Source organism: Liberiplasma polymorphum, assembly GCF_043951795.1.
In the GTDB taxonomy this organism is placed as follows: Bacteria; Bacillota_I; Bacilli_A; order Izemoplasmatales; family Izemoplasmataceae; genus Liberiplasma; species Liberiplasma polymorphum.
The window spans coordinates 1-57,671 of record NZ_JBIOAG010000008.1; the positions used below are offsets into that span (position 1 = coordinate 1).

The 57,671-nt window shown below is 34.3% G+C and carries 53 protein-coding genes (1 of these 53 running past the window's edge); 18 read left to right on the top strand and 35 right to left on the bottom strand.

Annotated features, from left to right (window positions below):
• Positions 1–32: 32 nt before the first annotated feature.
• Entirely contained in the window at positions 33–224 is a 192-nt protein-coding gene (locus tag ACHAJD_RS02850) for a hypothetical protein (RefSeq protein WP_435584350.1), read from the bottom strand.
• A 266-nt stretch (positions 225–490) separates the two neighbouring features.
• Between ACHAJD_RS02850 and ACHAJD_RS02855 the strand changes: the two genes are divergently transcribed.
• Positions 491–1,060 (top strand): hypothetical protein, encoded by a 570-nt coding sequence (locus tag ACHAJD_RS02855; RefSeq protein ID WP_435584351.1) that lies wholly within the window; start codon positions 491–493, stop codon positions 1,058–1,060.
• 96 nt (positions 1,061–1,156) lie between these two features.
• On the opposite strand, the gene ACHAJD_RS02860 is transcribed toward ACHAJD_RS02855, so the two are convergent.
• From ACHAJD_RS02860 to ACHAJD_RS02870, 3 genes are read right to left on the bottom strand one after another with little or no spacing between them, the layout of a single operon-like run.
• Positions 1,157–1,645 carry a hypothetical protein gene (locus ACHAJD_RS02860; RefSeq protein WP_435584352.1) on the bottom strand — a complete coding sequence of 163 codons (489 nt, stop codon included), beginning with the start codon at positions 1,643–1,645 and terminating at the stop codon, positions 1,157–1,159.
• Positions 1,639–2,622 (bottom strand): aldo/keto reductase, encoded by a 984-nt coding sequence (locus ACHAJD_RS02865; protein ID WP_435584353.1) that lies wholly within the window; start codon positions 2,620–2,622, stop codon positions 1,639–1,641. Before ACHAJD_RS02865 ends, ACHAJD_RS02860 begins: the two co-directional genes overlap by 7 nt.
• 19 nt (positions 2,623–2,641) lie before the next feature.
• On the bottom strand, positions 2,642–3,646 hold the full coding sequence (locus ACHAJD_RS02870) for a LacI family DNA-binding transcriptional regulator (protein ID WP_435584354.1): 1,005 nt from the start codon (positions 3,644–3,646) through the stop codon (positions 2,642–2,644).
• Positions 3,647–3,938: 292 nt separating this feature from the next.
• Between ACHAJD_RS02870 and ACHAJD_RS02875 the strand changes: the two genes are divergently transcribed.
• The 6 genes from ACHAJD_RS02875 (at position 3,939) to mmsB (ending at position 11,752) form a co-directional block, all read left to right on the top strand.
• Positions 3,939–5,594 carry a ribulokinase gene (locus tag ACHAJD_RS02875; protein WP_435584355.1) on the top strand — a complete coding sequence of 552 codons (1,656 nt, stop codon included), beginning with the start codon at positions 3,939–3,941 and terminating at the stop codon, positions 5,592–5,594.
• Positions 5,595–7,076 carry an L-arabinose isomerase gene (araA, locus tag ACHAJD_RS02880; protein ID WP_435584356.1) on the top strand — a complete coding sequence of 494 codons (1,482 nt, stop codon included), beginning with the start codon at positions 5,595–5,597 and terminating at the stop codon, positions 7,074–7,076.
• 8 nt (positions 7,077–7,084) lie between these two features.
• Entirely contained in the window at positions 7,085–7,777 is a 693-nt protein-coding gene (locus ACHAJD_RS02885) for an L-ribulose-5-phosphate 4-epimerase (RefSeq protein WP_435584357.1), read from the top strand.
• Positions 7,778–7,841: 64 nt separating this feature from the next.
• Positions 7,842–8,921, top strand: coding sequence for a multiple monosaccharide ABC transporter substrate-binding protein (gene chvE / locus ACHAJD_RS02890; protein ID WP_435584358.1), 1,080 nt, complete (start codon positions 7,842–7,844; stop codon positions 8,919–8,921).
• A 67-nt stretch (positions 8,922–8,988) separates the two neighbouring features.
• The gene (gene mmsA / locus ACHAJD_RS02895; RefSeq protein ID WP_435584359.1) at positions 8,989–10,557 is read left to right on the top strand and encodes a multiple monosaccharide ABC transporter ATP-binding protein; all 1,569 of its coding nucleotides are present in this window, start codon (positions 8,989–8,991) and stop codon (positions 10,555–10,557) included.
• Positions 10,526–11,752: a multiple monosaccharide ABC transporter permease gene (gene mmsB, locus ACHAJD_RS02900; protein ID WP_435584360.1), complete on the top strand. Its 1,227-nt coding sequence runs from the start codon at positions 10,526–10,528 to the stop codon at positions 11,750–11,752. The genes mmsA and mmsB overlap by 32 nt, the downstream gene beginning before the upstream one ends.
• 171 nt (positions 11,753–11,923) lie before the next feature.
• Here mmsB and ACHAJD_RS02905 read toward each other — a convergent pair whose 3' ends face one another.
• The 3 genes from ACHAJD_RS02905 to ACHAJD_RS02915 all read right to left on the bottom strand — a co-directional run bounded on the left by ACHAJD_RS02905 (position 11,924) and on the right by ACHAJD_RS02915 (position 14,613).
• The gene (locus tag ACHAJD_RS02905) at positions 11,924–12,532 is read right to left on the bottom strand and encodes a DUF998 domain-containing protein (protein WP_435584361.1); all 609 of its coding nucleotides are present in this window, start codon (positions 12,530–12,532) and stop codon (positions 11,924–11,926) included.
• A 24-nt stretch (positions 12,533–12,556) separates the two neighbouring features.
• The gene (gene glpK / locus ACHAJD_RS02910; RefSeq protein ID WP_435584362.1) at positions 12,557–14,053 is read right to left on the bottom strand and encodes a glycerol kinase GlpK; all 1,497 of its coding nucleotides are present in this window, start codon (positions 14,051–14,053) and stop codon (positions 12,557–12,559) included.
• A 140-nt stretch (positions 14,054–14,193) separates the two neighbouring features.
• Positions 14,194–14,613: a hypothetical protein gene (locus ACHAJD_RS02915; RefSeq protein ID WP_435584363.1), complete on the bottom strand. Its 420-nt coding sequence runs from the start codon at positions 14,611–14,613 to the stop codon at positions 14,194–14,196.
• A gap of 338 nt (positions 14,614–14,951) precedes the next feature.
• On the opposite strand from ACHAJD_RS02915, the gene ACHAJD_RS02920 reads away from it, so the two are divergent.
• Positions 14,952–15,491, top strand: coding sequence for a P-loop NTPase family protein (locus ACHAJD_RS02920; RefSeq protein ID WP_435584364.1), 540 nt, complete (start codon positions 14,952–14,954; stop codon positions 15,489–15,491).
• Positions 15,492–15,551: 60 nt separating this feature from the next.
• Here ACHAJD_RS02920 and ACHAJD_RS02925 read toward each other — a convergent pair whose 3' ends face one another.
• From ACHAJD_RS02925 to ACHAJD_RS02955, 7 genes are all read right to left on the bottom strand, one after another.
• A complete protein-coding gene (locus tag ACHAJD_RS02925) occupies positions 15,552–16,025 on the bottom strand; it encodes a glutathione peroxidase (protein WP_435584365.1) in 474 nt (157 codons plus the stop codon).
• 80 nt (positions 16,026–16,105) lie between these two features.
• On the bottom strand, positions 16,106–17,155 hold the full coding sequence (locus ACHAJD_RS02930) for an alpha/beta hydrolase family protein (protein WP_435584366.1): 1,050 nt from the start codon (positions 17,153–17,155) through the stop codon (positions 16,106–16,108).
• Positions 17,156–17,304: 149 nt separating this feature from the next.
• Positions 17,305–17,667 (bottom strand): DUF8058 family membrane protein, encoded by a 363-nt coding sequence (locus tag ACHAJD_RS02935; protein ID WP_435584367.1) that lies wholly within the window; start codon positions 17,665–17,667, stop codon positions 17,305–17,307.
• Positions 17,668–17,674: 7 nt separating this feature from the next.
• On the bottom strand, positions 17,675–18,244 hold the full coding sequence (locus ACHAJD_RS02940; RefSeq protein WP_435584368.1) for a GNAT family N-acetyltransferase: 570 nt from the start codon (positions 18,242–18,244) through the stop codon (positions 17,675–17,677).
• Positions 18,245–18,282: 38 nt separating this feature from the next.
• Positions 18,283–19,014 (bottom strand): DUF3307 domain-containing protein, encoded by a 732-nt coding sequence (locus ACHAJD_RS02945; RefSeq protein ID WP_435584369.1) that lies wholly within the window; start codon positions 19,012–19,014, stop codon positions 18,283–18,285.
• Positions 19,015–19,016: 2 nt separating this feature from the next.
• Positions 19,017–19,874 carry a SatD family protein gene (locus ACHAJD_RS02950; protein ID WP_435584370.1) on the bottom strand — a complete coding sequence of 286 codons (858 nt, stop codon included), beginning with the start codon at positions 19,872–19,874 and terminating at the stop codon, positions 19,017–19,019.
• A 69-nt stretch (positions 19,875–19,943) separates the two neighbouring features.
• Entirely contained in the window at positions 19,944–20,117 is a 174-nt protein-coding gene (locus ACHAJD_RS02955; protein WP_435584371.1) for a hypothetical protein, read from the bottom strand.
• Between the two features lie 228 nt (positions 20,118–20,345).
• On the opposite strand from ACHAJD_RS02955, the gene ACHAJD_RS02960 reads away from it, so the two are divergent.
• The 3 genes from ACHAJD_RS02960 to ACHAJD_RS02970 all read left to right on the top strand — a co-directional run bounded on the left by ACHAJD_RS02960 (position 20,346) and on the right by ACHAJD_RS02970 (position 24,266).
• Complete coding sequence (locus tag ACHAJD_RS02960; RefSeq protein WP_435584372.1) at positions 20,346–20,906, top strand: P-loop NTPase family protein; 561 nt, start codon at positions 20,346–20,348, stop codon at positions 20,904–20,906.
• Between the two features lie 171 nt (positions 20,907–21,077).
• On the top strand, positions 21,078–21,464 hold the full coding sequence (locus ACHAJD_RS02965; RefSeq protein ID WP_435584373.1) for a (deoxy)nucleoside triphosphate pyrophosphohydrolase: 387 nt from the start codon (positions 21,078–21,080) through the stop codon (positions 21,462–21,464).
• A 15-nt stretch (positions 21,465–21,479) separates the two neighbouring features.
• A complete protein-coding gene (locus tag ACHAJD_RS02970) occupies positions 21,480–24,266 on the top strand; it encodes a DUF3427 domain-containing protein (RefSeq protein WP_435584374.1) in 2,787 nt (928 codons plus the stop codon).
• Between the two features lie 45 nt (positions 24,267–24,311).
• Here the strand turns inward: ACHAJD_RS02970 and ACHAJD_RS02975 are convergent, their stop codons facing one another.
• Complete coding sequence (locus tag ACHAJD_RS02975; protein WP_435584375.1) at positions 24,312–24,767, bottom strand: PH domain-containing protein; 456 nt, start codon at positions 24,765–24,767, stop codon at positions 24,312–24,314.
• A gap of 41 nt (positions 24,768–24,808) precedes the next feature.
• Complete coding sequence (locus ACHAJD_RS02980; protein ID WP_435584376.1) at positions 24,809–25,105, bottom strand: hypothetical protein; 297 nt, start codon at positions 25,103–25,105, stop codon at positions 24,809–24,811.
• Positions 25,106–25,299: 194 nt separating this feature from the next.
• On the opposite strand from ACHAJD_RS02980, the gene ACHAJD_RS02985 reads away from it, so the two are divergent.
• Positions 25,300–26,220, top strand: coding sequence for a CPBP family intramembrane glutamic endopeptidase (locus ACHAJD_RS02985; protein WP_435584377.1), 921 nt, complete (start codon positions 25,300–25,302; stop codon positions 26,218–26,220).
• Between the two features lie 44 nt (positions 26,221–26,264).
• Here the strand turns inward: ACHAJD_RS02985 and ACHAJD_RS02990 are convergent, their stop codons facing one another.
• Together ACHAJD_RS02990 and ACHAJD_RS02995 are read right to left on the bottom strand one after the other, a co-directional pair.
• Positions 26,265–26,612 carry a zinc-ribbon domain and TM2 domain-containing protein gene (locus ACHAJD_RS02990; RefSeq protein ID WP_435584378.1) on the bottom strand — a complete coding sequence of 116 codons (348 nt, stop codon included), beginning with the start codon at positions 26,610–26,612 and terminating at the stop codon, positions 26,265–26,267.
• Between the two features lie 99 nt (positions 26,613–26,711).
• Positions 26,712–27,419 carry a GntR family transcriptional regulator gene (locus tag ACHAJD_RS02995; RefSeq protein ID WP_435584379.1) on the bottom strand — a complete coding sequence of 236 codons (708 nt, stop codon included), beginning with the start codon at positions 27,417–27,419 and terminating at the stop codon, positions 26,712–26,714.
• 193 nt (positions 27,420–27,612) lie between these two features.
• On the opposite strand from ACHAJD_RS02995, the gene ACHAJD_RS03000 reads away from it, so the two are divergent.
• From ACHAJD_RS03000 to ACHAJD_RS03025, 6 genes are all read left to right on the top strand, one after another.
• The gene (locus tag ACHAJD_RS03000; protein WP_435584380.1) at positions 27,613–28,500 is read left to right on the top strand and encodes an ROK family protein; all 888 of its coding nucleotides are present in this window, start codon (positions 27,613–27,615) and stop codon (positions 28,498–28,500) included.
• Between the two features lies 1 nt (position 28,501).
• The gene (locus ACHAJD_RS03005; RefSeq protein WP_435584381.1) at positions 28,502–30,019 is read left to right on the top strand and encodes a DUF4127 family protein; all 1,518 of its coding nucleotides are present in this window, start codon (positions 28,502–28,504) and stop codon (positions 30,017–30,019) included.
• Positions 30,016–30,753 carry an alpha/beta hydrolase gene (locus ACHAJD_RS03010; protein WP_435584382.1) on the top strand — a complete coding sequence of 246 codons (738 nt, stop codon included), beginning with the start codon at positions 30,016–30,018 and terminating at the stop codon, positions 30,751–30,753. The genes ACHAJD_RS03005 and ACHAJD_RS03010 overlap by 4 nt, the downstream gene beginning before the upstream one ends.
• A 93-nt stretch (positions 30,754–30,846) precedes the next feature.
• Positions 30,847–31,818: a hypothetical protein gene (locus ACHAJD_RS03015; RefSeq protein ID WP_435584383.1), complete on the top strand. Its 972-nt coding sequence runs from the start codon at positions 30,847–30,849 to the stop codon at positions 31,816–31,818.
• Positions 31,819–31,827: 9 nt separating this feature from the next.
• The gene (locus ACHAJD_RS03020) at positions 31,828–33,396 is read left to right on the top strand and encodes an FAD-dependent oxidoreductase (protein ID WP_435584384.1); all 1,569 of its coding nucleotides are present in this window, start codon (positions 31,828–31,830) and stop codon (positions 33,394–33,396) included.
• The gene (locus ACHAJD_RS03025; RefSeq protein ID WP_435584385.1) at positions 33,386–34,927 is read left to right on the top strand and encodes a glycoside hydrolase family 3 protein; all 1,542 of its coding nucleotides are present in this window, start codon (positions 33,386–33,388) and stop codon (positions 34,925–34,927) included. The genes ACHAJD_RS03020 and ACHAJD_RS03025 overlap by 11 nt, the downstream gene beginning before the upstream one ends.
• Before the next feature lie 58 nt (positions 34,928–34,985).
• Here ACHAJD_RS03025 and ACHAJD_RS03030 read toward each other — a convergent pair whose 3' ends face one another.
• The 17 genes from ACHAJD_RS03030 to ACHAJD_RS03110 form a co-directional block, all read right to left on the bottom strand.
• Entirely contained in the window at positions 34,986–36,482 is a 1,497-nt protein-coding gene (locus tag ACHAJD_RS03030) for an immunoglobulin-like domain-containing protein (protein WP_435584386.1), read from the bottom strand.
• The gene (nagB, locus tag ACHAJD_RS03035) at positions 36,445–37,215 is read right to left on the bottom strand and encodes a glucosamine-6-phosphate deaminase (RefSeq protein WP_435584387.1); all 771 of its coding nucleotides are present in this window, start codon (positions 37,213–37,215) and stop codon (positions 36,445–36,447) included. The genes ACHAJD_RS03030 and nagB overlap by 38 nt, the downstream gene beginning before the upstream one ends.
• Entirely contained in the window at positions 37,205–38,365 is a 1,161-nt protein-coding gene (nagA, locus tag ACHAJD_RS03040; protein WP_435584388.1) for an N-acetylglucosamine-6-phosphate deacetylase, read from the bottom strand. Before nagA ends, nagB begins: the two co-directional genes overlap by 11 nt.
• Positions 38,366–38,429: 64 nt before the next feature.
• Positions 38,430–41,375, bottom strand: coding sequence for a glycoside hydrolase family 10-like protein (locus ACHAJD_RS03045; RefSeq protein ID WP_435584389.1), 2,946 nt, complete (start codon positions 41,373–41,375; stop codon positions 38,430–38,432).
• A gap of 13 nt (positions 41,376–41,388) precedes the next feature.
• Positions 41,389–42,273, bottom strand: coding sequence for a GNAT family N-acetyltransferase (locus ACHAJD_RS03050; RefSeq protein WP_435584390.1), 885 nt, complete (start codon positions 42,271–42,273; stop codon positions 41,389–41,391).
• Positions 42,260–42,823 carry an SGNH/GDSL hydrolase family protein gene (locus tag ACHAJD_RS03055; RefSeq protein ID WP_435584391.1) on the bottom strand — a complete coding sequence of 188 codons (564 nt, stop codon included), beginning with the start codon at positions 42,821–42,823 and terminating at the stop codon, positions 42,260–42,262. The genes ACHAJD_RS03050 and ACHAJD_RS03055 overlap by 14 nt, the downstream gene beginning before the upstream one ends.
• A 52-nt stretch (positions 42,824–42,875) precedes the next feature.
• Positions 42,876–44,306, bottom strand: coding sequence for an ABC transporter substrate-binding protein (locus ACHAJD_RS03060; protein ID WP_435584392.1), 1,431 nt, complete (start codon positions 44,304–44,306; stop codon positions 42,876–42,878).
• Positions 44,307–44,544: 238 nt separating this feature from the next.
• Positions 44,545–45,561, bottom strand: coding sequence for a carbohydrate ABC transporter permease (locus tag ACHAJD_RS03065; protein WP_435584393.1), 1,017 nt, complete (start codon positions 45,559–45,561; stop codon positions 44,545–44,547).
• Positions 45,554–46,492 carry a carbohydrate ABC transporter permease gene (locus tag ACHAJD_RS03070; RefSeq protein ID WP_435584394.1) on the bottom strand — a complete coding sequence of 313 codons (939 nt, stop codon included), beginning with the start codon at positions 46,490–46,492 and terminating at the stop codon, positions 45,554–45,556. Before ACHAJD_RS03070 ends, ACHAJD_RS03065 begins: the two co-directional genes overlap by 8 nt.
• Positions 46,493–49,162: a DUF5696 domain-containing protein gene (locus tag ACHAJD_RS03075; protein WP_435584395.1), complete on the bottom strand. Its 2,670-nt coding sequence runs from the start codon at positions 49,160–49,162 to the stop codon at positions 46,493–46,495. It abuts the gene before it with no gap.
• Positions 49,163–49,172: 10 nt separating this feature from the next.
• The gene (locus ACHAJD_RS03080) at positions 49,173–49,805 is read right to left on the bottom strand and encodes a Yip1 family protein (RefSeq protein ID WP_435584396.1); all 633 of its coding nucleotides are present in this window, start codon (positions 49,803–49,805) and stop codon (positions 49,173–49,175) included.
• Complete coding sequence (locus ACHAJD_RS03085; RefSeq protein ID WP_435584397.1) at positions 49,798–51,303, bottom strand: hypothetical protein; 1,506 nt, start codon at positions 51,301–51,303, stop codon at positions 49,798–49,800. The genes ACHAJD_RS03080 and ACHAJD_RS03085 overlap by 8 nt, the downstream gene beginning before the upstream one ends.
• Before the next feature lies 1 nt (position 51,304).
• Positions 51,305–52,243 (bottom strand): carbohydrate ABC transporter permease, encoded by a 939-nt coding sequence (locus ACHAJD_RS03090; protein WP_435584398.1) that lies wholly within the window; start codon positions 52,241–52,243, stop codon positions 51,305–51,307.
• Entirely contained in the window at positions 52,243–53,154 is a 912-nt protein-coding gene (locus tag ACHAJD_RS03095) for a carbohydrate ABC transporter permease (protein ID WP_435584404.1), read from the bottom strand. The genes ACHAJD_RS03090 and ACHAJD_RS03095 overlap by 1 nt, the downstream gene beginning before the upstream one ends.
• Before the next feature lie 28 nt (positions 53,155–53,182).
• Positions 53,183–56,047: an extracellular solute-binding protein gene (locus ACHAJD_RS03100; RefSeq protein WP_435584399.1), complete on the bottom strand. Its 2,865-nt coding sequence runs from the start codon at positions 56,045–56,047 to the stop codon at positions 53,183–53,185.
• A gap of 136 nt (positions 56,048–56,183) precedes the next feature.
• The gene (locus ACHAJD_RS03105; protein ID WP_435584400.1) at positions 56,184–56,849 is read right to left on the bottom strand and encodes a DUF624 domain-containing protein; all 666 of its coding nucleotides are present in this window, start codon (positions 56,847–56,849) and stop codon (positions 56,184–56,186) included.
• Between the two features lie 8 nt (positions 56,850–56,857).
• Positions 56,858–57,671, bottom strand: the 3' portion of a protein-coding gene (locus ACHAJD_RS03110) for a phosphodiester glycosidase family protein (protein WP_435584401.1). The gene runs 557 nt beyond the window's last position; only the last 814 of its 1,371 coding nucleotides appear in the window; its start codon lies beyond the right edge, outside the window; it ends in the stop codon at positions 56,858–56,860.

The following is a 57,671-nucleotide window of genomic DNA, read 5'->3' on the forward strand; positions in this document are numbered from 1 at the left end:
TTTAAAAGCCCCCTTCTTTCTTGGTTATTATTTTACCAAGTGACTGTGACTTCGTTCAATGCGTCCATCCGTTGACGCTTACAAATAACTAGTAACCCCATACTCATTGTTATAATGGCTTGATCAATTCTACTACCTTCAGAAAAAACATGGATGAATAATAACCCATGAATAGAAAAAGCTAATAGATAAAGTGTAATCCAAAACGTTTTTACTTTAAACATCTTATCACTCCGATATATATAAACGATTATTGCATTTATTTTAACATTAAATCCTAAGCTAATTTAAGGATATTGTTTCTTACTTAAATAAAGATACTTTAGATGGTTGCATCTATAGTTCAATTACATACCTAGAGTTTGCTATAGGAAGCGCTGTTGTCAATATACCTATAGTATGCTAAACTTACTTTGGAAGGGAAGGGACGATTATGAGTATTTCTTGACTCATTTTTTCTTTTAAAAAACCAGAAGGGATTAGTTATTTTATGAAAAAATTACTTGTTTTATTTACACTTATGTTTGTCATTACGTTATCGGGATGCCAAAACAAATTAGAAAAAGCTTTTAACACTATGGAAGAAGTTGAGTCATACCGTATGGATATGACAATAAGCAATGTGCCTTTGTTTGGAACACTCACATTTACGTTTAAAGTAGATGGGGATTTGAGTTACACAAGCAATCCACTTGGTGGAGAAGGGACTTATACTAAAACCGTTGATGGAGAAGAATATGACTATATCCTTCAAACGAATGGAACTTATGTTTTATCAGATACCCCTAATGAGACAAATGATGAATTAAATAGTATTTTGTTAGATGATTTGAATTACGATGATTTCGAAGAAACTAGTAAAGGTGTTTGGGAACTAACTAAAGAACGTATATATTTAAATGATGAAGAAACTGAATATATGAAAGATGTTGTTATTATATTAAATGCGGACGGATATATTGATACCATAACGTTTTCAATGGTTTCAGATGGTATGAATGTTGATGTAGAAATTGACATTAGTGGGTATAATAATACTACGGTACAACTACCCGAGTGATGAAGAGAAGAGTCCTTCAATTTGAAGGATTTTTTTATGTTAAAAATATCCTTAATAACCTAATAAAAAGATGCAACTCCCGTTGCATCTCAATAGTTATAGTGAATTGTTTTTTAATGTACTTAAACGTTCATTTAGCGTGCTGATACGTTCTTTATCTAATAAGAGTACAACTAGATCTGGTTTTTTTGAGGTTGGATTTGTAAACCTTAAGGTAACTCTTTTTAGTTTATAGATAAAATAAAATTGATGGTCTATTACAACGCTTTTATATGATGCGGCTGGATAATCATGGATGATTTCATTATTTCTTAGCACTTTAATGCTATCATCAATTTCAACTGAGAGCTGCTTATATTTTCTGAATTGGTGTCTATAATAAATGTTTGAAAATAACATCCCAAAAATCATCATAATAACGATATTTATAAACGCATTTTCGTTAGGAGCCATTTTCCAACTGGTTGGATCAAATAGATAAAATACAAGTGCAAGGATCCCACCTGTAAATGCACCAGATAAGATGACGAGTATAATTTTTTTAATGATGGATAGTTGGACCGTGTAAATAGTATTGGTTACCATAAATAGTGGACTGGGTCTTTAATATAAGCATCATAGATATCTTTAACCGCATCCATTTCTTCTTCAGTTAATGCTCTAAAAAGTGAGGCTTCTGCGTTTGATATAACCTGTTTAGCGTTACTTGCCCCAGGAATCACCGTACTGACGGCATCAAACATTAAACAATATTTTAACGCATAAGGAACTAAGTTTTTCGTATCAAATAAGCCTTTTAGTTTTTCTACAGCTGTAAGGCCTAACTCATAATCAACACCTGAGAAGGTTTCACCTTTATCAAAGGCAGCCCCATCTCTATTAAAGGTTCTATGATCGTCTTTATTAAATGTGGTATCTTTTGTGAATTTACCAGTGAGTAAGCCACTTGCAAGTGGCACTCTAACAATAATCCCAACGTCTTTTTCTTTGGCTTTTTTAAAGAAAGTTTCCATTGGACGTAACCTAAACATATTGAATATAATTTCAATCGCACTTACGTTTGGATATTCTAAGGCTTTTAGTCCTTCTTCAATACGTTCTACACTGACCCCGTAATGGTTTATTTTTTGTTCTTCAATGAGTTCATCTAACACTTTAAAGAGTTCGGGCATATAGTAAACGTCCGTTGGCGGACAGTGAAGTAACACCATATCTAAAGTTTCTACTTGCATGTTTTCTCTTGAATCATCAATGAACTTTCTAATGTTTGCTTCATTAAACCCTTCTTTTACGTGAGGGTTTAATCTTCTCCCTGCTTTTGTAATCACAAAAGGTTTATGCTCTAGTGGTTTAATAAATTCACCAATCGTTTTTTCACTTAATCCGCCTTGATAAACATCAGCTGTATCAAAACAGTTGATGTGATAATCCACGGCTGTTTGTAAGGTTTTTAATGCTTCTTCTTTATCAAATGGGGCTCCCCATTTACCGCCTAATTGCCAAGTTCCTAAACTAATCTCAGAAACCATCACATCGGTTTTTCCTAAACGTCTATTATTCATTATTTACTCCTTTCTTTTCTTACGCACTTTCTCTAAAGACAAGTTCGTATGGGACGATAATGCTTAGTTTTAAATCTCTTTCGTTTTTCATTTGTTCAATCAGTAATCTTATTGCCATAACCCCCATAAACTCTGAATAGATTTTTACAGTGGATAAAGATGGCGATGTATACTGAAGGGTTGGAATATCATTGACACTAAAGATTTCAATGTCTTTAGGAATCTTTAAACGATGTTCTTGGATGACGCGGCACGCGCCAAGTGCGATGGAGTCATTCCCACAAAAAATCGCTGTAGGTAAATTGTCATGATTCATTTTAATTAAATCATTCGCAAGCTTATACCCACTTTCAATCGAATAATCGCCTACTTTAAAATATTTAGAATTAAATTGGTTATGTTGGTACATAATTTCTTGGAATTCTAATTCTCTTGGGTCAATATGCCTTGCCTTTGTAACAGGCACAACTTCTTGACCCCCAATATACCCAATTTTCTTATGTCCTTTTTTGATTAAATAATTTAAAACATCTTTGGTTAACGCTCTAAAATCAGTGTGAACTGAATCGTATTTAAAGCGCATATCTTTAGTATGAGCATAAACAATATTATCATAAAGTGACTCAATAAAATCTAAGGTTTCATCACAGAATCTTCCTAAAATAATAATCCCGTGATACTTTTGTGAAGCGAGTGTTTTTTTGAGATTGTTATCGTTATAAATGATTTCAAAATCTAAATCATTTTCTAAACACTCATGTTGCATCCCCATTCTAATCGAAATAAAATAAGGGTCATTGATTTCTTGTTCAATGGTATACCAGTGAACAATCCCGATCAATTTCTTATTGGCTTTTGTTGGGGACTTATGACGATGTTTTGTATACGCAAGTTTTTCAGCAACTTCAAAGATTTTCTTTTTAGTTTTTGATGTAACTTGAATTGAATCATCATTATTTAATACTCTAGATACCGTTGCCGGTGAGACGTTTGCAAGTTTTGCAATATCACGAATGGTTGGCATAATAATCACCTCATGACACTATTATAGCATAGTTAGTAACGTTTATTAATGAAAATGTTTTGTTTAGTAAACATAATTTTTATGAAAACGTTTCATTAAGGGTTAATTTTACTTATTTATAATAATTATAATAAAATAAAATTTAGTCGAAATCGTTATAACGCCTATATATAGTCATTAAAGCCGTTTATTGTGTTTAGTAAATAAAATTATTTTATGCTTGTTTGTTTACTAAATATTTGATAAACTATAAGCAAGTAAACGATTACATTATGAAATGAGCGTGGAAAATATGAAAAAATATACAATCGGTGTTGATTTTGGCACCTTATCTGGTCGCAGTGTATTAATCGACATTGAAAATGGTGATGTGCTTGCATCAAGTGTCCATGAATATAAAAACAAAGTCATTACAGATTATTTACCTAATACGGATATTAAACTAGGGTTTGATTATGCCTTACAAGACCCAAATGATTATTTAGATGTATTAAAAGAAACGATTCCTTCTTTATTAAAAGAAACCTCAGTAAGTAAAGATCAAATCATTGGATTATCGATTGACTTTACTGCTTGTACGGTTGTAGCCGTAGATAAAAATAACACACCTATGTGTTTTAATAAAGATCATAAAGATAATCCGCACGCATGGATTAAGTTATGGAAACACCATGCCGCACAACCTTATGCGGATGAACTAAATGCGTTAGCGCATAAAGAAAACACTTCTTGGATTAACCACTATGGTGGTAAAATTTCTAGTGAGTGGTTGTTTCCTAAAGTGCTTCAAGTATTAAGAGAAGATTATCCATTATATCAGAAGATTGATAACTTCTTAGAAGCAACTGACTGGGTCACTTCACAGTTAACTGGTCATGTTATTAGAAATACGTGTACACTTGGGTATAAAGCAATTTATCATCATGAAGAAGGCTTTCCTAGTAAAGATTTCTTTAAGAAGTTAGACCCAAGAATGGAAAATATTATTGAAGAAAAAATTAAAGGCACCTTTAAAGATGTTGGAGAATTAGCAGGTACATTAACCCCTGAATGGGCAAAACTATTAGGCTTATCAGAACATACTGCCATTGCCGTTGGCAACGTCGATGCGCATGTTAGCGCACCCGCTGTTAATGTGACTAAAGAAGGTCAAATGTTAATGATTATGGGGACTTCTACTTGTGATATCTTACTTGGTAAAGAAGAAAAAAAAGTTCCTGGAATGTGCGGGGTTGTATTAAACGGGGCTATACCTGGTTATTACGCTTATGAATCAGGACAATCAGCGGTTGGTGATATATTTGCTTGGTTTACTGATCATTATATTTCAAAAGAAGTTGAAGACGCTGCCTTAAAAAACACCCAATCTATTCATGACTATTTAGAAGCTAAAGCAAGTAAACTACGTGTTGGTGAATCAGGACTCCTTGCCTTAGACTGGTTTGGCGGAAACAGGTCGATTCTTGTAGATGCCGATGTAAGTGGGTTAATCCTTGGGATTACTTTACAAACAAAACCTGAAGAAATTTACCGGGCTTTAATCGAATCGACAGCTTTTGGTAAAAAGATAATTATTGATAACTTTGAAGATAACGGGGTTAAAGTTGATGAACTCTATGTTTGTGGGGGATTACCTAATAAAAATAAACTTCTCCTTCAAATTTATGCAGATGTATTAAACCGTCCCATTAAAATGGCAGATTCAGAACACACCCCAGCCTTAGGTGCTGCGATGTTTGCAAGTGTTGCAGCCCGTGATAAGGGCGGTCATAAAGACATCTTTACTGCCGCACAAAAGATGGCTAAGGTTAAAGATGAAGTCATTTATCCAAATAAAGAAAATGTCCTTAAGTATCAAAACATTTATCAAGAATTCCAAATCCTTCATGATTATTTTGGAATCGGTGTAAACAATGTGATGAAACGTCTTAAGAAGATGAAAGGTTAGATGAAAATGATGAAAAAATACAGATTTTGGTTAGTCGTTGGAACGCAACATCTTTATGGTGAGTCAATCTTTAAAACGATTGAAACGCGTGCACTAGAAGTTGCGAAAACGTTAAACGATGCCGTTCAACCTTTCGCAAGTGTTGAGTTTAAGCAGTTAGTTAAAACAACTGATGAAGCAACTGCGTTATTTAAAGAAGTCAATGAAGATGACGAGGTAACTGGCGTAATCACATGGATGCACACCTTTAGTCCTTCAAAGATGTGGATCAGAGGATTATCGATTGCAAATAAACCGATACTCCATTTACATACGCAGGTTAATAAAGAAATCCCTTGGGATGAAATCGATATGGATTTCATGAACTTAAATCAAGCAGCGCACGGAGACCGTGAACATGGATTTATTTATACAAGAATGCAAAAACAAAGAAAAGTGATTTCAGGGCATTATACAAATAAACAGGTGTTAGAACGTATTAAAAAATGGACTAAAAGTGCCGCAGGCGTTTATGAATCTAAAAAGTTAAATGTTGCTAGATTTGGTGATAATATGCGTTATGTCGCCGTAACTGAAGGCAATAAAGTTGATGCAGAAATTAAGTTTGGCTGGAGTATTAATACGTACGGGATTGGGGATTTAGCGCGCGCAGTTGAGGCGATAAATCAAAATGAACTGCGTGAACAAATGCTTAAATATGAAGCGCGTTATCAAATTAATACGGATTATTTAGAAGCGATTAAATACCAGGCACAAATTGAAGTTGCTTTAAGAAAGTTTTTAGATGAAAGAAACGCTAAAGCTTTTACTACTACTTTCGAAGATTTACACGGATTAAAACAACTCCCAGGACTTGCCGTACAAGATTTAATGCTTGAAGGCTATGGCTTTGGGGCTGAGGGTGATTGGAAGACTGCAGCAATGCTAAGACTCATGAAACTCATGTCAAGTGATTCCGGATTAGGCAATTCATTTATGGAAGACTATACTTATCACTTAGAAGAAGACAATGAATTAGTCCTTGGTGCCCATATGTTAGAAGTGTGTCCTTCCATCGCAGAAGGTAAACCAGTGATTGAAGTTCACGAACTTGGTATTGGGGGTAAAAACGCCCCAGCCCGTGCAATATTTGATGCAAAAAGCGGGAAAGCCATTCAAGTTACGCTGGTTGATTTAGGGCATAGATACCGTATGATTGTGAGTGATTGTGAAGCGATTAAACCGTTAAAAGATATGCCTAAACTCCCAGTCGCTAGAGCAATGTGGTCATTAAAGCCTTCATTTAGTGTTGCGACTGAGGCGTGGTTAATATCTGGTGGGGCGCACCATACTGTAATGAGTTATGATCTAGACGCTGAAATCTTAAGAGACTTCGCAGAAATGTTAAATATTGAATTTATCCATATTAATGAACAAACTAATATCACGGCATTAAAACAAGAACTATTATGGAACCAAAGCGCTTATCAAACGATAAAGTAGGTGGTTAGATGCTAGAAGCATTAAAAGAACAAGTATTTAAAGCTAATTTAGATTTAGTAAAATATGAACTAGTTATCTTCACATGGGGTAATGTTTCTGCAATAGATGAATCAGGCAAATACGTCGTCATCAAACCAAGCGGGATTGATTATAGTAACATGCAAGCACGTGATATGGTCGTTGTTGACTTAGAGGGTAATATTATTGAAGGCACCTTAAAACCAAGTAGTGATACATTCACCCATCTTGAAATTTATAAAGCCTTTAAAAGTGTTAAAGCCGTCGTCCATACCCATTCTAAATGGGCAACAATATTCGCTCAAGCGAAAAGGCCAATACCAATCTTTGGCACAACCCATGCAGACTATTTTAATCAAGCTATACCCGTTACAAAGATGATGAGTGAGACAATGATTAAAGAAGATTATGAAAAAAATACTGGAAAAATCATTGTTGATACGTTTAAAGAAAACACGATTAATCCGGTGCATTGTCCAGGCGTCATTGTAAGTGAACACGGTCCATTTACATGGGGAGAAAATCCAAGTGATGCCGTCCATAATGCCGTCGTATTAGAAACCATCGCAGAAATGGCTTATCACACCATGATGATTAGAGAAGATGCCTATGAAATACAAGAAGCATTACTTACAAAGCACTACGAAAGAAAACATGGTAAAAACAAATATTATGGCCAATAGGTATTAACAATTTCAACTAAAGAAATTGTAAAAATATAATACAAAAAATAGAGGAGAAAGAAAAATGAAAAAGATTTTAATTACATTAGCAGTAGCCATTGGAATTTTTACTTTATCAGCATGCGGGACAGCATCAACTCCTGATATAGGAATTTCAATGCCTACAACATCTTCAACCCGTTGGATTTCTGATGGATATTCAATGAAAGAACAATTCGAAGAACTAGGTTATGAAGTTATTTTAGAGTATGCTCAAGATAACATTACCAACCAAGTTGCCCAAATCGAAAACATGATTACACGCGGGGTTAAAGTATTAGTTATCGCTGCAATCGATAACCAATCATTGACAAACGTACTTGCTAAAGCAGCAGACGAAGGCATTTATGTTATCGCTTATGACCGTTTAATCATGAATACTGAAAATGTTGATTACTACGCAACATTTGACAACTTCGGTGTAGGGGTTTTAATGGGTCAAGGAATCGTTGACGGATTAGACCTTGAAAATGAAGCAGGACCATTTAATGTTGAGTTATTCGCAGGATCTCCTGATGATAACAACACATTCTTCTTCTTCAACGGCGCTATGAGTATTTTACAACCTTATATTGACAGTGGTAAACTTGTAGTACGTTCAGGACAAACTGGTGTTACACAAGTCGCAACACTTCGTTGGGACGGACAAGTGGCACAATCAAGAATGGAAAACTTAATTACTTCTTATTATTCAGGTGGCGAAATAGTTCACGCTGTATTATCACCATATGATGGTTTAAGTATTGGAATCATCTCAGCACTTCGTTCAAATGGATACGGACTTGGTTCAAGCGACACCCCAATGCCATATATTACTGGACAAGATGCAGAACAAGCTTCAGTCCAACAAATCATCAATGGTTACCAAAGTTCAACTGTATTTAAAGATACACGTACATTAGCTGGTGTAGCAGTTCAAATGGCTAATGCATTATTAACTGACGGTGAAGTTGAAGTTAATGACACTGACACGTATAATAATGATGTAAAAGATGTTCCTTCATATCTTTTAATTCCAGTATTCGTTGACCTTACTAACTGGCGTGCTGCATTACTTGATACAGGATACTACGTAGAATCAGACTTTAATATTCCAAGTAACTAATTAATAAATTCGTATGGTCGGTTAGTGGCTTAGCCACTAACCGGGTCATATAGAAAGGTTGACTCATATGAATGACTATATTTTAGAAATGAAAAACATCACCAAAGAATTTCCTGGGGTTAAAGCACTCGATCAAGTAAATATTAAAGTAAAACATGGAGAAATCCATGCGCTTTGTGGTGAAAACGGTGCAGGAAAATCAACCTTGATGAAAGTTCTTAGTGGGGTATATCCAATTGGCAATTATGAAGGTGAAATCTTTTATAAGGGCGAACTATGTGCATTTAAAGATATCAAAATGAGTGAAGCACGTGGTATTGGGATCATCCATCAAGAACTTGCATTAATTAAAACATTGTCGATTGCAGAAAATATATTCTTAGGCAATGAAATTGCACGTAAAGGCATCATTAACTGGGACGAAACCTTTCAAAAAACTAAAGCCTTATTAAAAAAAGTTGGGCTAAATGAAAATCCTTCTACGCTCATTAAAGATTTAAGTGTAGGAAAACAACAAATGGTAGAAATTGCCAAAGCATTAAGTAAAGATATTGATTTACTTATTTTAGATGAACCAACAAGTGCCTTAAATGAAGAAGATTCACAAAATCTTTTAAAACTCATTGTAGAGTTAAAAAATCAAGGGGTAACCTCGATTATGATTTCACATAAACTCAATGAAATCGAGCAAATCAGTGATTCATTAACCATTTTACGTGATGGCCAAGCGGTTGACTATATGGACATGGAAAAAGATAAAGTCACCGAAGAACGTATTATTAAAAGCATGGTTGGTAGAGCGATTACTGAGTTATACCCACAGCGTAACGCGAAAAAAGGCGATGTATTATTAGAAGTTAGAAACTGGCATGTCGATCACCCAATGTATGAAAGAAAAGTCATTAATGACGTTAGTATAAAAGTACGCGCAGGAGAAGTTGTTGGAATTGCAGGACTTATGGGGGCAGGACGCACCGAGTTTGCAAGAAGCATCTTCGGCAAATCATATGGTAAAAATATAAAAGGTAAAATCTTTATTCACGGAAAAGAAATTGAATTAAACAACGTACATACTGCCATTAAGCATAATATGGCCTACGTTCCAGAAGACCGTAAAAGTCATGGGTTAATATTAATCAATAGTATTAAACACAATGTTGTATTAGCGAATTTAAACCGTATTAGTACGTCTGGTATTTTAGATGAAAACAAAGAAATCTCTGAAGTTGAAAAACAAGTTCAGGCCTTACAAGTTAAATATTCTAACATTTTACAAGAAGTTAAAAACCTAAGTGGGGGGAACCAACAAAAAGTAGTGCTTAGTAAATGGATGTTTACTGCCCCTGATATTCTCATTTTAGATGAACCAACTAGAGGAATTGATGTTGGAGCTAAATATGAAATATATACCATTATCAATAAGTTAGCTGAGATGGGTAAAGCCGTGATTGTGATTTCCTCAGAGTTACCAGAAGTTATGGGATTAAGCGATCGTATTTACATCATGGCTAAGGGTCAAATTAAAGGAGAACTACATAAAGATAACTTTACGCAAGAAGCAATTATGAAGTTTATCGTATCTGAGAAAGTGGAGGTTGCTGAAGATGGCAAAATTACCAGAAAAATCACCCAATAAATTATTACATTTTTTCCAAACAAACGAAATTTTTCTAATCTTAAGAAAACTATTTAAAGAAAACATTCGTCAATACGGAATGTTCTTAGCCTTAATCATTATTATCATTTACTTCTACTTTGCAACAGGCGGTGTCTCTTTAAGACCGTTAAATGTCAATAATATCATCTTACAAAATGCGCATGTTATCATCTTAGCCGTTGGGATGCTTATTGTTATTTTAACTGGAAACATTGATTTATCCGTTGGTTCAGTCGCCGCGTTTGTTGGGGCGATGGCAGGGATTATGATTGTTAGAAATGATGTACCTTGGCAGTTAGCCCTTGGGATTGCATTATTTTTAGGAATCTTAGCTGGGGCTTGGAACGGGTTTTGGATTGCTTATGTTAAAATACCTGCATTCATCGTCACCTTAGGTGGGATGTTAATCTTTAGAGGGTTAACCTTACTTGTTTTAGAAGGCGTCACCTTAGGCCCTTTTCCAGATGGGTTTAACCGATTAAGTTCAGGGTTTATGCCAGATATTGTAAGTGTTGAAGGATTCCATGTATTAACACTACTAATTGGTATCATCTTTAGTATCTTATATATCCTTTCTTTACTGTTAGCGCGTAAAAAAAGAATTAAGTATAATTTTGATGTATCCCCTTTATGGGTTACCATATTAGGCAGTGTGATTGTTGTTACAGCCATAAACTTATTCACCTTAACGATTGCTAGACATAGAGGATTTCCTAATGTTTCAATTATCTTATTCATTACAATCATTGTTTATGCATTCATCACTAAAAAAACGACCATTGGTAGACATGTATATGCTTTAGGCGGAAATGCTGAAGCCGCAAAACTATCTGGGGTTAACACGAGAAGAACGATGTTTTTAGTCTATACGAACATGGGATTTTTAGCCGCGTTAAGCGGGATCGTTTATGCAGCCCGTTTAAATGCTTCAACACCTAAAGCTGGTGAACTCTTTGAACTTGATGCCATTGCTTCTGCTTTCATTGGTGGCGCAAGTGCTGCTGGTGGGGTTGGAACGGTTGTTGGGGCTGTTATTGGTGCTTTAGTTATGGGGGTTATCAATAACGGTATGAGTTTACTCGGTCTTGGAATCGATTGGCAACAAGTAGTTAAAGGACTTGTCTTACTCCTTGCGGTATGGTTTGATATCGCAACTAAAAATAGAGCGAAATAATTTCTTCTTCCTTCATATTCATTATAAAAAAACACATGTCCACCCATGTGTTTTTTTATTTTAACCTAATCTTATACACTTAATAACTAAGGGATAGCCACATCTAAAATCATTGAACTTCCTACGATTAAATTAAATAGTGGGTAACCTAAACTTGCATCATATGCGACATCATTTCTTATATAAAATAACGGTGGCTAAGAAGCCAAAATATAAGACAACTGTATAAACACTAATGCGCTCCATAACCCCAAAATAATCAGGGGAGCAAAATGTCATCAATATTGGAGAGGCTATCAATAAAGTTAGGGCAATAAGGGTGACGATCTTGTAAATTGGATTTTTAAAGGCAATAGAAAGTAAAATCAAGGCCATTAACGTAAGCCCCACAACAAAACCCGTTATAACCATATGCATAATATCTTTAAATGTTCCCGCATACCCTGATTCTGATAATGGAAATAAAGCATATCCAACTGCAGAAATCATTATCATAAGTGAAAATAGTAAAATGCCTACTCTTAGTAACTTACTAGGATACTTCCAACTATAAAAGATAAAAGCCCCCACAACAATAACACTTAAAAATCCATACAAATTGCTAAATATTCGTGTAATGTGTTTAACCGGTGAATCCTCAGCGGTTAAATCACTAATGGCTTGAGATAAAGGATTATAACCCTCATAAAGGATGGTCCCAATCCACACATGTAAAAAATAAGCCGTAATAGCGATTATAGCTAATAGATAAAAAATAAATTTCCGATTACTTATATGCATACGTTTTGCCTCAATTCATGGAACTTAAAGTTTAAAAGCCATCGTGGCTTTTATGGCTGTTTGCCAACCCTTAAGCAATTTACTTCTTGTATTTGCATCCATCGACGGGGTGAATGTTTTCCCAATGACCCAGTGTTTAGCAATATCTTCTTTAGATGCCCAAAACTCAACCGCTAATCCTGCTAAATATGCAGCCCCTAATGCGGTTGTTTCTTGAACGATAGGGCGTTCTACAGAAACCCCTAATATATCACTTTGAAATTGCATTAAAAAGTCATTGCCAACCGTGCCACCATCTACACGGAGTTTTTTTAACTCGATTCCAGAATCTTTATTCATGGTTGTTAAAACATCATAAGATTGATACGCAATTGCTTCTAAGGTTGCACGGGCTAATTGTTCTTTTTTAGTTCCACGGGTTATCCCAAACAAAGCCCCTCTTACTTCACTATCCCAGTAAGGGGTTCCTAGTCCTACAAAGGCAGGAACTAGATATACGCCCTCATTAGATTCAAGCGTTTCAGCCAGCGTTTCAGTTTCTTTTGCATGGCTAATGATCTTTAACCCGTCTCTTAACCATTGCACAGCACTTCCAGCAACAAAGATACTACCTTCTAATGCATATTCAACCTTCCCATCAATGCCCCAAGCAATCGTTGTGAGTAAGCCGTTTTCAGATTTAACGGCTTCAGAGCCTGTATTCATTAACATAAAACACCCTGTCCCATACGTGTTTTTAGCCATGCCTTTTTCAAAACAGGCTTGACCAAATAAAGCAGCTTGTTGGTCTCCTGCCACCCCAGATATTGGCACTTCTTCTCCTGAGAAATGATAACTCACTGTTTTGCCGTAAATATGAGAAGACGGTTTTACCTCAGGTAACATAGAAAGTGGTACCCCTAAAATATCTAGTAATGCTTCATCCCATTTTAATTCAAAAATATTATACATTAACGTCCTAGACGCATTTGAATAATCCGTAACATGTACTTTCCCTCCGGTTAACTTCCAAATAAGCCAAGTATCAATCGTCCCAAATAATAAGTCCCCTTTAAGTGCTGCACTTTTTGCCCCTTTTACATTATCTAAAATCCATTTTACTTTAGTCCCGCTAAAGTAAGCATCAATTAAAAGGCCTGTTTTACTTCTAAACAAATCATTAAGTCCTTGATCTTTTAACGATTGACAAATATCAGCGGTTTGTCTAGATTGCCAAACAATCGCGTTATAAATAGGTTTACTTGTATGCTTATTCCAAACAACAGTCGTTTCACGTTGATTAGATAACCCAATAGAAGCAATCTCTTTAGCCGATACATTACTCTTAGATAACACCTCAGCCATCACCCCTAATATGGATAACCATATATCATTCGCATCATGTTCAACCCAACCTGGTTTAGGGTAAATCTGTTCAAACTCTTTTTGCGCTACCCCACAAATCGATCCAGATTTATCAAATAAAATCGCTCGTGAAGAAGTCGTTCCTTGATCTAGAGCTAATATATACTTCTTTTCCATAAATATACTTCCCTTCAACTTACACTACTCTTATATTTATCATACCAAATATATACCTAATTATGTCACAAATCCTTATAAAAAATTCATGTCAATGATAGACATGAATTATTTATAAGTTGTAATTAAATGAACACCGTTTAAACTTTAGGGTTTAATGCAATGAACGTATGCGCAAAATCATCCGCATCTTTTTCAATGGCTTGTGCGTAATATTCATCGTCATTATCGTCATTTGGGTTTACATAGTTTTTTAACTCTTCTGCCCATAATGCAATCGTTTCTTTTGAAACAACGTTAGAAAACAATTCTGGATTGTTTGTAGCATCAATTTGAAAGACTCTTCTAGCTTGATGGGCCGCAAAGTAAGCCAAGGTTTCAAATGAAGCAGAATGGTAAAATGATTCGTTTATATAAAGCGTACGTGTTTCTGGGAAATAATTGCCACTAGATGAAGCAACTGGAAATTCCTCACTTCCTGTGACAACTAAATCGATTGGTTCAATGTTTAGTGCTTCGATAGATAATTCCATACAGTATCCAAATAGTTTGTCTCTCATAAAAATCCCTCTTTTCATAGTTGATGTGAATAGTATATACAAAAATAGTCAATATGAAAAGGGGGTAGGGCTGGAAAAAAAACTAAAATGTTTCAACCAGACATGCTTTTAATAGTATATTTTAACGCATGTTTAGCATTTTGTCTATTTTTAAGAATTATCCTCTTTAAAATAAGCCATTTTCAAAACGCTATTAACCTGTTTTTATTTTTTTCACAGTTCAAGCTGGTTTCATACGTTTTATATACAGTTACTCGTATTAATAGGTTTATTTAGATCATAGTCCAACAAAACACTTCTAAATCCTGTTAACTAGGTAATCAGGAAGGATGATTATGATGCACACATTAACTCAAAGTTGTAAAAGTAAACAAAGTTATCAAATTGATTGGCAAGTTAAAGGGTTTGGTTTAAACAAAAAAATTATCGAAACTATCGATCATAAAACAATCAACCCAGATTTAAAAGTAATCAATGTAATGAGTAATAGCAAACACGTCAATGTAACAGGGTTAGCCCTAAGTTTAGCAAGAAGCTATGCACATGCAGGCTTTGACACATTATTATTAGAAGTGAATTTTAGAAACCCCGTATTCCAGACTTATTTTAATTTAAGTCCAAATGCCGGTATTAGTTATTGGATTAAAGATGATATCTTCCCAATTTTACCTCATCAAGAAAACTTAGATATTTTAGCAAGTGGTGCCCCAATGGAAAATGTATCTGCCTTTTTAATTAGTAAAGCGTTTAAAGAAATGCTTTTTAACTTAAAAGGTTTATACGATAAAATCGTTATCGATACCCCAACGCTATCTGAGCATCTTGATGCATTAATCATCAGTGATTATGCCTGTGGAAATATTACAATTCAAGATTAAACTTATAACAATCTAAAATAAATAGCCTCCATTGCGGATTCCGCGATGGAGGCTATTTTGTTATAAGATTTTTTTAATATACGCATCAATTTTATCAGGGCTAGTTGTTGGGGCAAAACGGTGAACAATAACGCCTTCTTTATTGACTAAAAATTTAGCAAAGTTCCACTTAATATTTTTTCCAAATCGTCCTCTTTTTTGCGATTTTAAGTAAGTATATAATGGGGCTTCTGTTTCTCCGTTTACATCAATTTTCGCAAACTGTTTAAAGGTAATCCCAAATCTTCCTGTACACACCGCATGTATTTCTTCGCTTGTCCCTGGCGCTTGGTTATTAAACTGGTTAGAAGGAAAATCTAAGATTTCCAATCCTTGATCTTTATACTTTTCATACAAAGCTTGAAGCCCAGTATACTGAGGGGTTAACCCACACTGTGTTGCAGTATTAACAATAAGTAATACTTTGCCTTTATACGCATTTAGTGACACATCGTTTTCTTTTAAATCTTTTACTTTATAATCATAAATACTCATTTTATCACTTCTTTCATTGTGTGTTAAGTTAACTATAGGTTAACAGCTTTCTTAGGTCAATTAAAATACTATAAATTCAACTAACTATTTAACGCATTAACATAAAAATCATGGATAAGTTGCATTAACGTTTCATTTAATGCTTGAACCTTAAAACGGTCGATGCCTTCATAAAACGTTTGGTTGACCTCGTAAGGAATGTTTTGATTGTATTCATCATACAAAGCTCTATATTCACTATTGATTTCGTTAATATATTCAATGGCCTCATTCGATCTAAATAAATTATTATGTCCGTTTTTCCCGTCTATTGTAGAAACCATCGTAATAACATTTGGATTTGTAATTAAACTATTTCTAGCGATGATTGCACTGCCTGTATAAGAAACCATCTCATCTTGTTCACCGTGAATAATGAATACATGGGCATTCGATTGATTAATCGCATCAATCGCATCATATTTAGCATATTCACCAAAAAGCAAGCGTTGATACATTGCAAGAAATGGTTTTTGAGTGATTGCAAAAAATCCTAACATTTTAGTGGCTTGTTCTAAAATCATATCGTCTGCATTACTAGGGGCTGCCGCAGTTACTACTGCTTTAATGTTATCATTTAAATGAAGGATATTAGCAACCGCATACCCGCCCCAACTGTGACCGAATAATACGAGTTCTAAATCATTGATTGACTCATTTGTTTCAATATAATTTAATGCGGATTCTAAATCAATTAATGATTGAGGAAATCCTTTAGTTGTTTTTCCTTCACTATCAAAACTTCCTGTGGCATCATAACTAAATACTGCCCACCCATTATCTAAAAACCACTTAGTATAGGCTAAGTAACTATCTGCCCCACCGCCAATACCGTGGGCTATAACTACCAAGCCTAAAGCTTCACTGTTTGGATAAATATACCCTTGTAAACTGTTTCCATTTGAATCAAAATTCACTAATGTTCTTTCATAGTCTTCTTCTATATCACTATAACGTATAAACGCATTGATGGTTTCATCATGGCGATTATAGCGTGGAAATGATTGATCATAGGTAATTTTAGTTAAAACTCCTGATACAACGACAAATAGTAATACAATACTTGTTAAAATAATCCCGATCTTTTTCATATAAACTCCTTTATAACTATCCCTTTTTTGAAAGTCATTATAAATAATATCATTAAACAACAAAGTATTCTATATGCTTTAAGGAAATTATCAAAAAAACACAAACAAATAAGTTTGTGTTTAAAGGGATGTTTCCTTATTTCAAGAAGCTATCTCTTTAATAATTGATAAAATAAATAACTCGATACAATAAGGATTAAACTAAAAAAGATTGTCATAAACCAATCAAATGGAAAGAAAAAATATCCCATACTATTAATGACTGCATACATTAAAAACCCATAAGCAACAAAATAGATTGGTTTAGCAAGGGTATGATTTTTTAGTAATAATACCCCAGAAGCAATTAAAACAACGGCTGTTAAGTGTTCTGCGACTAAATGCGTCGCAATTTCATGAGGCGCTGTTTCAAATTCAGGCACCATATCAAATAAAATAAAGAATGCCCACATCATAATCATAGAACTTCCAATAAAAATGTTAAAGATTGCACTAAATTTAACCCTGTTCATAAAGACCTCACACCATTATATTTTTAACAAAAATAAACATACTCTCTTCAGGGGCATCACGATAAGCAAAACGATTGACCTCACCTAACGTATACCCTTGACTTGCATAAAATTTACACGCATTCGTATTATTATTTTGTGTCTCTACTTTAATTTGTGACGCTTTAACTTCTTTTGCGAATGCATCCGCTTGATTCATTAAACGCTTTCCAATCCCTTGTGCTTTATAATCAGGATGAACGCGTAAATCCCAAACCACAATTAAATCATCTTTGCCTTCTAAACGATTACAGCCTTTTGTTTGATAAGCAAGCGCAATACCGCCTACGGGTAAATCTTTATCATACGCGATAAAAATACGCCAATTTTTAATATCAAACATTTTTTTCCATTTGCCTGGTCCTTCACCAAATGACGGGTCATGCATTTTGTTATCTCCTGTAACCTCTTCTAACAAAAATCCCCCAAGTCCCTGATTTATTACATTCACGTGATAAATCGTTTCTCTTTTAAAACGCATGGGGATTTTACTATAATCTTCCAAATCTTGATGGTTTTTTTCAATAATTTTTATCATTTTATGTTAACCTCTTATGAAATTTGACTAAAGACTTTTTATCCTAAAAATATTAATAATAAAATTAATGTAATACATAAACTTAATAGCGTTCCAATCAGATACTTTTGCGCAAACGACTTATCTTCTAACTGCTTAAACCTTGCGATAGATTTAGCCGTTATAACTAAAGCAATGGATCCATATAAATTTAATAACCCAAATAATAATATGGTTATACGTTCTAGTTTACCAATTATATCCCCATAATCTGGTTCACTACTATTTGCATCTTCTACTGGTATAAATTGCTTATTTTTTGGAAGCATCATCTCAATTAAATAAGATACCGGTTTTAAAATAATTAAAAAGACAAGCCCCACACGAACTATATAATCTAATGTGACTGTAACCCCGTTTTCAGTTAACATTGTTTCTAATCTAATCGTGTCTACAAAATAGGTTCTTAATATAAAATAGGCGATAATTAAAACAACAATATGAAATCCCTGATCAATAACAAAGCTTTGCACAGTAGAATTTTTATGGCGCTCTAATCTTATTTTAAAGTAATCAATGATTAAATGGGCTAAAAAGATATAACCAATTAATACTAAAGCATACTCTAATGGACTAATAAAGAATAAAAATATTAGAAAAGGCATTGTATACATAAAGACATGCGTAAATAGTCCTTTAAAACTTTCTTTTTTAAGCAAATTTACTCGATTACTTTGTGTATAAAAGTCCCCAATAACATGAAGTAATAATAATACATTTAAATAAATCATATTTATTCACTCCCATAAAAGTATTGCAGTAAGCTAATTCTAGCCATTAATCGTTTTCTAATAAAATCCATATTAGACCCTCTTATGATCGCCCCAATATTTTGTGGGGTAGAGCTTGTGAGTGAAACAAGGATTTCTCTTGCTTCACTTGAAATCGTTGATTCATGATTGGTTAAATCATAATCAACCGGCTCAATAGATTGCGTTAATTTCTTATAAAGCGTTTTATTAAACAATGCTTTTTGATCACTAGAAACCCTACTTCTTTCGTGATAAAACTTAACAATTTCCTCAACAAATACTAATGTATCTTTATAATAATTTACCTGCTTTGTTAACGCATTAAAATATACAGGTTCTATAAGATTTAATAAACTAAGAAGTGCCCCTCTAGATTCTGTAAGTGAAATAAATAACCCATCATTAATCAGATGATTCACCGTGTGATCAAATGCATTTTCAGAATGTACGACCATTTCGTAATCTAGTTTTTTTGCTAAATCAATGGCTTCTTTAGCAGCATGATACGCTTTTCCATCATATAAATTAGAATTATCTGATTTAAACTTTACAAGCATTTCTACATTAACCTTCCCATAACCAATCCCCGCACGAATCGTATACGGAAAGACTGCGTACTTAATAAATAAATACGTGCTATATGCAGTGGTTACATCACTAAAAAGTCCTTGAATAGAATCTCCCGCAGAAAAAGATAATGATTTGACTAACTTATTTTTACAATGCTTATTAATAAATTCTAACGCCAAATGCATGCGTGTTTGAACATCATAGCGACTCGTTTCATCTAATTCTTTTGACTTTACTAAATCAATCATTAAAACAAATAGTTTTTCCATAATATCACCTTGATTAGATTATACCATATTCTCGCATTAAAAAACAATCATTTATGATTTATTTTCATTTTAAATATCAATAATGATTGTTTTATAATAAATATTAGTTTTTAATAATGGTTTCTTTTTACCTCTTATACCAAAATAGATAATGACCCATAACAACATATTAGGAATCGCATGAACATAAAAAGCCGCAAGGGTTGAATCCATTCTTTGGGCAATAAAAGGCACTATTAGCATACTAGGAAGCATCGCTACAAAATGCCATTTTAAACATAAATGTACTAAATATGCCCACAATAAACCATTTATTTAAACACCTTTTTACTGAAAAACTAAAACTATCAACAAATATTAAGTTTGTATACTCAACAAACATTAAACACTAATCTTTATTTATTAATTAATATAAACCCAATAAAAAGTCTATTAAGATTGTTTATAGTGTAAATAGAAAGGATGATTATTATGCAAAATATATCACCGAGTTGTAAAAGTAAAAAAACTTATCATGTAGCCACATCATATGAGGTATTAAGTGATAATAAATCATTCCTTCACTCACTAAACTATCACCAAGTTAACCCTGATTTTAATGTTATTAATGTTGTAAGTCACTGCTATCAAAAAAATAAAACCCAAATCGCACTCAGTCTTGCACAAAGTTATGCAAAAGATGGTTATAAAACGTTATTCTTAGAAGCAAACTTTCGTAATCCAGTTTTTCATGAATATTTCAATTTAGATAAAGATAATGGATTAAGTAACTGGATTTTTGAAGGGACTTCGCGCATTGTAAGTTATGAAAAAAACTTAGATCTTTTAGCAAGTGGTTCATCGATGGAAAACATTCCTTCTTTCTTACTTAGTAAACCATTTAAACATCTTATTTTAAACCTAAAACAAATGTACGATAAAATTGTTATTGATACCCCATCTTTATCTGTTAACCTAGATGCATTAATCACAAGTGATTATGCTTGTGGGAATATTATTATAGATGATATAAACAATACTAGCTCATGCTAGTATATTCCTATTTAAAAGTGGATTCAACCATTGATTGTGTTTAAAAACCCCACACATTCTCAAAATGGTTGAATCCATTTTTTTATTAATTTCTCTACCCATCAACAAATGAAGCTTTATTTTTACTAGGTAAAAATGCTATGATTATGTTGAAGTGAATGGAGGAATACTATGAAATACGTAGAAGTTGTTGCAGCAGTCATTCAAAGAAAAGACGGTAAAATCTACTGTGCACAAAGAAATGGTGACGGAGAACTTGCTTTAAAATGGGAATTTCCTGGTGGTAAAATTGAACAAGGTGAAACTCATCAAGAAGCGCTAATTAGAGAAATTCAAGAAGAATTCTCAACTGACGTTATAATAAAAGATTATATTACAACTGTAAAACATCAGTACATTAACTTTCATTTAACCCTACATGCCTATTACGCAGAAGTGTCAAATGGGGATTTGGTTTTAAATGAACACGCTGACTTTAAATGGTTATTAGTAGATGAGCTTGATCAATTAGATTGGGCAGCTGCAGATATACCCGTTGTTGAACTACTCAAACGCTAACTTAGGGGGTAAGCTATGCAAAGAGAACAGTATCATGAGCCAAAGTTAATCACAAATCAGAAAGAAAGTACTTTTTATGAAGAACTTGCTTCTAGTTTAAAAACGTGCAACAGATTTTATTTTTCTGTTGCTTTTATTAATTATTCAGGACTCCAGTTACTTCTTGATTTATTTCAAGAACTTGATAACAACAGTATAAAAGGAAAAGTGATTACTTCTACTTATCTTAACTTTACAGATATTAAATCGTTACGTAAATTAACTACATTTAATCACATTGAAACAAAAATCTATATTGCGAATCGTTATAAAGGATTTCATACAAAAGGCTATATATTTGAATATGATGATTACTATAAAATCATCATCGGTTCTTCAAACATTACACAATCTGCCTTAAAAACAAATATAGAGTGGAATGTACGCTATATCACTAAACATAAACAAGATGATTTCGCATCAGAAATTATTAACGAGTTTGAAACTTTATGGGATTTAACTTCTGATATTAATGAAGACTTTTTAAATCAATATGAAAGTTTCTTATCCGATATTGAAGAGTTCGTTAAAAAAGAAAAAGAATTGTTTGAAGTTAATCTACTCATTAAAGAAAATAGTATGCAATTAAAAGCCCTAGAAAACTTAACTCATTTAAGGCAAAATAATCAAAATAAAGCCTTAGTTATTGCCGCAACCGGTACAGGTAAAACCTATTTATCTGCATTTGATGTTAAACAGTTTAATCCTAAAAAAGTTCTGTTTTTAATTCATAGAGAAGTTATATTAGATGAGGCAATGAAATCGTTTCAACGCATTCATCCTACGCGCTTAATGAGTAAATATAGCGGGTCAAATAAAGATTTAGACGGCGAGTTTGTATTTGCGATGGTTCAAACGCTTTACAGTAATGAAAACTATAAACAGTTTGATCCTGAAACGTTTGATTATATTATAGCCGATGAAGCCCATCGTTCATTTAGTCCTTCATATAAAAGTATTATTGAATACTTTAACCCTAAGTTCTTACTGGGTATGACCGCGACACCAGAAAGAACAGATGGTGGTAATATCTTTGAACTATTTAATAATAATATCGCTTTAGAAATTAGATTAAGAGATTCATTACGTGATGATTTGGTTTTACCATTTCATTATTTTGGCATCACTGATATTACTACTGATTTGGCAGAATTTGATATTTCTAGAATTGATGAAATGGCAGAAAAACTTTCAATTAAAGAAAGAGTCGATTTTGTTATAGAAAAGATGGAACATTATGGATTTTCTGGTTCTAAAAGAAAAGCATTAGGCTTTTGTGTAAACAAAGCCCATGCTGTGTTTATGGCTAATGAGTTTAATGCATTTGGTTATCCATCAGTATGCTTAACTGGAGATACTTCAGAGAAAGAAAGAAAAGATGCCATAAAACGCTTAGAAAACTTAAATGATGACCTTGAATTTATTTTTACAGTAGATATCTTTAATGAAGGCGTAGACATTCCAACAGTTAACTTAGTTTTAATGTTAAGACCGACTCAGTCTCCTATTATTTTTACACAACAATTAGGGCGTGGATTACGCAAACACTATGAAAAAGAATTTTTGACTGTGCTTGATTTTATAGGTAATCATAACAAATCATTCTTAATACCAATTGCATTATCAGGTTCTAGATATTACGATAAAGACTCTTTAAAAGTGCAACTGGCTAAAAACTTTTCTGATATCCCAGGATGTACCCATATTCAACTTGATCAAATTGCAAAAGATCAAATTCTTTCCCAGTTAGAGCGCATTAACTTTACTGATATGCGCTATCTTCAAGAAGAATACCTAGAGTTTAAAAAGAATCTTGGTGGGAACATTCCTAAACTACTTGATTATATCGGACAAGAATCTTCACCTGATCCTACTAAATTTATTCTTAAAGCTAATAGTTATATAGAGTTTATAGAAAAAGTTGAGAATACTGAGAATAATTATAGTGAAACGTTGTTAAAAGTACAACGTTCTCTTGATAAACAGCTGCCAATAAAAAGAATTAATGAGTTTGTGATTATAAAACACTTGTTTACTTATGGGACAGTTGATTATCAAACCGCTAAACAAGAAATATTAAAAATTATATCTGATGTTGATACTGCATCAATCAAACACGCTTTTAAATACCTAAGTGGTTTAATCCTTGGTGGTAATGAAACGGATCCTTTTTGGTATATAGATGGTAATGGGGTTGATTCATTAATACTAAAAGAAAAAGACTTAATAAAAAATGCATCCATTATGGATACATTAGATTATGGTATTTTAAGATATCAAGAAGAGTTTGGTAAAGATAAACTAGAGTATCCATATCTTAAAAAGTACACCTATTACAAAATGAAAGATATGGGATTCTTAACCAACTATCAAAAATCATTTGCGTCTATTCGTGGCAGCGGTGTTTGGAGAAATGGCAACCATTTCTATTTGTTTGTAGACCTTCATAAAGGTGAAGAGATTAGTGAAAGCATTAACTATAAAGATAAACTCATTTCACCATCAAAAATGCAGTGGCAAACACAAAATAAAACTTCTCAAGATTCCGAAACTGGCCAAGACCTTTTTAATAATAAAGAACGTAATATCAAACTTCATATGTTCCTAAGAAAAGCAAAACAAATAGGCAATCAAAAGCTTGATTATATGTATATAGGTGAAGTAAACAGTATAAGTTATGAAGGAAATAAACCAATTACTATTCAAATGGAAATATTCGATTCAATACCAAAACAGATATTTGATGACTTAACGTTTATATAACTCAATAAGTAATACATTATTCAATAGCCCTTTAACTAAAGTATTCTAAGAGATAATTAGTTTACTTATTTCCTCACTAAATAAATGAGGATTGCCTATATCACGAATCTTAGTAAATTCAGTTGCACCAGAAGTTGAAATGTTTATAACCCCATAGTTAAATATCCTTGCAAATATTCCGTAACGCTTTGTGCTTACAGTCGCTATTTGTTTGAGAGGAACAAAATCAGAATCTTTGTTTCCTCTTCTTTTTTTAATAACGCGCTGATTCGTTAAAACATAATAAGTTGAACTTATTAAGTAGTACTTTAAGAGGATAAAGAAAAAATAAAAAAATACTATTAGTAATGTTAAAGGTAAAAACATACGTTCAGACATAGCTACAAAAATAAAAAGTATTGATACTGCTAACCAAAAAATCATTACTTTATTAAAAACAAAGGCTAATAAACTCCATTTTGATACTTTTACTTCTAATATGACTTGTTCGTTATTTTGCATAGTAATCTCCTTATATGTAATTAATTTTTTTTCTAAACCGTTTAGTTCTTGTTATTTATTAACTGGTATATCTTTTCTGTGTTATTTTTAATATTTTGGATATTAAATACCATATTAAGTGAAAGCATAATAAAAACATGGTAAAAGATAATTCCAACTACAGCATATCCTAAGTACTTAAGTTCAGTGTGACCAAGTACTACTAATGCAATGGTTCCAAAAAATACAGTCATTTCTAAAAATACAACCATATAAAGGATTATGCTTAACCATAATGAACTAGATGGATCAAATAATACTTCTGTTATAGACTTTGAATTTTGTTTATCGTTTTTCATACTTTTCCCTCACTTTTTTTAAAAAAATATAATAATCCACTTTATATTATAAGTTTATCTAACACAATTAAACAGGGCGTATCTGTCGTGTTTTTATTAATTTATATGAATGCGTATTTTTTTTGTAGTATTTAAGGTTGTCAGGGTTTTGATTTAATGGTTAAATAGTATTATGACTAAAGGAGGGTGTATGCATGAGAAAAATTATTCACGGTTTATTAATTATTGCGGCTTTATGTCTTGTTTATTATATTATGAGTGGGATTTATATCTTTTTTGCGACAATCGTATTTATCTTAAGTGAAGGGTTTGAACGTTTTCAAGATACCGAGTATTTTGGATCGTTTTTAATCAACCAAGCAATCTATAGTATCTTGTTTTCACAAGTTGTCACTTTGTTGGTGATTTATAGAATGTATAGAAAACGTGGTTTTAATGTGATGATGCGTTTTAAAAAGATATCATTTAAACAAACGTTAATTTCAATATTACTTGGATTGGTTATGTTAGGCATGAGTACTTGGGTTGTTGAACTCCTTTATAGATTAAGTCCTAGTATCGTAGATAACTATATAGAATCTATTAGTGGTATCACCGTTAGCGCAAATTTCTTTGTGATGTTTATTATATTCGCAATTATGGCACCTATATTTGAAGAAGTATTAATGCGCGGGGTATTATTTAGAACATTTGAGCCTACCGCTTTATCGATGGGACTTATTATTATCTTAAGTGGGGTTATGTTCGGTGTATTTCATATGAACATTGTCCAAGGCTTATTCGCAGCAATTGGGGGTATCTTAATTGCTTATGCTTTTTACGCAAGTGGCTCAATTTGGGTCCCTATTATTATTCACGGGGTGAATAATTTAGTTTCAGTTACATTTGAACTTGATTTTATTGCATCCTTACTAACTGGTTATGAAGATATTTATGCTTATACATTACTACTTATAGTTATTCTTGGTTTACCCACTGGGTTAACCTTACTAAATAAAACAAGTAAGAAATTAATAAGAAATGATAAGTATGGTAGAACAGAACTAGATTTGATTCAAGAAGGTTTAATTGAAGTTGATGATGAACAGTTTGACGATTTCTTTCAAACAAGTTAAAAGACTATTAAAAACAAGCCGCTTAATTAAGCGGCTTGTATTATTTAAATATCAGCGTTAAGTGGTCTACCGCTTGCATCACGGTCGATACTTCCTGTTAAAATTAAGATGCCTTCTACAAGTCCCCAAATCCCAGCAACCATTGGACCAAATATAAAAATCCAACCAACTACTGTGAGTAATAACTGCGCAATGGCTTTACCTGTATAACCTAAATAAAAGTTATGGATACCAAATGCCCCTACAAAGATACCAAGTAAGCCAGCAGCTAATTTAGATTTAGCAAGTGGATCTCTTACTGCTTGTGGTTTCATTGGGGTTTGTGGGACACCGCAATAAACACAGATTACCGCTTCATCATCAATTTCTTTACCACATTTTCTACAATACATAATAACCTCCAAGAAATTTCGTTAACTTTATTATAGCGATTATTCCCCTAAATAACAATTACTACTTAAAAAACACAGACAATTTGTCTGTGTTTAAATTTATCTAAATGCGTGTTGAATAAAACGATACTGATCAGCGCGGTAATAAGCTTTAGCATATTCTATGGGTCTACCACTATCAAGGAAGGTATTTAATGTAATAAATAGAACCGGTGATTGTTTAGTAATCCCTAATTCTTGTGCAATAATCGTACTAGGAAGTTTCGCTTCAATTGATTGAATGGCGTATTGAAGTTTTAACTTTAATACGTGTTCTAAGTAGTGATAAAATGAGCCGTTAATCATCTCTTCAGTCACTTCTTTCATAATACGTTTAGGGACGTGTAATTCTTCATAAAGGACAGGAATGTCATCACCATAACGTACACGTTTAATGCAATAGACTTCATCACCCTTGTTGATAAATAATTTAGCCGCAACTTCATCATCTGCAGGAATGACATCTAAACTTACTAAACGATTACTTACGGTACGGTTCATGCTTTTCATCTGTTCAGTAAAACTATGTAATCCTTGAATTTTCTTTTCAATTTTTGTTGTTCCAACAAATGTCCCTTTTCCTTTATGACGATAAATATAGCCTTCATTAACTAAATTGTTTAATGCTTGTCTAACCGTCATACGAGAAATACCGTACATGTCTTTTAACTCGTTTTCACTTGGAATCATATCCCCTTGAGCTAACTCACCACGTTTAATCTTGTTTTTTAAATCATTTTCGATTACTTGGTAGATTGGTGTTTTCATTTAATTTCCCCCAAAACTTTATTTCTTATTTTTATTATACAAGATAGCACATGTTTGAACAAGTAAAATCTTCTATCCAGTGTACTAAAGCGTATTTTTTCCTAACTTGTCTATATTTTTTAAACAATAATACATTGAATAAATTAGCCGGTTATTTTATAATAGAATTAGTATAGACAAGAGAGGGTTAACAATGAAAACTTATATAACTTTTGATATCGGTGGAACCGATATAAAATACGGAATTATTAAAGAAGATTATACCTTTATTAAAAAAGCTTCAATCCCTACTAATGCTTCTATGGGCGCGAATCAAATGATTGAACGTATCATCGCGATTATTCACGAGGCAAAAACGATGTTTAATTTAAGTGGGGTTTCAATTAGTAGTGCTGGTGTGATTGATCCTATTTTAGGAAAAGTTTTGCACACAACCGGCGCAATTAAAAATTATGACTATATGCCTGTTAAAAAGATGATTGAAGAAAATACGAAATTAAGCGTTTCAATCAACAATGATGTCAACTGTTTTGCCTTATGTGAAGCGACTGTTGGGGCAGGTAAAAATGATGATAACTTTTTAACGATGACGATTGGAACGGGTATTGGTGGTGCGATTATTTTAAATAAGGCTTTAGTTTATGGGGCTAGTTTTGCGGCGGGTGAATGGGGACGTATGATTTTACCACAAGGCGTTTACGAAGAGGAAGCCTCAATTAGTGCACTGGTTAAAAAAGCACAACTTGCTTCTGAAGAAACTATCCATAACGGTAAAGATGTATTTGATTTATATGATGCAAATAATAAAGATATCTTGCCGGTTGTTGCTGCGTTTTATCAAACCCTCGCAACCGGTATAGCTAATTTAATTTATACTTTTAACCCAAAACTCATTGTCATTGGTGGGGGCATTTCTAATCGCGGGCAACGGTTTATTGATGAGTTAGATCATCAATTAAAATTAATATGTGAAAACGCATTTTACAATGAAGTAACGCTAAAACTAGCGCAGTATTCGAATGATTCAGGATTAATAGGGGCACTGGTTTATTTTAAAATGCAAGAAAGCGAGGGCTGTTAATATGAAGAAAAAAATAGTTGTACTCCCCTTAGATGAAAGACCGTGTAATTACTATTTTAATCAATGGTTAGTCAAAGAAACTGATTACTCAGTTGTTGTACCGCCTTTTAGTTTACTGGGTAAGAAAAAAACGATTGGCGATATTGAAGGCTTAGTGAAATGGTTGTTTAAAGAAAGTGCTGATGCTTACGGATTAGTCATTGCGATTGATACGTTACTTTATAGTGGGATTATTCCTTCAAGACTTCATTATGATGATGTAGATACTCTAAATCAACGATTAAACACGTTAAAAACACTAAAAGAAAAATACCCCCACTTAGTAATTTATGGGTATAACTTAATTATGCGTAACCCAAAATATTCAAGTAATGAAGAAGAACCTGATTACTATGAAACATGGGGAAGAGAGATTCATTTACACGGCGTAATTAATCATAAGCTCGCTTTAGGTATCGCAACACGTGATGAAGAAAACCAATTAAAAGAAATAGACGCGCGCTTACCTTTAGAACATTTACATGATTACTTAGACCGTAGAGCAATTAACTTAACCCTGAATAAATCTTTTTTAAAGTTGATTCAAGAAGGTGTTATTGATTTTGGTATTGTCCCACAAGATGATTCTTCGCCATATGGGTTAACTGCCGTTGATCAAAAAATTATTAGAGAAACCATTATTGATTTAGATATCGCCTTAAAAGCGTATATGTATCCTGGGGCAGATGAGGTTACTAATACACTCTTAGCACGATTAATCAATTATGATTTAAATATACATCCTAATGTATACATTAAATATACGAGTGAATTAGGGGCACAGTGCATTCCGTTATATGAAGATAGACCGGTTGGAGAAACGGTTAAATACCAAGTACTAGCCGCAGGGGGTAAAGTCGTTAGTAGTTTAAGTGAAGCCGATTTGGTCTTACTTATGAACACACCGGGTGGTAAGATGGTTGAGGCAGCTTCTTATAAAAACCGTAGTATTGAATATAATAGTTTTAGAAATTTAATTGAGGGAATTGAGTTTTCACTTGATGCCATGGCAAAAGGTAAAGGCGTTATCATTGGAGATATTGCTTATGCGAATGGTGGCGATTTTGAACTCTTAAAATTATTAAAACAAGCTTCTATCCTTTATAAAGTAGCGGGTTATGCTGGATGGAATACATCTTCTAATACTTTAGGTACGGCTATTCCTCAAGGGTTTATTTACCATATTTATGGCAATACTAAAGCGCATAAAGATTTCTTAGCGCTTCGTTATACTGAAGATATTGGGTATTGTAGTTTTGTGCGTCAAGAAGTAACCGCAGCACTCACTAAGACAAATTTATCTTACCGTGAGTTAGACGGGCCAAAAGGAAAAACCGCGCAACTAATTAAAGATAAACTTCAAACATTCGCAGATAGTGAAATCGTAGATCCAACATACAAAGTCACCATCACTGATAGTTATCAACCATGGAACCGTATGTTTGAAATTGGTCTTTTTGTGAAGTGTGAAAAAAAATGATATTAAAAACTTTTCATAGCTATAAAGATATACCTTACACACGCTATGAACGTGATGATCATACTAAAAAATCATTACTCTTCTTCTTTCATGGTTTCACCAGCAATAAAGATGAAGGCATTATGGGGCGTGGTGAAGCACTTTCAGAGTTAGGTTATTTGGTCATTGCCATAGATGCTTATGCCCATGGGGCACGTATTGATGAAGCCATTATTGGTGGGAGTGCGAGTGATAAATATAGGCATTTAATTGATATTATTATTCATACAGCACGTGATGCTAAAGATTTATTTATGAATCATTTAGTAACAACCTTTAATATAACTAATGATACTTACTATGCATTTGGTGTTTCAATGGGCGCTGCGACTGCTTTATATTTAGGCTCAATTGACACAAAACTAAAAACGATTATATCGATTGTTGGTTCGCCTTCACTTTATGCACTTTATCTTTATAAACAATCTTTATTTGGATGGGAAAACACCCCTTCATTTAAAGAAAAACTTGCGTACTATCAATCCATTGATCCGTTAATCCATTATGAAACCTTGAAAGATAAACATATCTTTTTAGGGTGTGGTAAGTTTGATGAAGTCGTACCACCTAAGTTTGCCAAAGCCTTAAGTGACACGTTAAATCAAGAAAAAACCGTATTTAAATTATACGAAGTTGGACACAGTTCCACAGAAGAAATGCTTCAAGATGCTTATAATTTTTTAGTCAAATATTAAGAGTGCACACTGCACTCTTTTTCATTTTAATTGACTAGACAAGTGAAGTTTAACATGGTAAAATAAAGTAAGTAAAATTGGAGGGTTTAAATTATGAGTTTAGCCATAAAAGTCATTCCGACTCTAGATAGTCGATCGGTAGATACAACGCAATTTGAACAGGTAAAAGTCTATGATGGTATGATTGAAAATGAAGTTGAAAAACCAGCACCTCAACGTTGTTTTGGTGGGGCTTGGTATCATAAAGTACTCAGTAGCCAAGATGCTTGGCTGGGGATTGAGGGGGTTATTACTTTAGGAGAATTCACTCCTGATAAAGACCGTTTTGATTTAGATGGTCGTGGCCGTTATATGGATAATCCTTCTGTTTATATGGGCGGAAAAGCCGATTTTGAATCCGATGCAGGCTTGGGGTTTAATACAGGGTATTTAGATAGTGATACTTCAAAACCTTTAGATGTTTATAAAAGCCCTAAAGTAGCATGGCGTCCTTTTTGGCGTTATATTTATAGTGATGCTCTAGACCATGAAGGTAACGTACTAAGACGCAACTTTAATTCTTGGAATATAAGTGATCCTAAAAACTTACAATACTACTATTTACCCGGTGATAAAATTCGTATGTCTGTTTTTAGTCCTATTAAAGATTATATGCAGTTACGCATCGAAGTGTTAGAAGTCACTACAATTCCTAAATATGTTGCGCAACGTAAAGCGTATCATTTAAAAGATGACCGTCCGAGTGATTTTCATAGTCCGATATTTCATTCAAGAGGCCAAGGCGCATCTACTCAAGCTGAGTTTAAACGTGTCAATTCAATTGATCAATACGGCAATGAAGGCAAAGTAGCCCAAATTACACATGCGAAAGTAAGTGAAGCACTTTGGCATGAAGTGTATTTATATAGAAAAATTAACGGTGACCTTGTAAAAGTCCCATTTACGTCTAAAAGACGCACAACGATGACGTGTCCTAACCCAGATGCTTTCACTGTAAATGATGAAGGCCTTGATCAAACATTGGGTGCAGAACGTGTGCAAATTCATCCAATAAACTGTAAATAAGGAGTTATTATGAATAAAACATTTGATTTAATTATCGCGGGGGGTTCTATCGGTGGGGTATTAGCAGCCCGTGCTGCACTCTCTACTGGAAAACGTGTCTTATTAACAGAAGAAACTGCCTGGATTGGGGGACAATTAACCAATCAAGGCGTTCCTAGTGATGAACACATTTGGATAGAATCATTTGGATGTACCGCTACTTACCGTAACTACCGTAATAAGGTAAGAGATTACTACAGAAATCATCCTTTTATTAAAGATGCCGTTAAATCAAAAGAGATTTTTAATCCTGGTTCTGGTTGGGTTAGTGCGATTGCGCATGAACCCCGTTTAGCCTTGCATTTATTCCATGAGATGTTACTGCCTTATATAACTAATCAACACCTTGTATTAATGACTAATGCGGTTGTTATTGATGTGGTGACTGAATCAAACAAAGTGACTTCTGCAACAATACTTAACCTTAAAACCAGTGAAGAAATTATCGTAGAAGGCACCTATTTTTTAGATGCTACTGATACTGGAGAATTATTACCTTTATCAGGGGCTGATTATGTAACGGGATCTGAAGGGACTCTTTATAATGAACCCCATGCAACAGCTAAACAAATGCCTAATGACATGCAACCAATCACATGGGTTGCTGCTGTAAGTTATCATGAAGGTGAAACCCATGAGATGGAAAAACCTGAAGAATATGATTACTTTAAATCGCTTAAAACACCTTATGGATCTGATTTATTAAGTTGGTACGGGCCAACCTTAGATCCTTCTTCTACTAAACGTCTTTATAAATTTGGTGGAACCTTTAAAGATGGTGATAAAGTTCCGCCTTTATTTACGTACCGTCAAATCGTCGATAAAAACTTGTTTAACCCTAGTTATAACGTAAGTGATGTTACTTTAATTAACTGGCCACAAAATGATTATGTGTTTGGCAATATTTTTAATACAGATAATGATGATCATCATAAATATATGGCTAAACAATTAACGTTATCTTTAGTGTACTGGTTAAAAACAGAAGCGTTACGTGATGATGGTGGGATAGGCTATCCTGAACTAAAATTAAGAGGCGATATTTTAGGGACAGATGATGGGTTAGCACTTGCACCTTATATAAGAGAATCCCGTCGTATGAAAACACGCTATATTGTTAAAGAACAAGACATTTCCGCAAAAACCAATAAAACACTTCCAAAATTTTGGGATTCAGTTGGGGTTGGGTGTTACCATATTGATCTACATATGACCACAGAATCTCAATCGTATTTCTTTGAAAATACATGGCCGTTTGAAATACCATTAGGGGCTTTTATTAGTACGAACTTAGAAAACTTAATTCCTGCGTGTAAAAATATCGGTACGACCCATATTACTAACGGATGTTTTAGACTTCATCCTGTTGAGTGGAATATTGGAGAAGTTGCTGGATATTTAGCGTCATATTGTATTGATCATGATTTAACCCCTAGCACTTTATATGCCGATAAAAATCATGTCAAAGCGTTTCAAAACTATTTAGATCAAAAAGGTATCGAACGTGCTTGGCCAAGGGACAAAGTTCATGCCATCTAATAAAGTAAAACACATGATTGGCCAAATGTTAATGTTTGGGGTGAAAGGCTATACGTTCACCGAAGAAATGCGCACCATGATTGCGTCATTTGATATGGGTGGATTTATCTATTTTAAACGTAATGTTCAAAATGCCAAACAAGTATTTACTTTAAACAAAGCCATTCAAGCATATGCGAAGACACCCCTTTTTATTGGGATTGATCAAGAAGGTGGGTTAGTTACTGCGATTGATGATATTACACCAATTCCTGGGGCGATGGCAACGGCTGCGGCTAAAGATTATTTAGCCGATTATAAAACAGTCACTAAACACGCCGGGAATGCATTAAAATCATTAGGAATCAGCATTAATTTTGCGCCTAACGGCGATATCAACAATAACCCCGATAATCCTGTAATCAATGCGAGAAGTTATGGAGACACTAAGGAAATGGTTTCTTTATACACGACCGCTATGATTGAAAGTTTTGAATCAGCCAGTCTGATCTCAACAATCAAGCATTTTCCCGGACACGGCGATACAAATGTAGATTCACACTTAGGCTTACCAACCATTCATCTAACCTTAGAAAAAATGGATCAGTTTGAACTTGTTCCCTTTAAAAATGCGATAAAAAACGGGGTTCCTGCTATCATGACCGCACATATATTAGTCCCTGCACTAGACGCTATGCATCCAGCAACGTTGTCAAAGCGAATTTTAAAAGGGTTATGTAGAGATACGTTAAACTTTAACGGTTTACTGATTACTGACTTATTATCGATGCATGCCATAAAAGATCACTATAGCCTAAAAGATACGATCATGCATGCGGTAAATGCCTCTAATGATATTTTACTTTATGACGCACCTACTTTAGAGGGCTATAAGCAATTTGTAGAAACATTTTATGCTTGTGTTGATGAAGGCTTAATTAAGGAATCAACCATTGAAGCAGCCTATAAACGCATTATGCATGCTAAAGAAACGTATCATGTTGGCCTAATGGATGCTTCATTTGAAGTAATTGAAAGCAGCTTAATGCCAAATGATATCAAGTGCTTATCAGAAAAAATCACTAAAGCGTCTATGACGTTGGTTAAAGGCGGTTTCAGTAAAATTGATTTTAAAAAAACGTTAGTTATTTTTCCTAATATTAGTATTTATTCTTTAATTGATACTTATCATAATAGACAACAAACATTCAAAGATTATCTAAGTGATTTAAAGATTGATACCGCTCAAATCTTATTAAGTGAACACTTAGATGAGGCCAACATTCAAATGATTTTAAAAGAATCAAAAAACTATAACCATATTGTAGTATTTACTTATAACAGCTTTATGTATCCCCAACAACAACGCTTAATGCATTTACTTGATGAGGTCAATGTTATTTGGGTATCCTTGCGTGCACCTTATGATGGGATACACATAAAAAAAGGCACCTATTTATGTGCCTATGAAGCCACAAAGCAATCCTTTAAAGCCATTTATGAAACGTTAAATGGTGATGAAGCAAACGGGACTTTACCTGTTAAAATTTAGCCTTTGATAAAGGCTTTTTTTTATGAAAAAAACCGGAAGGGAGGCTCCGGTTTTTCATCTATGATTCATCATCTTCTTTAGTTGATCTTGGGTGAATACTCACAAATTCCCCACCTAAACTTGCATCAACAGAATCATAATCTAATGTAAATGCATTAGGATCAGGACATAACATAGTCGTTCTTCTTGAATCGTTAAATGGGACTTTATAAATGGTGCCATTAATTTCTCTATATAAATACACTTCATGCCAAATGGCATTATCAACTGAAGTTTCAGTATATTTCGCTGGTTTACCTTCGTTATTTACTTGGTCGATGGCATTAACACGTTTGAATTCTGCACTTGTCCCACCATGACCGTTTGACGGGAATTTCGGTGAAACAAAATCAGAAGGCATATTATCTTCAATGCGCCAACTCGCGCGAAGGGCTACATATTTTTCAATTGTGGTTGCTTCAATGACTTGAATTTCCATTTGTAAGAAATTTGGTTCTGGACTAAATACTGTCATACGAATGGTGTCTCCTGGTAAATAGTAATATTGGGGTTTACGGTAATCTTCATGAGCGAATGTATTAGACCCACCATGAATATAACGCCAAAATGGTCTGAACGCGATTTTTTCACTACCTGGGGATAAACAAAATGCGTTATTACACCCAAGTGTCCAAAATAATCCTACATCAGTCTCAGCGCCTGCATTCCCACCTAGATAAATAGAAGCATTATCTAAATGTCTACCAAGATCTGCGTCATATCTGCCTGCCCATTCATTATATTCAGGAATGGTTAACACGGTTTCAATCCCTAGCCATTGATCTTTACTAGACACCGCTTTATTATACCAAGCCCCTGGAAAACAAGGTGGTGTTGATGGTTTAGGAACTTCTCCGCTGATCTCACCAGTCCAAACTGGTGCTTGATAATAACTAATAAGCGTTACCTCCTCATGGTAATGAATACGGGTTAAATGGTTGACTCTAACTGTGAATATTTTCGTATCTGTTAATGCTTTATAATTAATCGTTGCAGTGACCGTTACACTAATCTCTTCACCTTCATTAGGTAAAGTAACCACACCATTATTTGAAATAAATGATTCTTGATCTGTAACCCATTCGATGGTTGCCCCATCAATGGTTTCTATAAAATCAAGCGTTGTTTCATAAATGATTAAACTAGGTAAGACAAGATTGGATTTAATTTTAGTGAGTACCATCTCATCGGTTGGGCCTACAATAATGGTGTAGGTAACACTTTTACTTTCGTTATTTTCACTGAATGTGGCTGTTAGGGTCACTGTGGTAGGTTCTGTTGTTAAATAGACTCTACCGGTTGTCGTGTCAATAACACTTGAATCATCACTTGTCCAAGTAATAGAAACTGATTCATAGGTATTGGGTAAGGTTAAAAACAAATTTGCCGAAACCATTTCAGGTAATTCTATGGTAGTAATGGCTTCATCTATTTTTAACGGGGGTGGATTATCACGTGTACAGCCTACTAAGCTAACGCTAAAGATTAGTACTAACAAAATGGTGTAAAATTTCATCTGGTTGCCTCCTAATTTTACTTGCAGCCTCATAATCTAAAAACACAGTAACATTTGGATGTAAATTCAAAATTGATGCTGGCATGTCTTTAGTTATTTTACCATAAACCATGTTGTAAACTGCATCTGCTTTTGATAATCCGCTTGCAAGGAGAATAATTTTTTTAGCACGCATAATATTTTTGATGCCCATAGTAATTGCTTCAGTTGGGACTTCAGTAATATCATTAAAAAAACGTGCGTTATCAGCTCTAGTTTGTTCATCTAATGTGACTTTATGGGTAATAGAATCAAAGGGCGTTCCTGGTTCATTAAACCCAATATGACCATTGGCTCCTATCCCTAAAATTTGGATATCAATGGGATGATGATTAAGGAGTGTGTTATAACGAATACATTCTTCATCAATCGCTTCTGCTTTCCCATTAGGAATTTCACAATAATTTAGATCAATATTAATATAGTTAAATAAATGATTTACCATATATTGATGATATGATGCTGGATGATGTTTACTAATGCCAAAATACTCATCTAAATTAAAGACTTTTATTTGTGCATAACTGGTTTGGTTTTTATGATAATCTTTAATCATATTTTGATACATTTTAATTGGGGTTGAGCCTGTGGCTAACCCTAATGTTATGGTGGGTTTTTTCTTGACTGCTTCAATTAATACATTTGCAGCAGCCTTACTTAAAGCATCGTAATTTTCAAATATTTCAATTTTCATGGTTATCTCTCCTGTAAACAACTTGCCCTTTGCAGATAGTGGCTAAGATGGTTAAGTCTTTATCTAGTAAAACAAGATCAGCATCTTTACCGACTGAAAGACTTCCTTTTTTATCATCAATTCCTAACTGAATCGCTGGATTTAAACTGGCAAGTCTACTCGCTTCTTCTAAGGAATAATTTAAAACATGCACAACATTTTTAAACGCTTCAATCATAGGAAGTACACTTCCTGCAAGCGTTCCATCTTTAAGGGTTGCTTTTAACCCTTTTACAGTTGCTGTTTGTCCCCCTAAATCATAAGTCCCATCCCCAAGATTTTTAGCACGCATTGAGTCAGTAATTAAACTGAGGTGATGACAGTTTTTTGCGTTCATTAAAATGGTGGCGGCTTCTTTATTTACATGAATTAAATCTAAAATGAGTTCTGCATGTAAATCTTTATGGTATAAGGCTGCACCGAGTGCGCCAATATCACGGTGATGCAAAGGTGTCATCGCATTATAACAATGCGTTATGGATTTAGCTCCGGCTTTTATTGCATTTAAGACATCTTGATAAGCAGCTTTTGTATGCCCAATTGATGGAATGATATTTAACTGATTTAAATGTTTAGTTAATGTAAGGTGTTCATCTAATTCTGGTGCAAGGGTAACGATTTTTATACGGTTATTACTTGTTTTATTAAAGTCATCAAACACTTTAACAGACGGTGTTTGAACATAGTTAGCTGGTTGTGCCCCAGCCGCTTGGGCGTTGATAAACGGGCCTTCTAAATGAATCCCAAGAATCTCTGCGCCACTATAAGTGTTAAGACTTGCGGCCTCGTCAATCGCTTGTAAGGCTTTTTTAATTGCCTTATTACTTTGTGTCATGGTTGTTGGTAAGAAACTCGTCGTACCTTCTTTGGTTAAATAAAGACCGATTGTATTGATGGCATGAACGGTTCCGTCCATCACATCAAAGCCTTGAACACCATGAACATGCATGTCGATAAACCCTGGAATAATATAGACAAGTTCATCGATGGTTAACGGATGCATTGCCTGATGGTTTCCAAGGGAGGTAATCTTACCATCAGCAATACCTATATTCCCTTTAATAAAGCCTTTATCAGTTAATATATTTGCGTTATTAATTCCATTAAACATGGGCATCACCTCTATCAATACTATTATACATTTTTTTAATTATCTAGACAAGTGATACTACCCATTAATTTGTGAAAAATTTCTTTTTTAGGAAATAGCCAGACGCCCCTAATGCAAGGGTTGAAATAAAAATACTTCCAGTAAGTAATAAACCAAACTTAGGTCCTGTTGTACTTGGTTCATCTAGTCCTTCATCACCCGGAATAACAGGATAATCAAATGATGAAGCATCTGGTCTTTCTTGCATGGTAGCAGGATTCCAAAATCCACGCCCAATTAAATCACGACTAATGTGAATATCAATAATCGCCATTAGTCTTGATGTATCTTCTTCAAAGCGGTTCTTTGCGGCCCCTTCAAAATACAAATCGCTATACGCGTTTAATATTTGAATCTGTGTATAAAGCACTTGATAATCTTTTGCATGACTTAGTTCTAAAGTAAGCAATTGATTAAATACCGTATAAAGTTGATCAATATGTTCACTGTTAACTGCGCCAGCAGGCTCATAAATTGTTTCAATTTTATAGCGTTGTTCTTCTATGGCTTTAGCCAAAACAATCTCTAAATTCGCATGAGGTAACACAGCTTTTGTTCGCGCTGTTGATAAGACAATCGCATTAATAAATGATTCATTTAAGTTATGACTTGCAAACATCGCGCTTCCAAATGCCCCGCGCAAGTTTGCTTCTAACATTTGTTCCTGGTTACTATAAACACTATACCCATAATAAACCGGTGCAATCCCAGAATATTGGAAACTCTTATTTCCAATAATCCCTTGGATGGTTGCAATACGGTTTCCTACAAAGTCTTTATCATAATGGTAAATCATTGGTGAAATATGATCAATCCACCCGTTTTCTACCCATTTAGGCCATTCCTGCAAATAGTTATTTCGTGCCCCGTGATGATCAGGTGCAATCGCCATTGAAATTTGAGCATTAGGATTAACGTTTAATACAGCTTCTCTTATCGCAAAAAGCGTATCGGTGACTTGATCACGTCTAAATTGATCAAACAATAGCTTAACGGATGCATCTTCTATCATTAGTGTTTTTAAGTCACCTTCTAAATCATGAAGGCTCATAAAACGCTCTATCGCTACATCTGTATAGCCACTATCGCGGACACCTGATGGGTGATTAGCATCTAAATAAGGATATCTAATATAATCAAATTCCATTCCGTCTAAATCATAGTTTGTAAATAATTCTACATGATAATCAACAATGAACTGTCTAAACTCTAAGTTAGCTGGATCAGCAAATAAGGTTGTATTTTGAATGTTAGACCCATCTAAATTTAACATATGCCATGAAGGGTTATCTCTTAACACATTAGAAAGTGGACGTGCGGTTGAACCCATGAAGAATATTTCATTCCATGCATGCACTTCAATATTACGCTTGTGCGCTTCTTCTATAAAAGCTTTTAAGTAATCTGTCCCATGTTCGCCAAATGTTGCCCCATCAAGTGCTGGGTGCATATCAATATAATTTGACGGATAATTGGTATACCCTGTCCATAATGTTTCAACGTAAACTAAGTTATATCCAAGTGATTCCCATAAATCTAAGTGTTTAATAATATCTTCTAAAGTGCGTTCATTTGGACGGTGCCATAAAGCACGTGCTCCGATTTGATAACTCGGTAAAAGCGCAAGTTTAAGTTCTAATATTTTTTGATCAATACTTTGATAAAGCTTACGAATCATAAACCCATAACGCATTTTAGCTTGATCGTCTTCTTCTTGATTAAAGTGTTCGTAGTTTAGTCTAATTTCTTCCATTAAAGTTTCAATGGCCGCTAAGCTATTTTCTGCCCCATTAAAATCAATGGCATATAATCCGTCTAAACGCATGTGATAATCTTCAATTGCTTTTGCATAAGCATGTTCTACGCCGATTAAAGCAATCGCGGTGGTTTGATTATTAATCGTGACCGTATCTTCATGAATGCTTGCCATAGACCCAAGATAAACATGATTTCTTAAAAAGGCTGCTGCTTCACCGTTTCCTGATAACACGTACCCATCTTGTGGGATAACTACATGCGTTCCTAGAGCTATCACAATGCCTTCACTATTAACAGCAACTTCATACCCAAATGCATTCGTATTTGTAAGGCCAGCTGAGGTTTTTTGCTCCCACTCATAAGTATACTTAATGAGTTGATTAGCGCCTCGGTAAGCGCCAGCATTTACCCCATCTGGATTAGTTTCTAAGGTCGGGTTTGTATCATTTAAATGATAAGTAAATGTTTCTGATTTTAATATTGATAAATCCATAAAATGAATTTCCTCTCCATGTGTAAATTTATAGCCTTCAATTAAATAAAACTGAAAAGGCATGCCAGCACCAGATAACACAAAGCCATCATTTGGAATGGGGCTACCTTCACTAGGTCCAGCGCCCGGTGCTCTAAAATGACTAACGTGATATGTCTGTTTAGTCTCATCAAATGTAATGGTCATCTCAGAACCTAACCGACTAGTATTGGTTGTATCTGCATAGCTTGAATCATATAACACCATAGCCTGACTTGATCTTGGTATATTCTCACCCGTTATAACTGAACGGACACCTTGAGCACTCTCAATCGCTCGTGTAAAAAAGCGAATAGACGTGGTGTTTGATGGCACCATATGATCCCCTACTAAAATAATAGAACTTAGTGGATGATTATTTGGTAAAGCTAACACAAACCCATCTAATGGAATATAGGCTTCATCTTGTTCTATTTTCGTTACTTCATAGGCTTGATTAAACGTAATAAATGTCATATCTTCAAAAGAAGCATGGGTATAATGCCATAAAGCAGTATAAATAACGATGTCGTTATTGGTTTCAATAAACGTTACCCCTTCACTACTGTAAGAAACAGGATCTATAGTATCAATTTGAATTATAGTGTCATTATAAGTTAAGGTAAATGATGCTGCTTTTACTGATTGCGCCCATAAGAACACAAGAATTAAACTCATAAATAGTACCATTATTTTTTTCATTTAATGCACCTTCTCAACTATTAAAATCTATTTGCATGGTATAAAATGTATCAACCATTTTAAACCCTAATTTTTCATAAAACTTGGTTAGACCTGTCCAATCTATTAAAACGTGACTTGCGCCTTCTTCAAATAACTTATTACAGGCAAACAGCGTAATGGCTTTTCCTAGCCCTTGATTGCGGTAATTTTTATCTACACCTAACGGGCCAACCCCACCTAAAGTAGGGTAACGCAGTTGGTAATTTGTGTTATGCATTAAAGGATCTTTTAATGCATGATTGCCTCTTGCAAAGGCAATAATTTTTTCTTTATCTTTGGCAATAAAAATTGGCATGCGTTCATGGTTAATACCATCTAGTTCTTTAAACCAACGATAAGAGAAGTTACTTTTTACAAATGCCTTAAGTGCCTCAACTTCACTAGCTTCGCATCGTTTAAAAGTATAAGGGAACTGGTCACTCTTAACTTCTGGTTTTAAATCTGTGATTAAATTAAAAGCTTTACCTGTTGATTTAAATCCCTGTTTCTCAAAGAATTTTATGGCGTCTTGATTAATTAAACCAGGAAAAAGACAGTCATAATCAGCCCCGAGTGTTACGGTATGTATGTTTAATGATTTAAACCATTCTAATGCATGATTAAGTAACCTTTTTCCATACCCCATATGGCGGTAATCTTTATGAACATAAAGCATGGATATAGCCCCAGTTGATGCGTTATAATTTTGTTTAATAATGACTAAGCCAACCATTGTTTCTTTATCCCACAATAATTTAGTTGAACCAGGGATTACCGCTGGTGAATCAAAGGCGTGATGAAGTAACTCTGTAAAAAGTGGGTAGTCGGGGAATTCAGTGTTCCAAAGTTCAATAAATGCATCCTTATAATTCATCATAGTCTTCTTCTAAGTAAGGTATTATTAAATCATAATATAAGTCATAACCTAACGCATTTAAATGAATCCCGTCATTTGTATATTTTTCATGGAGTTGATTGCTTAAGTCTTTAAATTTAGGTGCTATATTTAAATAGTGAAAGCCATACTTTTTAGCTAAAATTTCAATCTGTTTATTAATAGCATCTATTTCAATATTGGCCTTTATTGAACTAATATCAATGGTGTTTGGTGCAATGACTGGTAAGATAGAAATTAGTGTGATATTTTTATGGTTAATATTTGTTTCTAGCATTTGTAGTAAGGCTTCATACATGGTAAAAAAAGGAATCTTAGGGCCGTGTACCCATGCCCCGTGATTACATAAAAAGTCATTAATCCCAATCATCATAAATAAATGATCAACTTCTAGTGTTGCAAATATTTTTGAGCGACCAATCAGTTCAAGTGTTTTATCGCCACCAATCCCTAAGTTTGTGATGGTTTCATGGTTGGATAAATGACTAAAATTTGCCGTAATAGAATCTCCGTAAAAAACTATTTTTTTCATATGTTCTCCTTTTTAAATAAAAGCCAACCCAAAGGTTGGCTTTTATCGAAAATTATCTAAAGCGTTCCTCAATCAACTGATCTAAAATAGGGGATATAATCTCCATCGTTGCTCGAACGTCATTACTTTTTAATGCACTTTCTAGTAAAATCATCATACTACCTTCAACTTGTCCATAAGCATCAGAACCAAATGTGTAGAATAAATCATTTGATAAGTTACCAAGTACTGATACATGGGCTTCTACACTTGAATCGGTTGCGTAGTATTTATATAATTCCATTTCAAATTGGAAATGATTTTCTTCTAAGTCTCCAAAATATTGCATTTCGCTCCATATTTGGAAAATGAGTTCGTCATGAATGAAGAAATCTTCATATCCAGCAGGGATATTTGATTTTTCATACCCACGGCTGACAACAAATGATGCTGGTCCAAATTGAATCATATTATTATAGTTGCTTAAGTCAGGAAGCGTATCATCCCCTGTAGGGAATGGGACAAATCCTAAATCAGTAAATGAACGGTTTCCGAATTTAGTATCATTAAATGCATGCCAGTATGATCCGTTATGGAAAACAATTTTACCGTTAACAAATTCTTGTTCAACGGTATTACTTAAATCACTTTCACTGCGCCAACGGACTTCATCATAAAGGTTAGCGATATATTGTAGTGCGTTTAATGTAGGCGTACTTAATACCCCAACATCTAATTGATCATTAACGATATACCCACCATTAGCATGAATCATACTATACGCCCAGTTATACGTTCTTCCACCAATTACATAGTGGTCAGCTCTATCACTCATGGCCGTATCTAACTCTTTAGTTAATGCTTCAAATGTTTGCCAGTTCCAATTACCATCTAACCACATTTGTGTTGGTAAATCTTTTTGGTATCCAAGTTCAACAAGTAAATCCATGTTGTAATAAATTCCGCCTGTATTCATAGGTAGACGGTCGTCATAAACATAATGACCTTCTAAGAATTTTCCAAATTGTTTTTTAGATTCTGGGAAGTTTTCATCCCCGTATAAATCCATATAATCGGTTAAATCTAGTATCGCACCAGCTGATGCAAGGGTTGGAATAGATGTTGTCGTAATTTCATATACATGTCCAGCAGGTGAACCTGTAACGACATTATTTACTACCCAGCGTTCACGTGCCCCACCCCATGTTGCGTTACTTGGGAATGGTTTATAAACGACTTTAATATTATATTTGGCTTCAACTTCTTCAATCAGTTGAATTTTAATTTCTTGGTTTAACCCTTCATAGCGATCACTTCTAGGATCTGCAGTGATTGGTGTGTTCGCGATAATAATAAATTCTTGTCCTTGTAAATTAATGGTGCTTCCGTTATCTGGATCCGGATTTGGATCAGGGTCTGGATCTGTATTGCCGTTTGAATTGTTACATCCAGCAATCACTAGGGTAAGCATAATGAGTAATACTAAGCTAAATATTTTTTTCATGGCTTTCTCCTTTTAAATTCGTCTCAACATTATTATAAGCGTTTTCATTTGTCTAGTCAAGTTGAAATAACCGAAATTTATTCCTGTTTTTAATAAATCATGTATATATAGCGAAATCGCTTATATATTAGGCTCTATAACATTAAATGCTTTAATATATCTAGACAAGAAAAATATCCGTGATTATCGTTAACTTGTCTATTATTATATTTGAATAAAAAAGCGCTTGCGCGCTTTCTTATCCAGTAATTCCAGTACGTTCTATGCCTTCAACAAACAAACGTTGAACGAATAAATACATAATAAGTAATGGTGCCATAACTAAAATACCGGCGGTATTTAATATTAGTGAAACAAAGAGAGGATTCTCTGTTACATCTTGTCCAATCAATGACCAAACCCCAAGTGAATTAAGGGTCCCTTGTAATCCGTTAATAATTGAAGTTAACTGATGGGCTAAGATTGGGAAATTTATATTTGCGCCACTAATGAATAATCCTGAGAAATACGCATCATTCCATTGCCAAACAAACGCAAATAATCCTACAATCACAATCGCGCCTCTTGCATTAGGCATCATAACTTTATAAAAGATTTTAAATGCACCAGCGCCATCAACTTGAGCAGCTTCTTCTAGTTCATAAGGAATGCCTTTAAAAAACTGTCTGAATAAATAGATGAAAATCCCTGATTTAATCCCCATCCCTAAACCACTCATTAAAAATATGGCTCCTGGTTTTCCTAGTAATCCTGCTTGTCTAAAATATAAAAACTGAGGGAATGCTAGGGTTGCAGGTGGGACGATGATGGTTAATAGTACTAACCCAAACAAGAGTTTATGCCCAGGAAATTTAAATCGTGCAAATGCATACCCTACAATAGAGGTTGATAATACTTGTAAAAGTGTCGCAAAGAACGCAATAAATAACGTGTTTTGGAATGCTGTCCAGTAATTTAAGGCAAGCATCGCGATTCTAAAGTTTTCAATCGAAAACGTCTCCGGGATCCAAACAACGGCTATATTATTAATATCTGATGGCGCTCTAAACGCGATGGCGATTTGTTGTAAGATGGGATATAGGATAATAAATGCTAACCCAAATAAAACCACAAATCTTAAAATAATCATAAATATTTGTTGTGCTTTTTGGTTAAAAGCACTTCTGTCATTTTCATTTTGAATGACATTTTTTACATAGGACACACTTTTATCAATCGGCTTAAGTAGAGGTTTTTTAGCATCTTGTTTAATCATAACTAAACACCGACTTTCTAATCACTAAGTAAATGACAAATAGTATTAAGAAATTAATTGCAAAGAAAATTATCGATAAAGCGCTTGCCATTCCGTATGCATAACGATCACTAACACTAGAGATAAATCTTGAAACTGGTGAATTCACAAAGGTATCTACAATCGTATAAACGATGACTGTTAAAAACATTGGACTCACCATAGGGAATGTTATCTTCCAAAACGATTCATATTTCGTAGCGCCTTCAATTTCTGCCGCTTCATATAAATGTCTAGGTATCGCTTGAAGCGCGGCTAAGAAGACAAGAATTTGAACCCCGCTAATATTAACAATTGTAAATATACGGCTAACGGATGTGACTAAGAATCCAATCATTCCGCGTCCTAATCCCATCTCCATAAGGAAATCTTGGAAGAATCCAAGTTGGAAAAAGCCAATGCCTTCTCTATTTGCTTCCATATAGTTACTAAATTGCCCGCTCATTGCAATATCAATGGCTGCAGCGTTAAAGATAACGGGAATAAAGAAAATCGCTCTAATCCATGCTCTACCTTTAAACTTAGTATTAAGTAATACGGCAATAAATAAACTAAAAATTAAAACAACAGGTAAATTAATCATTAAGTTTTGGGTGGATTCAATTAAAATACGGCTAAACGTTCTTCCATCAATCACTAAACTTTGAAACGCATCGACATAATTTGAAAACCCTATAAATGTGGTTAAAATTTCACCACGTAATTCTACAGTGTGAAAACTATAATAAATCGTTAATATAAACGGGTAAGCAAAGAAGATCGCAAAGCCAATCACCCACGGTAAAACAAAGAGTGACCCCCAGATTTTTTTCTGTGTTTCATAAGGAATATTACTATAAAACCTGCGAAGTTTTGACCAAAATTGAATAAACGGATCTTTAATGGTTTTCAATTAGTTCGCCCCCTTTATTACCCTATAATCCATAGCGGGTATTAAGGTTGATTGATACATTGTGCTTGTGGTTTTATAGTTAATCACGATTTCAACCCCGTTACTATACGTGACTTTTATTATGTCACGTTCAAGAATTTCGTGTTGGATTAAACGGGCTTCATGGATGTTTAATCCATCGACTTCTTTATACATTGAAACGGCTTCATCAAACCAGTTGATATAGTGCGTTGAATAATAACGATTAAACTCAGTATGCATTAAATCGTAGGTATCAGAATACGTCCAAGTAAAGTTCAAGTGCGACCCTGTTTCAATCGCTTTTAACTTATGCCACATCATCGACTGTTGGTCGTAGATATTAAATGATTGGCCTGCATAATCTACCAAATCACTTAACACGAGTTGATAAAAAGGAATACTCATATCAATAATATTAAATTCAGTCCCTTTTACTGGTAAATCGATAATTTTTGAAGCATGGGGTAGTGCAAGGGCTAATGGGTTTCTAATCATAATATCACTATGACTTTCAGTAATTTGCAGTAACGCTTCGTTAATGACAGCCTCAGTTTGATATCTAAAGTAAAAGTCTTGGTTGTTATAACTTCCATACATCATAGACCCTAAATCATTTAAGGCAAGTGTAGAAGTTTTTAAACGGTTATAATCGTTTAAAAAGCTTTCAACTACACCTTCTAAAGATGACGGATTAAGAATATAATGGGCTCTACTGTTTCTATCTGGTAAGAGTGTTGCGTGATTAAATCCGTAGTTTTCTAGTAAATTACCACTTATAGATTTGGCCACATCATTACGCATATTTAAGCGTTCATCCGTTGTTGGGGTTAGAAATGTTACTTCAGGGTAGATAGCAACATTATGGTTATCTCCAAATAAGAGTAACGCATTCATGGCACTTCTATTGCCAATCACACGGTGATATTTTATACGGCTTGGTAAATGGTGATCTATCCCGCCATTTAACCAGCCTTGATAAATAATATTAATATGGTCAACATTTTCTGCTTGTAAGGCTTCAATAATTTTCATGACTTCTTCAGTTGAAGTTAATGATTCAACCGTTTCATAAGGTACGCCTAAGAAATGATTGGTTTTAGTATACCCTGCAAGTAACGTAACATTCATCGATAAGCCTTCACTTTGAGTTTTTCTAGTTAAGCCTAAATCAATTAAGTAGTCACGGTATAAATCAGCCATGCCAACATAGGTACTATTTTCTGTATCGGTAAAACGGTATGAAACCTCATAATCACTTTCACTATAAAATCTTGTCCAAACTGTTCTATATAAAGAACTCGGATCATTACTGGTTACACCGGGTATTCTAATGCGGTCACGTTCCATATAATGGAATGTCGCAAATACGCGGTTATAAGAATCACTTGCCCCACTTACACGGGCATTCACTGATGCCATTGAAGCCCCTTCAGTGATGATGGCAATATAAGCTTGTTGGTCTTTTTTCATGCCAAATACAGGGAGTGCAGTCAGTTCTTGGCTTGTAGGTTTACTCAGTTGTACTTTTCCGTAATCCATTCCGTATAATCGCTGCGAATATTCACGGTTGCTTTTCCCATTATTAAGTTCAATTAAAGCCCCAGACCCATCTGGTACAAATAAGTACCCTTCATGAAGCGTACTCGCTTCTGCAAAGTTTGGTAAAAGATCAATATTAACTAATGGGTAAAGTGATTTTTCTTGAATCGATTCATTAATAATTTTTACATCAAACCCATCCTCGGTTAATGTATATAATACACTCACACCGATTAACGGTTTATTATCGACTAAGTCAACGCCTTGTTCTTGGTGATCTATAACCATATCTTCTTTTGTATAAGGCGTCATTTCAAAGACAATACGGTGAATTCTTTCGATGGCGTTTTGTGAGAAGTTACTCGCATTTCTAAGGGCGTAGACTTGTTGTTCTGTTACAAAGGTATACGCATTTTCTAAGAAGCGATAATCCACACGGTCCGCCTCAGGATCTAGATGCGATAAAATCAGTGTTTCAAAACGTTCTTTGCTTAATCGTTGGGGTAGGTCTGTGTAATCAATATCCATGTTTCCAATTTGATAATGGACTTCTACAGAGTTATCACCATAACGCACATAATATTGATTTCTACTAATAGAAAAATCATAACTATTCAGTGGTCGAATGTTTCCACTCAAATCTCGGTAATAAGCCACCAGTGTATTTTGTTGGCGATTAAGACTTGCCGGGGTAATATTTGGAAAAGTGTCTGCTTCACTAACATTCGAACGCCACGTATGTAACGTAACACTATCAAATAATTCAAAATGGGTGGTTGTTTCATCAAATCTAAATTCAAAACGGTTGTTGCTTAACACAACATTCGTATTACTTAATTCACTTGCATGGATAAAATCGGTCATATCATATTCAGCACGTTGTTCAACCACGAGAATGTTTGATGAAATAATCCAAAATAATACCCCAATAAATAACGTAATACTTCCTAAAGCAATGACTGTTGATTTAGGAAACTTATAGTTATGAATTTTTTCGATTATTCCAACTTTTAAACTATAAAACGCTCTTCTAAATATATTCCATGTGAAATAGTCAATAGGCGTTTTAGGTCTTTGATAAAGTGCTTTTGTTTTAATTGGTTTTTTCATATGCACCCTCCTAGAAATACCTTAATGCTAATTCACGATAAATTGCATAGATGAATTGGGCAAATTGTTGGATCAAAGTGAAAAATAGTAAAAATAAGAAGATAATAATGCCGATAGCTACAATCGTCATTAATGTGGTAATCACTGTTTTTTTAACACTATATTCATGGATATTTATCATGCCGAAAAAGAGCATATAGCCTGATAAGAAAATCGCTAAATAATGAATCATGTAATAAAATCCAGCTTCTTCTATCGTAATAACATTACTAAAAATCATATTAGGAAATGATAATAAAATAAATGGGAATAGAGCATAACCTAACATCATGTAAATATTTTTTAAGGTTCCCTTACCATCAAAAAGCGTGGTAACTGCCCAGTTCCCCACTGTAAATAACCCAATCGGAACTAAGACAAACAAAATTTGCTTAATTGAATTAAAATCACTTGGATTTTTCGAGTTTACAATAACGCCTAACGCGTTAAAACTAACCACACTATAAATACACATAATTGCAATGAAAAAGGACGCGACATAAAGTTTACCTTTACCTTCACGCTTCATATCACTATAGCCTTCTATTGGATGTAATAATATATAAAAGGGATGTTTTAATAAATCATATAACATATTAATCATCTCTCCCTACATCTTTATTTAAACGAATGTTAGCTTTTATAGAGGTATAGAATAAGTAGAATATGGTTCCTGATATGGCCACCATTATGATCGGAAAATATGTTTCTAATCGTTGATTTCGGTACTCTTTATAAGCAATAGAATAATTTATTGTATCATTTGCGAGTAAGAAATGTTCCATGGCTTCTTCATACTCACCATTTCTAAGTAAGGTTCTTCCAATACCACGGTAAGCTAAATAATAGTTGGTATTATGTTTTAATACTTTTTCCCATGTAATGGCACTTTCATCGTATAACCCTTGTTGGTATTGCATGGTTGCTTCATTGACTAGTGAACCAAATTCAGTAAGTTCAAAGACAATAATTGAACGGTTTCCTGCATCAACAACCACTAAATCATCTTGCAGATAATCCAGTGAACGTGGATTTGAAAACATCCCACTTTGATTCCCTTTTTCACCGGTTATATAAAGTAGATTTCCTTCACTATCATAGGTAAATATACGCCCTCTTTTTTGGTCTAATACACTGTATGCACCGAAGTGGTTAACGGTAATATCGACTAAGTTAGAAGGCCCACTCTCAACAACCTCAGCGCCGTGGACAAACTGAACATCTCCTTTAGGTTGGAAATACCCTTGGGTTCTTAAAACGTCTAACCCTTTCGGATTGATTCGTTTAATCATTCCATCCCCTGTATAAGTAGACGATGGATTCGCAATAGCGAAAATGAAGTTTTGTGCATCCATATGGAGATTCACAAATGATGGGGGTAATTGAAGACGCATTTGATCTCTTTGAGCATCTGTCATGAAACGCATCCAGAAAATATCTAAAGGACTAATGGCTACATTGTTAACACCGGTATAACGGTTGAATGAGCCATCAGGGTCTAATTCTATAATGCCTTCATAAATCCCTTGCGCAACTATAAACATACGTCCTGCAGAATCACGCGAGATTTTTTGTGGGCGGTAATCGATGTTTGAATCTTCAAACGTTGCATCGCTTGGTCGACCGTAAGTCCCAATAATATTAAAATAATGATCAAACTCAATTAATCTGCCATTTTCAGTATCGGCAATTAAGATACTACTTGCATTCACATGAATCCCTCTAGGGCGGTTTAATAATAAATCGGCATCTAACTTATCACTATGTTTAGGATGCACTTCAACCGAACTAGGATATTCAAAGACTACATCATAATTTGAATCTAATACAAGAATTTTATTGAGTTCACTATCAACAATATACATGTGATCGTTGTATACAAATAAATCGACAGGATTAACCATATTAATCGGATAATCGATATCTAAATAACGCATGGTTAAATCTTCGTTTGTTAAAACACGTTTAACAATCATCCCTGGAGCAGAAGCAATCGCTTCTTCATAATAAGAATAATAATAAGCATCAACTTGATAAGCATTGCTTGTGAATAATAATAACGTCATTCCTAAAACTATATACAGCTTCTTCATCATTTTCATATTATTTTAACCCCGAATGTGACATGGTTTCAATCATACGACTTTGATTAATAACAAAGACTGTAATTGGGACAATTAACATAATCGCACTAACTGCTGAGGCAGCCCCTGTACGGGCAATCCCGCCTTGAACAACTTGACCGAGCGCATAGCTTAATGGTTTTAAATGTTCTGAATAAATAAATCTTCCACCATCTGTTGACCATAAACTTTGGAAGAGTAAAATAATGAGGGTTAACCATGCTGGTTTTACAAGCGGCATAACCACTTGCCAAAACACGCGGTATTCACTTGCCCCGTCAATTTTAGCCGCTTCAATTAATGTTGTAGGAATTGTTTGCATAAAGTTTTTCATTAAGTAAAGTCCCAGTGGAAAAGCAAACGCGGGTAAAATGATCGCAAAGTGACTGTCAATAAATTCTATAAATGGTAAAAAGCCTAACCAACTTAAAATCATATAGTTTGGAATGGCGGTAACTTGTGATGAAAACATTAGTGAATAAATAACCAGTGTAAACAAGAGTGTTTTACCTGGGAAACGATGTTTTGCGAGAGGGTAAGCTGCCATAGAAGCTAAAATAACATGTCCAGCAGTTCCGACGACTGTAATAAATACCGTATTAAATAAATATCTCGAAAACGGTACCCAAGAATCCCCCATAAGATTAAATAAATCTCCAAAATTATTCATTGTCCAGTTTCTAGGAAATAATCTTGGCGGAAACACAAAGATCTCATCTAAAGGTTTAAACGCATTCGCCACAGTAAAAATAAGGGGATAAGCGCTGAATACACCAAAGGTTAATAAGACTAAAAATAAGAAAATATCACCTGAACGGGAACGGTTTAAACGTACGCGTTTAGGGGCTTTTGTACGGCGCCAAGTTTTGAAACGTTTGCGTAAAGAAGGTTTGTCTTTATAACTAACTAATTGGCTCATTAGGTTCCCACCCTTCTTAGGAGTTTTTGAACGAGCATATTGGTCCCTAGCATTAAAATAAATAAGATTGTGGCAATCGCAGAAGCATAACCCATTTCAAAGCGAATAGACCCATAATCCATTAAATGCGTCACAATCGTATGACCAGCATACTCAACTGAAGGCAACCCTGCAATGGCAATTGGGACGGTTGCTATCCCTAAGGCTTGGGTTATTTGCATAACCGCACCAAACATAAGCATCTGACGCATTTGTGGTAAAGTAATGTACCACAATTCTTGCCAACGGTTTCTAATCCCGTCAATCGCACCTGCTTCATAAAGTTCTTTATTAACAGTTTGAAGGCCTGCGATAAAGGCTAAGAAACTAACCCCTAAACTTAACCATAACTGGACAATAATTAAAATCCAGATAATATAATTAGGATCTTGTAACCAAAGAATTGGTTGTTGGATAATGCCCAGCTCTATCAGCCATGCATTCGCATACCCATAGCGCTCACTATCAAAAATAAGCATCCAAAGTAAGTACGCATTCCCTGATATACTAGGTGCATAAAATACAAGCGTCATAAACCAACGTAAACGTTTAGGTAGTTCATTGATTAACCAGGCAAAAAAGAATGCAAGCATATAAGAAAGTGGCCCAGTAATTAAGGCAAGAATTAATGTGTTTCTAACTGCAATGATAAAAATATCATCATACAAGAATAAATTAACGTAATTTTGTATCCCTACAAATCTAGGGGCTTGTAACATGTCAAAGAAAGTAAAACTAAGGACTAATGACATGACAACAGGTAATACAGTAAACATGAAAAATAAAATCATATAAGGTGCCATTAAAATATAATAAGGCTTATTCATTTTAAGGTTGCGGCGAATTCGACTGCTTAAAGGTGGCTTTTTCACTTGATTTAATGTCGTCAATTTACTCACCTCAATCTAATCCGAATTCTTGACGTTTTCTTGCAAGTTCAGCATTGATTCTTCTTGTATAATCAAACAATGCTTCTCTTGGATTAACGCCATTATTGATGACATCACGATAAGCATTATCGATATAACGCCCTGTGATATAGCTACCTGGAACCACCGGAATCCCTGCAGTTTTTTCAGCTTGAGCTGATAAAACACGGTAATTTTTCGTTGGCCATGGGAGTTGTGAAAGTGCTTCTTTATTTGCGGTAGGATAGCGGGCTGCCGCACCTAATATGCCTTCCATTTCACGCGCAAATCTAACTTGTGTATCCGTTGATGTCCACCACTTCATGTATTCCCATGAAGCATCTTTTTTATCTGAGTGTTCTAACATGACAACAGCATTTGATATGCCTGTAGAAGTATTATCAATTGAACCATCTTCTAATCTAGTACCTGGTAATTCCATAAAGTCCCATTGCCCACTAATCTCAGGCGCAAAGACGCTTAATACATTATAATCAGTGTAATAAGAAATCCCAATTGGCATTTCTCCTGAGCGGAACCTGTTGACGAAGTTAGCTTGTACGGTGAAACTATAGTCTGCATAAAAGTTCGCAAACTGTACAAATGCTTCTGTACCTGCTTCATCTAATAAAGCAATTTCTTTTCCGTCATCGGTGTATAAATTCCCGCCGCGTTGTTTAACCATTGCGTAATAAAGTGGGTTCAAGGCAGTTGGGGTTTGTGGTAAGAAAAAGTCTAAGCTATAACGTTGTAATATTGGCACGATTTCAATAACTTCATCCCATGTGGTTGGTGGGGTGAGTCCTAATTCTTCTAAAATATCAGTACGATAAAATAAGACTAAAAATATAAACTGTTCTGGTAATCCGTAAACACCACCTCTATATTCATAAGGGGTAAGTGCACTTGGGAAGAAACGTTCGCTTACTTCTTCATAATCTGGAAACTGCGTTAAATCGTATAACGCATTACGCATCGCAAAGTTCACTGGTAAATCTTGCGCAACCGTCATTGCAACATCAGGGCCATTACCTGCAAGTGTTGCAGGCAGTAATACATCTGCATTGACGACTTTTAATTCAACCGTAATATTACTATTTGGTGTAAAGGTTTCATCGATGAGCTGTCTTAATACATTCGCTTGGTCGCGTCCTGCACTAAGCCATACTTCAATACGCTCATCCCCTTCAACATTGCTTTCTCTTAATACAGAATAATCTGTAAAAAACGATGCCATAAAAATCATCACTTCATGCCAAATTTTTTCAAAGAAATTGGCTTTGGCTCTTGGTAAGGTGTAGGCATCATCATGGAAAACCATATAATCAATCGTTAAAGGTTGTTGGGTGGCAGTTAATACCCAAGTTCCAAGGGCAGAAATGTTTTCTCTATACTCATTTAAACGGTTTTGAATTTGTCTAGGACTTCTTATAAAGTCATCTAATTGATTAATAGTAGTTTCTAAGGAAGCAATGCGATCACTTCTAGTGCCTGATACATTAATGACTTCTTCCATAACATTTTCTAAACGCACTTTCGCTTCTTCTAAACGCAGTTTTAAATCAGGGATTCTGCGTTCTAATAAGTAATCGCGATAAGGGTCAGGTGAGACTGAAGTGAACATAATTATTTCACGGTATAAAAGATTTAACTCGTTAATGACAGCTTGAACTTCATCAATTAAATCACCGTATTTTCCAACAGCTGAGGCTAGTTTAATTTCATTAACCCCTGCTTCTAAATAAAAATAATAGGCTTCTTCATCATTTCCTAAAGTAATATTTTGCCAGTCACGGTTATAAGCAAACTCAAGTTGAGAGGCTTCAAAAAATGGGATTTCTCCGTTTATATATAAAGCTCTTGTAGTAATAGAACCTCTTGAAAAGTTTTGAAGTGCTTTAAGAGAAATATGATATAGACCAGCTTCTTCAACTTCTACTTCCCAAACAATAAAGTCCCCTGGTACACGCCAATTAAACCCACCGATCGCATTTAAACGAATTAATGAACGGTGATAAGGTACAGTACGCATACTAGAACGATCATTTATTGGGTACAATGTTGGAGAACTTTTAAGTGATGCATCTTCTCCTTGTAAGGTAATCGCGTTTTGATTAATTGCTTCATACCCTTCTTGATTGTAGTAAGCTTTAGTTTCACTATAACTTTTTATTGGATCTGCTTGTAATAACGTGATACTGCTTATTAACATCGGTTCTCTTATGGCTTCAAATGCTAAGGTATTAACACCTTCATTAAAAGCAATAAAAAACGGTGTAATATGTTTTCCTCTAGAATCTCTTATGTACTCACTTTCCCATCTTGGCGCTTCAATTTGAGAAGGTTTTATATCGTTTTCTTTATCTAGACGTGTGTCAGTTACATTAAACGTATCTTTCCAAAATCTAAAAAAAGTAACCGAGTTCAAATCAGAAAACGGGACTTCTCCATTAACAAAAATGGTACGTTCAATAGGTGAACTTTTCCCTTCAATTGGGTAGTATTCAATTAGCACATTGTAAAATCCAGCCTCAGGTACATTAAAAGTCCATTCAACCTTGCCTTCTTCAGGAAGATACAACCCAGTAACAGATTCTTTAACTAAGGTTTTTGCAAATTCATCAATCATGTTTGATTGTTGATACGTAAAAATATCGAGTGCTATGACTCGATTCGGATAGTTTTGCTGATTATCCATTAAATATTTTTCGTAATCGCTTTTCATTTGTAAACTTTGATCTGGAGTTACGTGAGAACTTTCTCCATAAACCTTATAAGGGTCTTGATTTAAACTAACTGCTAATGCAAAAAAAAGTAACATTATCAGTAAAAAATTATAGCGTCTTATTCGCAACATATTATTCACCTCGAAAATAAATTCCTGTGTTCAGTGACCGTCAATTATTATTATAGTTTTTTTAGGATGTATAGTCAAGTTAATTCAAAATAAAACACGGGCTCTATCCCGTGTTTTATTTTAGTGTATTTAAGAACTATTCAGGAATATAATCTTGTATTTTTATACGGTCTTTTCCCTTAAGTAATCGAATATATTTATCTTCAATAATGACACAAAAAGTAAGTAGTAATATACTAATAAAGCCAAAAACAAAGATTGGTTGTACCAAAAGGCTTAGGAGGACTAACCCGATAAAAAACCCTAGGCTTGCTAATGATCTAAATAGATACGCAAATGACATTAAAAATGCGTATTTAATCATTGGAAGTGTCCTTAATTCATGGAAAAATATATAGACAGGAATAATATGAATTATAGTCAATAAATAGGCAATTCCAATGAGCAAAGTCATGACGAGTCCAATGAAGTGTAGCATCGATAAAAATTCTAAATTATTGTAATAAAAAATCAAGTTACTTGTAATGATAAATCCCATTAATAATATGACTAAAAATAACTTCTGACTTTTTATATATTCTCTTTTAATGATTATGAGAAAAGTTCTAATAAATTTAAAGTCTCTTTCATCTTTTCTATGTAGGATAAATAAATAAACTGCAATCGTTGCTGGAAATAATGTAAAAACGACAAATCCTACAAAGGATGTGAGTAACCATAAAATATTTAAAATAATTAAGAAATATAAGAGTTCAAAAAAGGAATAAAACTTACTATTAGTGTAACGATCAAAAAATGACATTTTACCACCTAAGCTTTCCTTTTCATTATAATGAAATGTGTTAAAACAAGCAAGCCTAAAAGGCTGAATGTCAACACGGTAAAAAAGATAATTGGTCTTGAGTGATTAACTGGATCTACTGCTGGTTCGTCTACTGGGTCTATAGGGTGTGTTGGCTCATCATCAATTATTTCTTCTCTTTCAACAATTAAGACTGCATTGGTCACTTTACGCATGGTGCCGTCTGAGGGTTGATTCACTAAAGTTAACGTGTCATTTATTCTTAAAATAAACGTAGACGAGCCACCACCATCAAGTTCAAGCGCAAGTGTTGCGCCTAAATCAGCCGCGAGTTGCGCTTGTTGGGGGACGGTTATCCCGACTGAATGTTGCGTATTTCTGCCATCAATAACAGTGATAAAGAAATGCCCATTTTCTAGTAATCCAATGGTTGTTCTAGGTGCCCAGTATTGCCCGCTGCTTGATGTTTTTAGTTCATAAGGCATAACGATACCATTTTCTACTAAGATATTATTACCCCCAATTACCCACTGCATTCCATAAAAATCGTTAATGGGTTGATTGAGTACTTGGATAAATAAATCGGGCTCAAGCACATCATAAAATGCTTCGTTTTTATCAGTATCTCCTGCCATCCCGTTTATTGCAATACCAAAATATCCTTCTGGGACTGTAATGACTTCGGTTTGGAAAAGCGGTTGACCTTCTTCAAATACCATATGCCCCTCTAAAGGTAAGGCATATTGATTTTCAATGGTTTCACTTGTTGCTTTAATTAAGTATTTACTCGTTTCTACAGTATTCATCACTTGGCCAGGACGA

What these genes read in the sequence shown, in the direction of transcription:
- ACHAJD_RS03015 (WP_435584383.1), top strand. Translation starts at nt 30,847, where the DNA reads ATGAGTTTAGCCATAAAAGTCATTCCGACTCTAGATAGTCGATCGGTA.
- ACHAJD_RS02980 (WP_435584376.1), bottom strand. Translation starts at nt 25,105, where the DNA reads ATGAAAAACGATAAACAAAATTCAAAGTCTATAACAGAAGTATTATTT.
- ACHAJD_RS02930 (WP_435584366.1), bottom strand. Translation starts at nt 17,155, where the DNA reads ATGAAAAAGATCGGGATTATTTTAACAAGTATTGTATTACTATTTGTC.
- ACHAJD_RS03030 (WP_435584386.1), bottom strand. Translation starts at nt 36,482, where the DNA reads ATGAAATTTTACACCATTTTGTTAGTACTAATCTTTAGCGTTAGCTTA.
- araA (WP_435584356.1), top strand. Translation starts at nt 5,595, where the DNA reads ATGAAAATGATGAAAAAATACAGATTTTGGTTAGTCGTTGGAACGCAA.
- ACHAJD_RS02865 (WP_435584353.1), bottom strand. Translation starts at nt 2,622, where the DNA reads ATGAATAATAGACGTTTAGGAAAAACCGATGTGATGGTTTCTGAGATT.
- ACHAJD_RS03100 (WP_435584399.1), bottom strand. Translation starts at nt 56,047, where the DNA reads ATGTTGCGAATAAGACGCTATAATTTTTTACTGATAATGTTACTTTTT.
- ACHAJD_RS03000 (WP_435584380.1), top strand. Translation starts at nt 27,613, where the DNA reads ATGAAAACTTATATAACTTTTGATATCGGTGGAACCGATATAAAATAC.
- ACHAJD_RS02985 (WP_435584377.1), top strand. Translation starts at nt 25,300, where the DNA reads ATGAGAAAAATTATTCACGGTTTATTAATTATTGCGGCTTTATGTCTT.
- ACHAJD_RS02925 (WP_435584365.1), bottom strand. Translation starts at nt 16,025, where the DNA reads ATGAGTATTTATGATTATAAAGTAAAAGATTTAAAAGAAAACGATGTG.
- ACHAJD_RS03080 (WP_435584396.1), bottom strand. Translation starts at nt 49,805, where the DNA reads ATGATTAATATGTTATATGATTTATTAAAACATCCCTTTTATATATTA.
- ACHAJD_RS02885 (WP_435584357.1), top strand. Translation starts at nt 7,085, where the DNA reads ATGCTAGAAGCATTAAAAGAACAAGTATTTAAAGCTAATTTAGATTTA.
- ACHAJD_RS02920 (WP_435584364.1), top strand. Translation starts at nt 14,952, where the DNA reads ATGCACACATTAACTCAAAGTTGTAAAAGTAAACAAAGTTATCAAATT.
- ACHAJD_RS02955 (WP_435584371.1), bottom strand. Translation starts at nt 20,117, where the DNA reads ATGCTAATAGTGCCTTTTATTGCCCAAAGAATGGATTCAACCCTTGCG.
- ACHAJD_RS03105 (WP_435584400.1), bottom strand. Translation starts at nt 56,849, where the DNA reads ATGTCATTTTTTGATCGTTACACTAATAGTAAGTTTTATTCCTTTTTT.
- nagA (WP_435584388.1), bottom strand. Translation starts at nt 38,365, where the DNA reads ATGTTTAATGGAATTAATAACGCAAATATATTAACTGATAAAGGCTTT.
- ACHAJD_RS02945 (WP_435584369.1), bottom strand. Translation starts at nt 19,014, where the DNA reads ATGATTTATTTAAATGTATTATTATTACTTCATGTTATTGGGGACTTT.
- ACHAJD_RS02935 (WP_435584367.1), bottom strand. Translation starts at nt 17,667, where the DNA reads ATGAACAGGGTTAAATTTAGTGCAATCTTTAACATTTTTATTGGAAGT.
- ACHAJD_RS03005 (WP_435584381.1), top strand. Translation starts at nt 28,502, where the DNA reads ATGAAGAAAAAAATAGTTGTACTCCCCTTAGATGAAAGACCGTGTAAT.
- ACHAJD_RS03060 (WP_435584392.1), bottom strand. Translation starts at nt 44,306, where the DNA reads ATGAAAAAAATATTTAGCTTAGTATTACTCATTATGCTTACCCTAGTG.
- ACHAJD_RS03025 (WP_435584385.1), top strand. Translation starts at nt 33,386, where the DNA reads ATGCCATCTAATAAAGTAAAACACATGATTGGCCAAATGTTAATGTTT.
- ACHAJD_RS03075 (WP_435584395.1), bottom strand. Translation starts at nt 49,162, where the DNA reads ATGAAAAAACCAATTAAAACAAAAGCACTTTATCAAAGACCTAAAACG.
- ACHAJD_RS02990 (WP_435584378.1), bottom strand. Translation starts at nt 26,612, where the DNA reads ATGTATTGTAGAAAATGTGGTAAAGAAATTGATGATGAAGCGGTAATC.
- ACHAJD_RS03090 (WP_435584398.1), bottom strand. Translation starts at nt 52,243, where the DNA reads ATGAGCCAATTAGTTAGTTATAAAGACAAACCTTCTTTACGCAAACGT.
- ACHAJD_RS02975 (WP_435584375.1), bottom strand. Translation starts at nt 24,767, where the DNA reads ATGCAAAATAACGAACAAGTCATATTAGAAGTAAAAGTATCAAAATGG.
- ACHAJD_RS02995 (WP_435584379.1), bottom strand. Translation starts at nt 27,419, where the DNA reads ATGAAAACACCAATCTACCAAGTAATCGAAAATGATTTAAAAAACAAG.
- nagB (WP_435584387.1), bottom strand. Translation starts at nt 37,215, where the DNA reads ATGAAAATTGAAATATTTGAAAATTACGATGCTTTAAGTAAGGCTGCT.
- ACHAJD_RS03020 (WP_435584384.1), top strand. Translation starts at nt 31,828, where the DNA reads ATGAATAAAACATTTGATTTAATTATCGCGGGGGGTTCTATCGGTGGG.
- ACHAJD_RS02940 (WP_435584368.1), bottom strand. Translation starts at nt 18,244, where the DNA reads ATGATAAAAATTATTGAAAAAAACCATCAAGATTTGGAAGATTATAGT.
- glpK (WP_435584362.1), bottom strand. Translation starts at nt 14,053, where the DNA reads ATGGAAAAGAAGTATATATTAGCTCTAGATCAAGGAACGACTTCTTCA.
- ACHAJD_RS02855 (WP_435584351.1), top strand. Translation starts at nt 491, where the DNA reads ATGAAAAAATTACTTGTTTTATTTACACTTATGTTTGTCATTACGTTA.
- ACHAJD_RS02905 (WP_435584361.1), bottom strand. Translation starts at nt 12,532, where the DNA reads ATGCATATAAGTAATCGGAAATTTATTTTTTATCTATTAGCTATAATC.
- ACHAJD_RS02950 (WP_435584370.1), bottom strand. Translation starts at nt 19,874, where the DNA reads ATGGAAAAACTATTTGTTTTAATGATTGATTTAGTAAAGTCAAAAGAA.
- ACHAJD_RS03050 (WP_435584390.1), bottom strand. Translation starts at nt 42,273, where the DNA reads ATGATGAATTATAAGGATGCATTTATTGAACTTTGGAACACTGAATTC.
- chvE (WP_435584358.1), top strand. Translation starts at nt 7,842, where the DNA reads ATGAAAAAGATTTTAATTACATTAGCAGTAGCCATTGGAATTTTTACT.
- ACHAJD_RS03010 (WP_435584382.1), top strand. Translation starts at nt 30,016, where the DNA reads ATGATATTAAAAACTTTTCATAGCTATAAAGATATACCTTACACACGC.
- ACHAJD_RS02850 (WP_435584350.1), bottom strand. Translation starts at nt 224, where the DNA reads ATGTTTAAAGTAAAAACGTTTTGGATTACACTTTATCTATTAGCTTTT.
- ACHAJD_RS03085 (WP_435584397.1), bottom strand. Translation starts at nt 51,303, where the DNA reads ATGAAAATGATGAAGAAGCTGTATATAGTTTTAGGAATGACGTTATTA.
- ACHAJD_RS02970 (WP_435584374.1), top strand. Translation starts at nt 21,480, where the DNA reads ATGCAAAGAGAACAGTATCATGAGCCAAAGTTAATCACAAATCAGAAA.
- ACHAJD_RS02860 (WP_435584352.1), bottom strand. Translation starts at nt 1,645, where the DNA reads ATGGTAACCAATACTATTTACACGGTCCAACTATCCATCATTAAAAAA.
- ACHAJD_RS02960 (WP_435584372.1), top strand. Translation starts at nt 20,346, where the DNA reads ATGCAAAATATATCACCGAGTTGTAAAAGTAAAAAAACTTATCATGTA.
- mmsA (WP_435584359.1), top strand. Translation starts at nt 8,989, where the DNA reads ATGAATGACTATATTTTAGAAATGAAAAACATCACCAAAGAATTTCCT.
- ACHAJD_RS02965 (WP_435584373.1), top strand. Translation starts at nt 21,078, where the DNA reads ATGAAATACGTAGAAGTTGTTGCAGCAGTCATTCAAAGAAAAGACGGT.
- ACHAJD_RS03055 (WP_435584391.1), bottom strand. Translation starts at nt 42,823, where the DNA reads ATGAAAAAAATAGTTTTTTACGGAGATTCTATTACGGCAAATTTTAGT.
- mmsB (WP_435584360.1), top strand. Translation starts at nt 10,526, where the DNA reads ATGGCAAAATTACCAGAAAAATCACCCAATAAATTATTACATTTTTTC.
- ACHAJD_RS03065 (WP_435584393.1), bottom strand. Translation starts at nt 45,561, where the DNA reads ATGATTAAACAAGATGCTAAAAAACCTCTACTTAAGCCGATTGATAAA.
- ACHAJD_RS03045 (WP_435584389.1), bottom strand. Translation starts at nt 41,375, where the DNA reads ATGAAAAAAATAATGGTACTATTTATGAGTTTAATTCTTGTGTTCTTA.
- ACHAJD_RS02875 (WP_435584355.1), top strand. Translation starts at nt 3,939, where the DNA reads ATGAAAAAATATACAATCGGTGTTGATTTTGGCACCTTATCTGGTCGC.
- ACHAJD_RS02870 (WP_435584354.1), bottom strand. Translation starts at nt 3,646, where the DNA reads ATGCCAACCATTCGTGATATTGCAAAACTTGCAAACGTCTCACCGGCA.
- ACHAJD_RS02915 (WP_435584363.1), bottom strand. Translation starts at nt 14,613, where the DNA reads ATGAGAGACAAACTATTTGGATACTGTATGGAATTATCTATCGAAGCA.